60 protein-coding genes and 1 tRNA gene (1 of these 61 running past the window's edge) are annotated in these 57,671 nt (G+C 37.7%); 17 read left to right on the top strand and 44 right to left on the bottom strand.

Annotated elements, in window-relative coordinates; genetic code table 11:
* From GHT08_RS16295 to GHT08_RS16280, 4 genes are all read right to left on the bottom strand, one after another.
* Positions 1-312, bottom strand: the 5' portion of a protein-coding gene (locus GHT08_RS16295) for a histidine phosphatase family protein (RefSeq protein ID WP_163582533.1). 282 nt of this gene lie to the left of the window's left edge; only the first 312 of its 594 coding nucleotides appear in the window; it begins with the start codon at positions 310-312; its stop codon lies off the left edge, out of view.
* A 16-nt stretch (positions 313-328) separates the two neighbouring features.
* Complete coding sequence (locus GHT08_RS16290) at positions 329-985, bottom strand: HD domain-containing protein (RefSeq protein ID WP_163582532.1); 657 nt, start codon at positions 983-985, stop codon at positions 329-331.
* 221 nt (positions 986-1,206) lie between these two features.
* Positions 1,207-1,680 (bottom strand): tRNA (uridine(34)/cytosine(34)/5-carboxymethylaminomethyluridine(34)-2'-O)-methyltransferase TrmL, encoded by a 474-nt coding sequence (trmL, locus tag GHT08_RS16285; RefSeq protein WP_163582531.1) that lies wholly within the window; start codon positions 1,678-1,680, stop codon positions 1,207-1,209.
* Positions 1,681-1,730: 50 nt separating this feature from the next.
* Positions 1,731-2,582, bottom strand: a complete 852-nt coding sequence (locus GHT08_RS16280; protein ID WP_163582530.1) for an amidase domain-containing protein — start codon at positions 2,580-2,582, stop codon at positions 1,731-1,733.
* A gap of 112 nt (positions 2,583-2,694) precedes the next feature.
* Between GHT08_RS16280 and GHT08_RS16275 the strand changes: the two genes are divergently transcribed.
* The 4 genes from GHT08_RS16275 (at position 2,695) to GHT08_RS16260 (ending at position 4,184) form a co-directional block, all read left to right on the top strand.
* On the top strand, positions 2,695-2,895 hold the full coding sequence (locus tag GHT08_RS16275; protein ID WP_163582529.1) for a helix-turn-helix transcriptional regulator: 201 nt from the start codon (positions 2,695-2,697) through the stop codon (positions 2,893-2,895).
* Positions 2,892-3,350, top strand: a complete 459-nt coding sequence (locus tag GHT08_RS16270; RefSeq protein WP_163582528.1) for a hypothetical protein — start codon at positions 2,892-2,894, stop codon at positions 3,348-3,350. Before GHT08_RS16275 ends, GHT08_RS16270 begins: the two co-directional genes overlap by 4 nt.
* A 136-nt stretch (positions 3,351-3,486) precedes the next feature.
* Positions 3,487-3,753, top strand: a complete 267-nt coding sequence (locus GHT08_RS16265; protein WP_163582527.1) for a hypothetical protein — start codon at positions 3,487-3,489, stop codon at positions 3,751-3,753.
* Positions 3,754-4,037: 284 nt separating this feature from the next.
* A complete protein-coding gene (locus GHT08_RS16260) occupies positions 4,038-4,184 on the top strand; it encodes a hypothetical protein (protein ID WP_163582526.1) in 147 nt (48 codons plus the stop codon).
* A gap of 20 nt (positions 4,185-4,204) precedes the next feature.
* On the opposite strand, the gene GHT08_RS16255 is transcribed toward GHT08_RS16260, so the two are convergent.
* The 4 genes from GHT08_RS16255 to GHT08_RS16240 form a co-directional block, all read right to left on the bottom strand.
* Complete coding sequence (locus GHT08_RS16255; protein WP_272953908.1) at positions 4,205-4,717, bottom strand: methylated-DNA--[protein]-cysteine S-methyltransferase; 513 nt, start codon at positions 4,715-4,717, stop codon at positions 4,205-4,207.
* Positions 4,718-4,730: 13 nt separating this feature from the next.
* A complete protein-coding gene (gene queG, locus GHT08_RS16250) occupies positions 4,731-5,873 on the bottom strand; it encodes a tRNA epoxyqueuosine(34) reductase QueG (RefSeq protein WP_163582525.1) in 1,143 nt (380 codons plus the stop codon).
* 13 nt (positions 5,874-5,886) lie between these two features.
* Positions 5,887-7,587 (bottom strand): ABC-ATPase domain-containing protein, encoded by a 1,701-nt coding sequence (locus GHT08_RS16245; protein WP_163582524.1) that lies wholly within the window; start codon positions 7,585-7,587, stop codon positions 5,887-5,889.
* Between the two features lie 182 nt (positions 7,588-7,769).
* A tRNA-Gly gene (locus tag GHT08_RS16240) sits at positions 7,770-7,843 on the bottom strand.
* A 327-nt stretch (positions 7,844-8,170) separates the two neighbouring features.
* Here GHT08_RS16240 and GHT08_RS16235 point away from each other — a divergent pair.
* Positions 8,171-8,305 (top strand): lmo0937 family membrane protein, encoded by a 135-nt coding sequence (locus tag GHT08_RS16235; RefSeq protein WP_163582523.1) that lies wholly within the window; start codon positions 8,171-8,173, stop codon positions 8,303-8,305.
* A 39-nt stretch (positions 8,306-8,344) separates the two neighbouring features.
* On the opposite strand, the gene zupT is transcribed toward GHT08_RS16235, so the two are convergent.
* The 21 genes from zupT to GHT08_RS16130 form a co-directional block, all read right to left on the bottom strand.
* A complete protein-coding gene (gene zupT, locus GHT08_RS16230; protein ID WP_163582522.1) occupies positions 8,345-9,151 on the bottom strand; it encodes a zinc transporter ZupT in 807 nt (268 codons plus the stop codon).
* A 502-nt stretch (positions 9,152-9,653) separates the two neighbouring features.
* Positions 9,654-11,114, bottom strand: a complete 1,461-nt coding sequence (locus GHT08_RS16225; protein ID WP_238343599.1) for a PH domain-containing protein — start codon at positions 11,112-11,114, stop codon at positions 9,654-9,656.
* Complete coding sequence (locus GHT08_RS16220; protein ID WP_163582520.1) at positions 11,107-11,589, bottom strand: PH domain-containing protein; 483 nt, start codon at positions 11,587-11,589, stop codon at positions 11,107-11,109. The genes GHT08_RS16225 and GHT08_RS16220 overlap by 8 nt, the downstream gene beginning before the upstream one ends.
* Positions 11,586-12,227, bottom strand: a complete 642-nt coding sequence (locus tag GHT08_RS16215) for an ABC transporter ATP-binding protein (RefSeq protein ID WP_163582519.1) — start codon at positions 12,225-12,227, stop codon at positions 11,586-11,588. Before GHT08_RS16215 ends, GHT08_RS16220 begins: the two co-directional genes overlap by 4 nt.
* 92 nt (positions 12,228-12,319) lie before the next feature.
* Entirely contained in the window at positions 12,320-13,066 is a 747-nt protein-coding gene (locus GHT08_RS16210; protein ID WP_163582518.1) for an ATP-binding cassette domain-containing protein, read from the bottom strand.
* Positions 13,044-13,850, bottom strand: a complete 807-nt coding sequence (locus GHT08_RS16205) for an ABC transporter permease (RefSeq protein WP_163582517.1) — start codon at positions 13,848-13,850, stop codon at positions 13,044-13,046. Before GHT08_RS16205 ends, GHT08_RS16210 begins: the two co-directional genes overlap by 23 nt.
* Complete coding sequence (locus tag GHT08_RS16200) at positions 13,847-14,827, bottom strand: ABC transporter permease (RefSeq protein ID WP_163582516.1); 981 nt, start codon at positions 14,825-14,827, stop codon at positions 13,847-13,849. Before GHT08_RS16200 ends, GHT08_RS16205 begins: the two co-directional genes overlap by 4 nt.
* A 22-nt stretch (positions 14,828-14,849) precedes the next feature.
* Positions 14,850-16,439 carry an ABC transporter substrate-binding protein gene (locus tag GHT08_RS16195; protein ID WP_163582515.1) on the bottom strand — a complete coding sequence of 530 codons (1,590 nt, stop codon included), beginning with the start codon at positions 16,437-16,439 and terminating at the stop codon, positions 14,850-14,852.
* 60 nt (positions 16,440-16,499) lie between these two features.
* On the bottom strand, positions 16,500-17,243 hold the full coding sequence (gene larB, locus GHT08_RS16190) for a nickel pincer cofactor biosynthesis protein LarB (protein WP_163582514.1): 744 nt from the start codon (positions 17,241-17,243) through the stop codon (positions 16,500-16,502).
* 67 nt (positions 17,244-17,310) lie between these two features.
* The gene (locus tag GHT08_RS16185) at positions 17,311-18,774 is read right to left on the bottom strand and encodes a gluconokinase (RefSeq protein WP_163582513.1); all 1,464 of its coding nucleotides are present in this window, start codon (positions 18,772-18,774) and stop codon (positions 17,311-17,313) included.
* 61 nt (positions 18,775-18,835) lie between these two features.
* Positions 18,836-19,636 (bottom strand): ATP-dependent sacrificial sulfur transferase LarE, encoded by an 801-nt coding sequence (gene larE / locus GHT08_RS16180; protein WP_163582512.1) that lies wholly within the window; start codon positions 19,634-19,636, stop codon positions 18,836-18,838.
* 56 nt (positions 19,637-19,692) lie between these two features.
* Positions 19,693-20,463 carry an SDR family oxidoreductase gene (locus tag GHT08_RS16175; protein WP_163582511.1) on the bottom strand — a complete coding sequence of 257 codons (771 nt, stop codon included), beginning with the start codon at positions 20,461-20,463 and terminating at the stop codon, positions 19,693-19,695.
* A 23-nt stretch (positions 20,464-20,486) separates the two neighbouring features.
* Entirely contained in the window at positions 20,487-21,755 is a 1,269-nt protein-coding gene (locus GHT08_RS16170; RefSeq protein WP_163582510.1) for a nickel pincer cofactor-dependent isomerase, group 22, read from the bottom strand.
* Between the two features lie 127 nt (positions 21,756-21,882).
* Positions 21,883-22,806, bottom strand: coding sequence for an AEC family transporter (locus tag GHT08_RS16165; protein ID WP_163582509.1), 924 nt, complete (start codon positions 22,804-22,806; stop codon positions 21,883-21,885).
* Between the two features lie 280 nt (positions 22,807-23,086).
* A complete protein-coding gene (locus GHT08_RS16160) occupies positions 23,087-24,160 on the bottom strand; it encodes a Gfo/Idh/MocA family protein (RefSeq protein WP_163582508.1) in 1,074 nt (357 codons plus the stop codon).
* A gap of 125 nt (positions 24,161-24,285) precedes the next feature.
* Positions 24,286-25,305 (bottom strand): Gfo/Idh/MocA family protein, encoded by a 1,020-nt coding sequence (locus tag GHT08_RS16155; protein ID WP_163582507.1) that lies wholly within the window; start codon positions 25,303-25,305, stop codon positions 24,286-24,288.
* A 16-nt stretch (positions 25,306-25,321) separates the two neighbouring features.
* Positions 25,322-26,482 carry a Gfo/Idh/MocA family protein gene (locus GHT08_RS16150; protein WP_163582506.1) on the bottom strand — a complete coding sequence of 387 codons (1,161 nt, stop codon included), beginning with the start codon at positions 26,480-26,482 and terminating at the stop codon, positions 25,322-25,324.
* Between the two features lie 306 nt (positions 26,483-26,788).
* Positions 26,789-27,634, bottom strand: a complete 846-nt coding sequence (locus tag GHT08_RS16145; protein ID WP_202882533.1) for a carbohydrate ABC transporter permease — start codon at positions 27,632-27,634, stop codon at positions 26,789-26,791.
* A 2-nt stretch (positions 27,635-27,636) separates the two neighbouring features.
* On the bottom strand, positions 27,637-28,566 hold the full coding sequence (locus tag GHT08_RS16140; protein WP_163582505.1) for a carbohydrate ABC transporter permease: 930 nt from the start codon (positions 28,564-28,566) through the stop codon (positions 27,637-27,639).
* A gap of 85 nt (positions 28,567-28,651) precedes the next feature.
* A complete protein-coding gene (locus GHT08_RS16135; RefSeq protein WP_163582504.1) occupies positions 28,652-30,025 on the bottom strand; it encodes an ABC transporter substrate-binding protein in 1,374 nt (457 codons plus the stop codon).
* 59 nt (positions 30,026-30,084) lie between these two features.
* Positions 30,085-30,723 (bottom strand): YesL family protein, encoded by a 639-nt coding sequence (locus tag GHT08_RS16130; protein WP_163582503.1) that lies wholly within the window; start codon positions 30,721-30,723, stop codon positions 30,085-30,087.
* Positions 30,724-30,897: 174 nt separating this feature from the next.
* On the opposite strand from GHT08_RS16130, the gene GHT08_RS16125 reads away from it, so the two are divergent.
* From GHT08_RS16125 to GHT08_RS16110, 4 genes are all read left to right on the top strand, one after another.
* A complete protein-coding gene (locus GHT08_RS16125) occupies positions 30,898-31,635 on the top strand; it encodes a response regulator transcription factor (RefSeq protein WP_163582502.1) in 738 nt (245 codons plus the stop codon).
* A complete protein-coding gene (locus tag GHT08_RS16120) occupies positions 31,632-33,383 on the top strand; it encodes a cache domain-containing sensor histidine kinase (RefSeq protein WP_163582501.1) in 1,752 nt (583 codons plus the stop codon). Before GHT08_RS16125 ends, GHT08_RS16120 begins: the two co-directional genes overlap by 4 nt.
* 356 nt (positions 33,384-33,739) lie before the next feature.
* A complete protein-coding gene (locus tag GHT08_RS16115) occupies positions 33,740-34,387 on the top strand; it encodes a TetR/AcrR family transcriptional regulator (RefSeq protein WP_163582500.1) in 648 nt (215 codons plus the stop codon).
* 217 nt (positions 34,388-34,604) lie between these two features.
* Positions 34,605-34,892, top strand: a complete 288-nt coding sequence (locus tag GHT08_RS16110) for a DUF3817 domain-containing protein (RefSeq protein WP_238343598.1) — start codon at positions 34,605-34,607, stop codon at positions 34,890-34,892.
* Between the two features lie 21 nt (positions 34,893-34,913).
* Here GHT08_RS16110 and GHT08_RS16105 read toward each other — a convergent pair whose 3' ends face one another.
* On the bottom strand, positions 34,914-35,486 hold the full coding sequence (locus GHT08_RS16105) for a TetR/AcrR family transcriptional regulator (protein WP_163582569.1): 573 nt from the start codon (positions 35,484-35,486) through the stop codon (positions 34,914-34,916).
* A 194-nt stretch (positions 35,487-35,680) separates the two neighbouring features.
* Here GHT08_RS16105 and GHT08_RS16100 point away from each other — a divergent pair, with 194 nt between their 5' ends.
* Together GHT08_RS16100 and GHT08_RS16095 are read left to right on the top strand one after the other, a co-directional pair.
* Positions 35,681-36,442, top strand: a complete 762-nt coding sequence (locus tag GHT08_RS16100) for a glucose 1-dehydrogenase (RefSeq protein ID WP_163582498.1) — start codon at positions 35,681-35,683, stop codon at positions 36,440-36,442.
* Between the two features lie 138 nt (positions 36,443-36,580).
* Positions 36,581-37,771, top strand: a complete 1,191-nt coding sequence (locus GHT08_RS16095) for a M14 family metallopeptidase (RefSeq protein ID WP_163582497.1) — start codon at positions 36,581-36,583, stop codon at positions 37,769-37,771.
* A 36-nt stretch (positions 37,772-37,807) separates the two neighbouring features.
* Here GHT08_RS16095 and GHT08_RS16090 read toward each other — a convergent pair whose 3' ends face one another.
* From GHT08_RS16090 to GHT08_RS16045, 10 genes are all read right to left on the bottom strand, one after another.
* Positions 37,808-38,479, bottom strand: coding sequence for an NAD(P)H-dependent oxidoreductase (locus GHT08_RS16090; protein WP_163582496.1), 672 nt, complete (start codon positions 38,477-38,479; stop codon positions 37,808-37,810).
* Between the two features lie 111 nt (positions 38,480-38,590).
* Positions 38,591-39,067, bottom strand: a complete 477-nt coding sequence (locus GHT08_RS16085) for a DUF2975 domain-containing protein (protein WP_163582495.1) — start codon at positions 39,065-39,067, stop codon at positions 38,591-38,593.
* Positions 39,068-39,276: 209 nt separating this feature from the next.
* Positions 39,277-40,194, bottom strand: coding sequence for an aldo/keto reductase (locus GHT08_RS16080; RefSeq protein WP_163582568.1), 918 nt, complete (start codon positions 40,192-40,194; stop codon positions 39,277-39,279).
* A gap of 60 nt (positions 40,195-40,254) precedes the next feature.
* Positions 40,255-41,340 (bottom strand): ABC transporter ATP-binding protein, encoded by a 1,086-nt coding sequence (locus GHT08_RS16075; RefSeq protein ID WP_163582494.1) that lies wholly within the window; start codon positions 41,338-41,340, stop codon positions 40,255-40,257.
* Positions 41,337-43,061: an ABC transporter permease gene (locus tag GHT08_RS16070; RefSeq protein ID WP_163582493.1), complete on the bottom strand. Its 1,725-nt coding sequence runs from the start codon at positions 43,059-43,061 to the stop codon at positions 41,337-41,339. Before GHT08_RS16070 ends, GHT08_RS16075 begins: the two co-directional genes overlap by 4 nt.
* Before the next feature lie 12 nt (positions 43,062-43,073).
* Positions 43,074-44,081 carry an ABC transporter substrate-binding protein gene (locus GHT08_RS16065; protein WP_163582492.1) on the bottom strand — a complete coding sequence of 336 codons (1,008 nt, stop codon included), beginning with the start codon at positions 44,079-44,081 and terminating at the stop codon, positions 43,074-43,076.
* Between the two features lie 342 nt (positions 44,082-44,423).
* Positions 44,424-45,293, bottom strand: a complete 870-nt coding sequence (locus tag GHT08_RS16060) for an ROK family protein (protein WP_163582491.1) — start codon at positions 45,291-45,293, stop codon at positions 44,424-44,426.
* Between the two features lie 13 nt (positions 45,294-45,306).
* A complete protein-coding gene (locus GHT08_RS16055; RefSeq protein WP_163582490.1) occupies positions 45,307-46,689 on the bottom strand; it encodes a glycoside hydrolase family 32 protein in 1,383 nt (460 codons plus the stop codon).
* 224 nt (positions 46,690-46,913) lie between these two features.
* Positions 46,914-48,299 carry a sucrose-specific PTS transporter subunit IIBC gene (locus GHT08_RS16050; RefSeq protein WP_163582489.1) on the bottom strand — a complete coding sequence of 462 codons (1,386 nt, stop codon included), beginning with the start codon at positions 48,297-48,299 and terminating at the stop codon, positions 46,914-46,916.
* 104 nt (positions 48,300-48,403) lie between these two features.
* Positions 48,404-49,387: a LacI family DNA-binding transcriptional regulator gene (locus GHT08_RS16045; protein ID WP_163582488.1), complete on the bottom strand. Its 984-nt coding sequence runs from the start codon at positions 49,385-49,387 to the stop codon at positions 48,404-48,406.
* A gap of 190 nt (positions 49,388-49,577) precedes the next feature.
* Here GHT08_RS16045 and GHT08_RS16040 point away from each other — a divergent pair, with 190 nt between their 5' ends.
* Genes GHT08_RS16040 through GHT08_RS16025 form a run of 4 tightly spaced genes read left to right on the top strand, consistent with a single transcriptional unit; the run spans position 49,578 to position 53,003 of the window.
* Complete coding sequence (locus tag GHT08_RS16040; protein WP_163582487.1) at positions 49,578-50,498, top strand: metal ABC transporter solute-binding protein, Zn/Mn family; 921 nt, start codon at positions 49,578-49,580, stop codon at positions 50,496-50,498.
* Positions 50,499-50,509: 11 nt separating this feature from the next.
* Complete coding sequence (locus tag GHT08_RS16035; protein WP_163582486.1) at positions 50,510-51,253, top strand: metal ABC transporter ATP-binding protein; 744 nt, start codon at positions 50,510-50,512, stop codon at positions 51,251-51,253.
* Positions 51,250-52,119 (top strand): metal ABC transporter permease, encoded by an 870-nt coding sequence (locus GHT08_RS16030; RefSeq protein ID WP_163582485.1) that lies wholly within the window; start codon positions 51,250-51,252, stop codon positions 52,117-52,119. The genes GHT08_RS16035 and GHT08_RS16030 overlap by 4 nt, the downstream gene beginning before the upstream one ends.
* Positions 52,116-53,003 carry a metal ABC transporter permease gene (locus GHT08_RS16025; RefSeq protein ID WP_163582484.1) on the top strand — a complete coding sequence of 296 codons (888 nt, stop codon included), beginning with the start codon at positions 52,116-52,118 and terminating at the stop codon, positions 53,001-53,003. The genes GHT08_RS16030 and GHT08_RS16025 overlap by 4 nt, the downstream gene beginning before the upstream one ends.
* A gap of 22 nt (positions 53,004-53,025) precedes the next feature.
* Here GHT08_RS16025 and GHT08_RS16020 read toward each other — a convergent pair whose 3' ends face one another.
* Complete coding sequence (locus tag GHT08_RS16020) at positions 53,026-53,955, bottom strand: prenyltransferase (protein ID WP_163582483.1); 930 nt, start codon at positions 53,953-53,955, stop codon at positions 53,026-53,028.
* 14 nt (positions 53,956-53,969) lie between these two features.
* Complete coding sequence (locus GHT08_RS16015; RefSeq protein ID WP_163582482.1) at positions 53,970-54,452, bottom strand: hypothetical protein; 483 nt, start codon at positions 54,450-54,452, stop codon at positions 53,970-53,972.
* An 86-nt stretch (positions 54,453-54,538) separates the two neighbouring features.
* On the opposite strand from GHT08_RS16015, the gene GHT08_RS16010 reads away from it, so the two are divergent.
* Together GHT08_RS16010 and GHT08_RS16005 are read left to right on the top strand one after the other, a co-directional pair.
* On the top strand, positions 54,539-54,829 hold the full coding sequence (locus GHT08_RS16010) for a hypothetical protein (RefSeq protein WP_018931278.1): 291 nt from the start codon (positions 54,539-54,541) through the stop codon (positions 54,827-54,829).
* Positions 54,830-54,894: 65 nt separating this feature from the next.
* On the top strand, positions 54,895-56,619 hold the full coding sequence (locus tag GHT08_RS16005; protein WP_163582481.1) for an ABC transporter ATP-binding protein: 1,725 nt from the start codon (positions 54,895-54,897) through the stop codon (positions 56,617-56,619).
* 13 nt (positions 56,620-56,632) lie between these two features.
* On the opposite strand, the gene GHT08_RS16000 is transcribed toward GHT08_RS16005, so the two are convergent.
* Together GHT08_RS16000 and GHT08_RS15995 are read right to left on the bottom strand one after the other, a co-directional pair.
* On the bottom strand, positions 56,633-56,833 hold the full coding sequence (locus GHT08_RS16000) for a helix-turn-helix transcriptional regulator (RefSeq protein ID WP_018931280.1): 201 nt from the start codon (positions 56,831-56,833) through the stop codon (positions 56,633-56,635).
* On the bottom strand, positions 56,830-57,342 hold the full coding sequence (locus GHT08_RS15995) for a DUF6773 family protein (protein ID WP_163582480.1): 513 nt from the start codon (positions 57,340-57,342) through the stop codon (positions 56,830-56,832). The genes GHT08_RS16000 and GHT08_RS15995 overlap by 4 nt, the downstream gene beginning before the upstream one ends.
* Positions 57,343-57,671: the final 329 nt, after the last annotated feature.

The raw sequence follows: 57,671 nt of genomic DNA, 5'->3' as shown, positions 1-57,671 counted from the left end.
GTTGCCATTCGGGGATATCTCTGCACGTTTCTGAAATGTCATTCCTTCTACATCGCCAAATCCTCTTTCACGAAAGTCATTCATTTCTATTAAAGGTAAGTGCAAATACTTATTGATGATAGTTGCTGTTTCTTTCGCTCGTTGTAAGGGACTTGTTATGATTACATCCCATTCAAAATCTTGTAAGTAACGACCACACTCATTGGCTTGCGAACGGCCACTGTTGTTCAACGGAATATCTGTCTGTCCTTGAATTTTTCCTAAAGCGTTCCATTCTGTTTCCCCATGCCTTACAAAACAAATCGACGTCAAATTAACCTCTCCTTTATTATTCAGGTCTTTTAACTTCACCAACTTCTAGATAAAAAGCATTTAAAAATTGTTCCATCACAAGATGTCTTTCCTGTGCTAAACGATATCCTGCTTTTGTATTCATCAAATCTTTTAATTTCAACAATTTTTCATAAAAATGATGAATCGCGCTTGTTTTACCTTGACGGTACTCTTCTGTTGTCATTTGTTCTCGTACTTCTATTTCTGGATCATAGATTGGTTGCCCCTTTCTCCCAGCATAAACAAAGCAACGGGCAATCCCAACTGCTCCAATTGCATCTAACCTGTCTGCATCTTGAACAACTTGTCCTTCAATTGAATCGAGCTGTTTACTGTTACCGCCTTTAAATGACATATCCTTTATGATCGTTAGAATATGTTCGATAACATCTTGATCTACCTGATGTTGAACAAGCCAATCCTGAATTGCTGCTAACCCCTTCTCTTCACTTTCTACTACTTTATCATCTGCTAAATCGTGTAATAATGCTGCTAGTGTCACAACAAAAAGATCAGCATTTTCTTCAGTAGCAAGTTTTTTTGCTGTAGTCGTCACTCGTTCAATATGATACCAATCATGACCAGATCCTTCACCTAATAACTGCTTACGTACCATCTCTTCTGTCTTTTGGATTACTGTTCCCTGTTCCATTTTATCACCTCCATGAAGTTTATCGGGAAAACTGCTGAATGAAATTGTAGGATTTCCCCGTAAAGATGATTTAACCGGGAAAAGTGTCTATGAAATAGGTGAGTTTTCCCGGTAATAAGGAAATTACGGGGAAATCTATCAAATAAAATCAGAGGTTTTCCCGATAAGATATTGTAGCTGTTTTTCCGATATTCAAAAAACCACAACAATTTATGCTGTGGTTAATCTAAGCCAGGAAAGCCTTGTTGTTTCAAAACATCATAGACGATAATTGCTGCCGTATTAGATAAATTCAACGAACGAACCTTGTCTGTCATATGGATGCGAAGACAACGGTCTTCTTTTCCTTCTAACAGTTCCTTCGGAATGCCGTTAGTTTCACGGCCAAAAACGAAAAACAAATCTTTTTCACTGTCACTAAAATCAAAGTCCGAATAATATTTTGTTCCAAAGTTTTCGATATAATAAAATTCAGCATTCGGAAATGTTTCATATAATTCATCCAATGAATCATAATAATTAATCGAAACATCATGCCAGTAATCCAAACCGGCACGTCGTAACATCTTATCATCGGTAGAAAAACCGAGTGGTCGAATTAAGTGTAAATCAACATTTGTTGCCAAACAAGTTCTTGCTATATTTCCCGTATTTGCAGGGATCTCTGGTTGATATAAAACGACATGGACTGCCAATGTATTTCACCTCATATATTGCTTATTAACTTAGTCATTATACCATAATCTTAATCATTTGCACGATCTTCCTCTCCTATTCGAAAAAAACGATATTGGCAATTTGGTGTCCATGCTGCTGAATCTTCATAAGTCCAGTACCGATGACGACTGTTATTGGTGTGAGCATTCACTAACGGCATATTTTGACTATCTTTAGCAACCACAATCGTATTATGATCCCATCTGCCATCTCCTTGAAAGTCATAACAAATCACATCTCCGAGCAAAAGATCTTCTGGATTATCAAGTTCTTTTCCCTTTAACCCTGTTGTCGATCCACTTAAATACCATCTTAAAGCGTTTGCTACCGACCAACTAAAACTCCAATTATCTTGTTGGTACCACCAGCCTTTTGAACGATTGGGCGCACCATGCATTGGAGCTCCACCAGCTCTTAGACATTGCGAGATATAGTTCGTACAGTCATTATCTTCAAAAAAGCGATAGGCAGGATTAGCGTCGTTCCACCACCGTTCTGCATATTGAACTGCCGCTCTTCGGTCATATGCAAATCGAACAGAGTGTTGACCTGCTTCAATCTTCTCTGGTTTTAGAGCTGGTAGAAATGAAATCTCCTTATCTTTTACGATTTCATCATTCTCTATCGTAGCAACCCGGTGCTCTACCACTTCCTCATGGTAAAAATTATCTTGATCCTCAATAAACAATTTGATATACAAGTGATACGTTATTTCAAAGCTATCACCATGTGAAATTATATCTCGCTTTTTACCTACGATATCTATATGATTAATCCTTTTGCCATATTTCCTGTGCAACTGTTGTTTTTTGTGAAGAGAATGCTCGCTACGATTCCAGTTTTCTTTCCAATGCTTTTTAATTAACTCCCATTCTGACAAAACAATCCCCTCCCTGATTCTATGTATATTCACAAGAGTTGCAATTAGTCTAAATATAATGTAATATATACATTACATAAGTAACATATATATTACATAAAAGGAGTGACCTATGAAAAATCGAGTTAAGATTACACGGGTTATGATAAATATGACTCAAGGAGAACTAGCTAAACAGGTTGGAGTAACGCGTCAAACGATCGGCTTAATTGAAAAAGGTGAGTATAATCCGACACTTCAGTTATGTGTCGCCATTGCAAAAACATTAAACAAAACACTAGATGATTTGTTTTGGGAGGTAAATAAAGAATGAAAACATGGATATCTTTTCTATTACCAGATGACGAGTACAAAGAAAGAAAGCTTCTCTATTTTTATACAGAAGGAGCCATACTACTAGTTATTTTTCTTCTGTTAACCATTATATTCTCTAATGTAATAGCGTTTGACCACCAATTAACTATCATGATTGCTTTAGGAATATACGGAGTATATGTGATGCTTCGATATTCTCTATCTGGTATCGAATATACAGAAGTTGATAATGAAAGAGCATACAAAAAGGAATTAAAAGTTCTTACCATCAAAACAACAAGCTTTGTGATAATATTTCTGTTACTTTATATCCTTATTGTTGACTTTCCTAATAAGATGTCGGCATTTTACAATTTGATCGGGCTATTATTCTTCATCGCCATGTTGTGGTTTGTGATGGGGTTTATCTCTTTAAAATCTTCCTATCAAAAGAATAGAAAATTATCAGATTAAGAGTTTACAGTAAAGTTTCAAATCTATGACTATAATTTCATCTTATTAACATTATATTAAATGTGTTTTTTTTATGATTAATTCGTTTCCTCCTTGGGAATACGATTTGTGAATATACAAGAAGGAGGAATTAAACATGAAGAAGAAAATATTATCATTGATAGGCATTTCAGTACTGACAGTCGGTGGTTTAGCAGCTTGTGGTGAGGATGAAAGCCCTGACCCTGCAGAAGATACGCCAACGGAAGATCAAGCACCAGCGGACGAGGAGGCGCCAGCGCCAGAAGATGATCCTGCTGCTGAAGAGGAAGCACCAGCCGATGAAGAGGCACCAATGGAAGAAGATAGTGGAGACGATACCGGAGCAGAAGGTGAAATGAACGGAGACGTTGAGTTAGAATAATACTAAATAAGTAAACACATAAACGCTTGGATTTTTTAATCCAAGCGTTTATATTTTCATATTGTCTCGTTAATCATTCTAATTTAGTTCAAAATATTCCTCGAAAATGGCTGTAAACAATGTGGATTAGCTTTCTTCTATCCTATTAATTTACTCAGAATATCTTACTAACTTTTTTAATGTTAACTCTATGTAAATAATATAAATTTTAGTTAATATATGGCATTTTCAGTTGTAATTTACCATATGGATTTTTAGAATGGAATTTGAAGGAGGGATTACGGATGAAGAAAAAATGGCTATCTCTTTTAGCTGTTGCTTTCTTAGCATTTGGCGGGCTTACTGCTTGTGCTGGAGACGAAGAAAGTGACACGGAGGAAGATCAAACAGAAGAAACAACTGAGACATCTGAAGACGAAGCAGCAGAATAAAATGATATAAGGGCGGAAGATCAAACTTCCGCCCTCTCTAATTCTAGTAAATATTCTTTTTTGTCCAAGCCACCACCGTAACCGATTAACTTACCGTTTTTTCCAATCACACGATGGCAAGGAATAATGATGGAAATCGGATTTTTGTTATTCGCACCTCCAACAGCTCGTACTGCTTTCGGTGAATCAACACTTTTAGCGATATCCAGGTAAGAACATGTTTTTCCATACTCTACTTTGGCCAATGCTTGCCATACCTTTTGTTGAAAAGGCGTACCATAAAATTTATACGGTATTGAAAAGGTTTTTCGCTCCCCGTTAAAATATTGGGTCAATTGGCTAATTGTCTCTTGCAATACTTCCTTTGATTCTACTAATTTAGTAGGTAAAGCATGTTTTTCAGCCCAAGCAATAATTTCCTGTTCATTCTCCTTCATCGTCCCAAATTTAATGAAAATAAGATGCTGATCATAACTTACGAGTAAAAGAGTGCCAAGCGGTGAATCATACGGATAATAGTTCAACTCATTCATACAGAACCTCCTATTAATTGGTTGATATGGATTCAAATTGTAAACCTTTTTCCATCTCTTCTATTACTTCTGGTTCTTTTTCTCGCTGCATTGCTTGTTCGATGGCACGGAATCCTCTTTCTTCTCCAATTTTACCGATTGCCCATGCTGCTGTTCCACGGATGACGGGACGTGGGTCATCATTCATTAACTTGATTAACATATCGATAGCTGATGACTCCTTATAATGGGCCAAGGCAAGAATGGCATTACGTTGCAGTGGTTTCTTTCCACGCCACGAACCGGCCATTTTCCCGAATTTCTCTTTGAATTCACGGTTAGAAACAGCCAGCAAATCAACAAGTCTTGGTTTTACCAGATCTGGATCAGGCTCAAACTCTTCATGATGGTGAAAATCTACTCCTTTATTATACGGGCAGACCACCTGGCAAGTTTCATAACCGTAGATGTAGCTTCCCAGCTTTTCTCGATGTTCATCTGGCATAAAACCTTTCGTTTGGGTAAGAAATGCGAGACATTGCTGCGCATTTAATCTTCCCGGCTCGACGAGTGCACCTGTTGGACAAGCATCAATACATTTCGTACAAGTCCCACACCCCTCATCAAGTGGTTGATCCGCTGGAAAAGGTATATTGGTAATCATTTCACCTAAATAAATATAAGATCCATACTCCGGTGAAATGATTAACGTATTACTGCCACTAAACCCAATACCAGCCCGTTCTGCCACCGCTCGATCAGACAATTCTCCTGTATCTACCATTGAACTAAATTGGAAGCCTGGCACTTTTTCCTGTAAAAAAGAAGCTAGCTTATCTAATTTTTCTTTTAAAACGATATGATAATCTGTTCCCCACGATGCACGAGCGAATAAACCACGGCGGTCTCCTTTGACACTCTTCGGATCGTTTTTAATTCTTGTCGGATAGGCAAGTGCAATGGCAATAATCGACTCTGCACCTGGCATTAATCGTTCCGGTTCTGTTCTTTCTTCATTCGTTCCTTTTTCAAAACCTGAAGCATAGCCTAGTGCTTGCTGTTCTTCTAGCCTTGATTTAAATTCAGCGAAAGGTTCCGTACTAGCAAAGCCTATTTTATCAATACCAATTTCTTTACTATAAGTAATTAACTCTTCTTTTAGCTGTTGATATGCCATTACACTCACCTCCTTATTGAACTTTTGCTGTTCTCATGCGGTTTAAACATGCCGCAATTTCAAATCGTCTTGGTCTAGCAAGGTCACCAGGGTGTTGATTCGGGAAAGGTGCGAAAGCTTGTAGTCCTTCTTGATCCATTACATGCTCGATATCGTTAAGCAATGCAGTTAAAGATTTACCTTGCTCTAACACCCCTTTTGCTTCCATATAACGTAACAGTTCTGCGATTGCTCGAGTTTGGGAAGCATCAACTAACTGCTCCACATCTTCAAGCTGGATTGTTGACGCGCCCATCATAACTGTATATAAACCTTTTGCTTGGACTTTTTTCTTTTTCCCTTTTTGTAAGTTTAAACTTGGTGGTAAAAAGATGCGTTGATTCATATCTCTTACCAGCTTTTCCGTAACCGGCTGACGGGATACCGGCTGATTTTCCACAATTTCTCGAGCTTTTTCTGTTACATTAAATGGTTTATATTGATCCATCATGATTACTTGATCTGCCACATCAAAGTAATCACCAGAACCGCCCATTACTAAAATCGTGGATACATCCAAATCATCTCGTAATTGTTTAATTTTATCGATAAATGGTGTAATCGGTTCTTTATCTTGGTGAACAAGTGCTTGCATACGTGCATCACGTATCATAAAATTTGTCGCACTTGTATCTTCATCAATTAACAGGGTTGTCGCCCCGGCTTCAATTGCTTCCACTACATTTGTAGCTTGTGAGGTACTGCCACTGGCATTCTCTGTCGTGAATTTTGTTGTCGTTTGTCCATGAGGCAGATCATTAATAAAAGCAGAAATATTAACCGATGTTACCTGTCTGCCATCCTCCGCTCTTATTTTCACAGCGTCAGGATCAGTTAGCACGTACTCACGTCCATCACCTCGAATATGATGATAAACGCCACGTTCCAACGCTTGCAATAATGTACTTTTACCATGATAGCCGCCACCAACAATCAGACTTATACCTTTCCTGATTGCCATACCTGTTAAAGCTTCCTCACGATGTGGTAGCTTAATTTCCACTCGATTTTCTTGAGGACTTTCAAAAGGTACTGCTTTTCTTAGTGGCCGGTTGCTTACACCACTTTCCCGAGGAAGTATTGCACCATCTGCAACAAAAGCAATCCAATTATTTTCCTTCATTTTCTCTCTAATAGCAATATGTTGATCTGCTAATTGAACACTTTTTGCTAATTCATCATCTTTAATAGAGAAAATCGAGTTTTTTAAAATCGAAGGTAATATTGAAAAAAATAGTTTTTCAGCTTCTTTACCATTTATACGGCGACCGTTTGCTGGCAAACCAACTGATAAACAAATAATTGTTTTATCTTTTTTTATTTGAACTGCTGTCCGTTCGAGAATTTCCTGACCGGGCTGATCAATATGGATTAATCCGCTTTTGCCAGATCCTTTTGGTTGGTTGGATTCTTTCTTAATCGCCTTCGCTACCGATCGGGCAATATGGTCAGCTACATATATGTTTCTTTGTTTGTATTGTTTCCATTCATCTTTTATTGGACGATAAACATCTGGTATTACAATACGAATTTTCGAAGGTGAAGCAAAGGGATCACCCTGTACATAGTCCACACATACTTCATAACGGTGGAAGGAATAACTTCCTTGAATTGATTTATAAGCTTTATAACCTTTTCCATCTATATTTTGTAAGAGTTGTTGTAACTTCTTCATACTATTTACCCCTCTTATATATTGTTATTCATTCTCTACAATACAAGTTGTAAACAGTAATGCGCAAGTGTTTTAATCAGACTCTAACTTAATTTGTCGTAATTCATTTGGATAGATCATTTGATAAAATAAAAAACGTAATGCTTCATTTAAAAACGAAACACTACGTTCAACCCTATGTATGGAGCGGGTGAAGGGAATCGAACCCTCGACATCAGCTTGGAAGGCTGAGGTTTTACCACTAAACTACACCCGCATTTAATCATAAACATCATATCTATATCTTGTCTTTGCCCAATCATGTTCCTGCATCTACTAGTAAATTCATAGATGTAAATGCTTCGGAACAACTCGTAGCTTACTCGGTAGATGTATTGCTCGTGGCTGAGGTTTTACCACTAAACTACACCCGCATCTATGATTTATTAACAATTTATTAAAAACAGTTAACAATCTCTTAACGAAACCACGTTGATTATTATAACAAGCTACTTCTATGATTGCAACATTTTTTCGAAAAAAGTTTATTATTGTCGATTGTGGGTATTTTATACGTAACACATGATAAAAAGGAGTGGACTTCATGATTTGGACCATTATAGGAATTTTATTGTTAGCATGGATTATTGGATTTATATTTGAAGTTGCAGGTGGGCTAATACACATTCTACTAGTGATTGCACTTGTAGTCTTTATTGCTAAAATGATACGAAATTAGAAAAAACATTAAATTGAAAAACGGGGAAATCCCCGTTTTTCAAATGAACAATAATAAACTTAGTGCCATTATTGCCATCCCTGCAATAAGGCCGTAAATAGATGTGTGAGCTTCATCGTACTTCTTAGCTGCTGGCAGTAATTCATCTAAAGAGATAAATACCATAATTCCAGCAACGGCCGCAAATATCATACCAAACAACACATCTGATAGAAAAGGCATTAAAAATAAAAAGGCAGCTAATGCTCCAATTGGTTCAGCTAATCCTGACAAAAAGGACAATTTAAATGCTTTCTTCTTATCTCCTGTCGAAAAATAAATTGGCACCGAGACAGCAATCCCCTCTGGAATATTATGAATTGCTATGGCAATCGCAATGGCAACCCCTAAACCTGGATCTTGTAAGGCAGCTGTGAAGGTAGCAATCCCTTCAGGAAAGTTATGAATGGCAATAGCTAGTGCTGTGAATGTACCCATTTTTAATAAACTGCCATCACCATTTGGATTTTTGTTCATATCCTCTACTTTTTTCAATTCATGTGGATTGCCCTGTTTAGGAATAAATTTATCAATTAATGCTATTAAAATCATTCCTGCAAAAAATCCGATGACGGTCAGCCAGCTACCTGTTGTTTCCCCTAATTCGCCAACTAATGAGTCTTGTGCTTTCACAAAAATTTCTACCATTGAGACATAGATCATCACTCCAGCTGAAAACCCTAATGCCCAGGACAAAAATTTCGTATTTGTATTAGACGTGAAAAATGCTAATATACTTCCAACCCCAGTTGCCAAACCTGCTAGCAAGGTCAAACTAAACGCCAATGCTACCCCTTCTAATTCCATTAGCTGTACACCTCTCCTATGCAATCTATAATAGAGCAAGACTTCCATAGCGTCCGTTATCTCCCTTGTTACTTCTTTTTGAAACGGGAGCTTACGGGCGATTGTTCGTCATGGTCAAAGGACTCATTTATATATATGCCCAAATATTCAAAAAGTTTCTCATGGGAAAAATAATACTCCTAACGCAAAAATTCGTCAACTTTTTTATTTAAAATATAGTAAGCAAACACTTCGCCATTATGGAATTCAATTAACTGCTTGACCACCACTCCGGCTACCCCACTTCTCTTTTCGTGGGTTTTTGCTTGGAAAAGTTAGCTGCAGGTAAAACCTCACGGAAACGGAAGCGGGCAGCCGGAACGATGCTTTCCGTCTACATATCATTTCAAAGTGACCACCTATGATACAAAAACACTATCATGCCGCTTATTATATACTTTCCTATCTGATTAAAAAGGATAGTCAGTACGCTTTTCAGTACTAACTATCCTTCTTCACTTTATTATGATAACGGCTTTTTTCGATAAGAATACCAATCTGCTATCTGATCGACATCCTCCACTCTTAGTTCTTTTACAATAAAATGACGACCTACAAATTTATTTAAAATTGCGGTATCTAATGTGGCTAATCCTTGTTTTCGGTGTAAGATATGCTGTTTCTTTTGCAAGGACTGTAATCTCTTATGTGGAACTAAAGCGGTATCCTTACTAATGGTTCGAGATTGGACCAACAATTGCTGATCCTGAATAAGGTAACCAGATGTTTTGTATTGAAAATAACCATATATGCAGGAAAGTAACATTACTATTCCCGGTATCCAGGTGAATTCAGTAAATTGTACAGCAACGACAATCGTTGCGATCAACGGAATGATAACTGATCGAATAATATAGTAAGGTATTGCTTTCGTAGGTAATTTCACCATTCCTTCGGGTTGATATCGATATTCAGGTAATAAATCCTTTAAGAAGCTAGCAATATGTTTTTTACGCATCAGAGGGAAAATTAATGTATGCATCTCTTGATTCTGGCCAATTTCTCCACTAGCAATCTCGACATAAACTGAAGCTAACCCTAATGGCTGTCGAATAATTGTTTCCTTAATACCAACCGCTTGTATCCTCTTTAATGGAATGGTTGATTGCTTCTTTTCTAATAACCCTCTCGTTATAAATAATTCTTTGTCATATCTGGTAATGGTGAAATTCCAATACTGGATGATAGATGTTAATATACCTAGTACCCACAATAAAATTAAAACGATGACTGCTAACCCAATCAATACTTGAACAGCTTGAGAAAACACCCATTCTGTTGCCTGATTATAGAATCGATCCGGGATAAACGTTTCTAATTCTGAAAAGGCTAAACCTGCTAAACCGAGGATAATACCAAAACTTCCTGATGTTGATCCAGCAACAAATAACGCTTTCGGTGTAATTTTTTTCTGTGGATAATCGAGTTCATGTACTTCCTCTTTTAGATTCTGTTCTTCTCCGTTATCGTCAGTCTCGGTTACTTGTTTTTTGTATTTCAGCTGATCATGAAGCATTTTTCCATCTGCCATCGTTACTGCAGATAAAGCAGCATCGATCCGATGATCACTACCGGCTGTTTCAATCTGTACTTTTGTTAATCCAAAAATACGATGAATAATATTTTGAGACAGATCAATTGACTGGATCCGATGTTTGGAAATCGTTCGCTTTTTCCTTATAAGAATACCTTGTTCTATCCGAATTTGATCTTCTTCTAATTGATAAGTGTAGCGAAGCCAAGAGAAAACACTAAATAAAATAATTAAACCGATGAGAATGGAGGCACCAAGAATGACATAAAACCATGCATCATTCCCCACAGCTATAATGACAAGTGGTAAAAAACCAAATACGGAATGTCGGATTGCCTGAATGATATTAAATATCATGCCTGCAGGATGTAATCGCTTTGGTTCAGACATCATCTTGCTCCACCCTCGCTAGTTCAGAAATTTGGTCACGCAAATCGGCAGCCTCATCCTCTAATAAGGCAGGTATTTCATGTGTTGTAGCAGCTGTGGAAATCTGTAGTGTCGATAATCCATACTTCTTTAAAATCGGCCCTTGCTGGGTATCGACATGCTGTACCCGTATCATTGGCACTACCGTTCTAGTCACAATTAAAATGCCATGCTGTATGTATATTTCCTGATCATAGATTTGGTAGCGCCATCTTCTCCATCTTAATTTTGGAATAATTAGTATGGAGATAGCCCATTCTAGAACAGTTAAGACTGCTAGTACAATTCCTATCCAATATGATAGAAAATCAAAAAAATAGGCTGCAACAAATGCTCCAATTGTAATTAATAACGGTATAATTGCAATAAGTTGGGCCGTTAATTTCCACGCTTTAATCGCATCTGTTGCGATTCTTTCATTAGGTTGTTCTCTCATGTTCTCACCCCTTCATGGTTATTACGATAGTTATCATCCAATGGTTTCACATATTGGGTAAAGTCTATTATTTTTTCACATAGATTATCTAACAATAGGTGATCATGACTAATAATCAGTAATCCGATCTTTTTCTCTTGGACATGGTTCGTTATCAGTTGCCATATTTCAGCTTGCGCAATCGGGTCTAACATCGTCGTCATTTCATCTGCAATAATATAGGAAGGATGCGTTAATAGACAACGCGCAATACATATTCTTTGTAGCTGGCCTCCTGAGAGTTGGTGAGGGTAACGTTGTAACCATTCAATGGGAATCTGTAATTCTTCTAGTAATTCCTGATCGATTGGACCAGCTTCTTCTAGCACTTTCCGAATTCGCCATTTAGGATTAACGGCTTGTTCGGGATGTTGCCATATTAACTGGATCGGATGTGGGGTATTTTTTAATCTTTTACAATTGATTTCTCCCGATTCAGCAGGTAGATAACCTGTCACCACCTTGGCAAATGTTGTCTTACCTAAGCCACTGGCACCACTTATTCCAACTATTTCTCCTTGATGAAGCGTCACCGATACATTTTGAAAGAACGTTTGTTGATTTGGTAATGTAAAAGATAGATTGGTAATCTCAAGCATTCACAAGCTCCTTATTACTTGATTTTTAGATAAAACGAAACTACGCAAAACTGTTTGTTCCCTTGTTAGATTTGGCATTTAAAAAAATTATTTCATTTAATAAATGAATTCTGTGGTAGGGACTGCCATAAAGCTTTAGTAAAAGGGTGTGCTAGTTTCTGTCCATCACCTGAGAAATGATTAGCATCCGTAACTTCAACGATGCTCCCTTGATATAAAACGGCTACACGATCTGCAAGCTGAAGGACTGCATCGAAATCATGTGTAATCAAAAGAATCGCTTTTCCTGCTTGCTGCACCTCTTTTAATAAAGCAATCATCTCATTTTTTGCCTCTTTGTCAAGACCAGGAGTTGGCTCGTCCGCAATCACAATGCTGGCAGAACTACCTAATGCAATTGCTGCTAACACTCTACGTGCTTGTCCTCCCGATAGTTGAAACGGATAACGGGCTGCAATTTCAGCTTTCAGTCCCAATCGCGCTAATAAGTCGAGCATTACCTGATGAGAGTCCTCGGTTTGAATCAAGCCTTCTATTTGTTTACCAACTTTCATCAGAGGATCCAGTGCTTCTACTGATTGCGGTATCAATACGATATTTTTGCCACGGTCATAATGATTAACCTGACGACCGCTATATAATACCTCTCCTTTGTAACATAGGTTTTCAGGTAGCAACTGCAAAATAGCTTGTGCTAATAAGCTTTTACCTGATCCACTGGATCCTACAAGCGCCAAGACTTGCCCTTTGGATAACGAAAAGTCGATATCTTCTAGCAAATAATGTTCTGATTGCTGATGAAAAACAGATAAGCCATTAACCGTTAAAATAGTGTTCATAGGAACGATCCCTTTCTAAATGGTGTTTGAATGCATTGGCAAAACGTTGAAATAGCAACATCATCAATAACAGTGTCACACCTGGAAAAAAGGCAAGCCACCACATACCTGAAGATAAATACTGCATCGATTCCGATAAAATAATACCAATCGCCGGTTGTTCTGCTGCTAAACCAAATCCTAAGAATGTGATCGATGCTTCATGCAGTATTGCATGTGGAAATATTAAGGTAAAGCCTACCATTAATTGCGGAAACAGGTGTGGAATAAAATGATGTCTTGCCCTCCACCAAAACCGTTTCCCCTGTTGTTTCGATATTTGGATATATGGCATGGTCTGTAACTGTAAAAGCTCCGCCCTGAGTACCCTCGTAATCGCCGGCCAGTGGGTCAGCATGAGACCAATTACTACTCCCTTAAATCCACCACCTAAAACAAATGAAATTAATATTAATGTAACTAGATGTGGTAAGCTCAAAAATAAATCGATCAACCAGGAGACCATCTTATCCAGATAGGGATGGACTATTGCCAAGAGACTCAGCAATAATCCTAAACTGGTCGAAAGCAATGCCGTCACCACACCAAGTGTAATACTAAGTTGAATCCCTTTCAACGTTCGGAGTAACATATCGCGTCCTAGCCAGTCCGTTCCGAACAAATGCGATAAACTCGGTGCTTGATTTTTATTCGTTAATTCCAAACTTATTGTATCTTTAATTAGAAATGATAGTACATAGCAAGTTAGAAATAGAAAAAGCGGGATCATCATGTTTTTATTCATGAACTTTTCCCCCCTTTTCGTAAACGTGGGTCTAAAACGAGATATAAGATATCTGCTATCCAATTTCCAACGAAAACAAACACGGCACTAATCAGAACAATTGCGAGAAAAAGTGGCATATCACCTTGCAGACCAGCATCCACCACCGCTTGTCCTAATCCAGGATAACTGAATACTTGCTCAGCGATTATTGCACCACCAAATAATTCACCAAAAGAGGCAAAGTGTACCGAAATAGCTGGTAACAACATATTACGTAAGCCATGTCTCCTAAATAAGCGGATACCTTGATAACCATTAGCTCTCGCCTGGTGAATATAAGGGGTGTTGAGTACATCTATCAATTTTTCTCGTGTATGTAAACAGACATTGGAAACACCAATAATACTAAGTGTTAAAGCTGGTAAAATAGCATGATAAAGGCGATCAAGTAAGGTGACGTCCCCTGTAGTCATGCCTATCGGGGCACTTAATCCTGTTGGAAAAATACCAAGCCAGACCGAAAACACCATTAAGAGTAATAGTCCTAGCCAAAACCCTGGTGTAGAAAGTAACAAATAACAATACCCTTTGATAACGTGGTCGAGCCATGATCCCTTTTTCATGGCAGCAACAGAGCCTAATACAATCCCTAAGATTCCTGACATAAGCCAAGCGAGAGTAATTAATAGAATCGAAGAGAAAAACCGATCAGCTATTACCTCTGTTACAGGCACTCGATGGATTAATGATGTACCAAAATCACCTGATAGAATACTAGAAATCCATTGTACATATTGAGTGAAAAGAGGTTGATCCAATCCCCAATATGCTTCGATCTGCTCCCGTTGTTCCGGACTTACCAGCAGCATATCTGTACCAATATATGCTCTTATCGGATCAACCGGAGACATGCTGACAAGTAAAAAAGTAAGGAGACTTACCGTAAACAGCAATATCACTAATCGTACCAATTTCTTTATAATCGCAATTGCCATTTACGTTCGTCTCCTTTCTTTTCTATTCCATCACTTGCCATTCTGTAATAAAATCAGTAATTGGCCAGCCATGACCATGAGGTTGTACTTTTTGTTCACCTATCTTAATATTTTCGCTAACATAATAGATATGATTAAGATTCACGAGCCAAACCCATGGAGCATCTCCTAATGTACTCATACCTGTATTCCCATCCCATTGGGCTAATTTCCAATATTCATTGGCCTCTTCTTCTGTACTTGCATGAATTGCCTGCTCTAAATATTGATCTACTTGCTCGTTTTGATAATAGTTAGCATTATAGTAATCTATCCCTTGCATCGAGGAATGATATAAAGAATATAATTCAAGAGGGTCGTGACTCCCCCACCCCATCATGACAGGATTAGCATGCATTTCTTGTTCAATTTCATTCCAGCTCGCACCTTCCGTAATGACTTCTATACCAAAATCATTGATCATGTCTGCGAACACAAGAGATAAAGTTTGTCTCATTTGATCACCTGACGGATAATACAACGTCATACTAGCTTTTTGTCCATCTTTTTCAAAAATATTATCTTCTCCACGTTTCCAGCCTGCGTCTGTTAAAATTTGTTCGGCACGCTTTTGATCAGCATCTTCCATTGCTGTTTCCGAGTTACCCCAAGGTAAGTCATCTGTACTGGAATAAGCTACTGTTCCCTCACCATTTAACACTCCATCCACAATGACTTCTCGGTCAATCGCGTAGTTGAGTGCCTTTCTGATAGCAGGATCTGACGTTACCGGATTACCGACTTCCTCATCATCTTCATTTGTTGTTGGCTCCGGATATGGTAACATCACACCTCTATTATCTACACTTTGTAAGGAGATTTGCTTCATACCAGCAATTTCTTGATTGGCCATTGTAATCGGGACCGATAATACATCGACCTCCCCTGCTTTTGCTGCTGCTAGTGCTTGATCCTCTCCAGAAAATAAAAAGGTAAGCTTTTCAAATACAGGCTGATTTCCATAGTAGTGTGGATTTTTTTCAACGATTAATTGCTCTCCTTTGCGCCATTCCACTAATTGATAAGGTCCTGAACCAACTGGGTTTTCTGGATAATCCTCATCATAAGCATGTTCTGGAACAATCCCTAATCGTTGCAGCGTATATAAAAATGTTGATTGAGGCTGTGATAGGTGAAATGTAACTTGATAATCACCTTCTTTATCGATGTTTTCAAGGTCTGCTAAGTCGACAACCGATTGCGATTTTTTTGCTGTTTCATATGTAAAGATCACATCATCAGCTGTTACGGATTCACCATTAGAAAATGTTGCATCATCCCGAAGTGTCACTTCCCATGTTAATCCATCTTCTGATACCTGATAATCTGTTGCTAGATCATAGGTAACTTCCATTTCGCTATCTTGTTTTAATAATGTACTTTGAAAAAGCGGTGAGCCATATCTCCCCCAACCTGTTGTCGGGTCAAAACCACCCTCTGGTTCGCCACCAATTGCTAATGTTAATTCGTTTGCTTGATCTGCTTTTGCGTTTGTTTCAGGTGTTGGTTTATCGTTACATCCTACTAAAGCAAGAACAACGATTACTAACACAATGAAAACCAATTTCTTCATATAGATTGCCCCTTTTCTGAAAAGAAATAATGCTTTCGCTCCATTTTAGTAGAAACGAGTTCATGATTGATTGGCAATTCGGTGGATCATCACTGCATTATAGGCCCCGCCAAAGCCATTATCAATATTGACCACGCTAATTCCCGATGCACAAGAATTGAGCATCGTTAATAATGCCGATAGTCCCTGAAAATTAGCACCGTAACCAATACTTGTCGGTACTGCAATGATCGGGTGAGAAACTAGTCCTCCAACGACACTCGGTAATGCGCCTTCCATTCCTGCTACCACGACAGAAACCGTTGCTTCTCTTATTTCCTCAATATGTGCCATTAACCGATGAATCCCCGCAACACCAACATCATAAAAACGTCTAACTTCCACACCATAGGCTTCGGCTGTTTTTGCTGCTTCTTCTGCAACAGGCAAATCCGAAGTACCTGCACAAACGATGGCGATATAGCCATTATAATGATGAGATTCTAGACTAGTTTGCATAAATAGAGTTCTGCTTGTATGATCATATTGAAAATCAGGCAATCGCTCCATAATTACTTGTGCTTTTTCATATGTAACTCTTGTTATTAAAATATTCTCTTTTTTCGCCATCATTGCCCGGGAAATATCGATAATATGTGACGGTTCTTTTCCCTCGCCAAAAATCACTTCCGGGAAGCCTTGACGTTTTTTTCGATGGTGATCGACTTTGGCAAATCCGAGATTTTCAAATGTAGCAAGCTTTTCCTTCGCCTTATCAGGTGATAGCTCGCCATTAGCTACTTTTTGTAATATCTCTTCTAGCATTTCATCACATCCATAAACTGATACAAACATTTTTTATGGCCACTTTCGATGAATTTATGGCCACTTTTTAAAAATACTTCTCTATATCCTTAGCAATTTGCTGATATTTCTTAAATACCTCTTTATATCTTTCATGGTTTTCCATATTTGGTTTGACAACCTGATCAATTGGTATATTCTCTTTAATTTGTTCGAATGATTCTACTTTACCAATTGCTACGAGTGCTGTCCAGCTTGCTCCCCATGCCGCTCCATGGTGAGTGTCAGCTAATTGAATTTCCTTGCCAAATACATCTGCTAAAATTTGCACCCATAGAGGAGATTTCGATAATCCTCCATTCACGGAGATTGTCGTTGGAGCTCCGGCAATTTCCTCTAATGATTGACCGATTTGATACAAATTAAAAACGATTCCTTCTAGTACAGCTCGAACTAATTGCGGACGGCGATGGGTGATACTTAAACCATAAAAATTACCTCTCGCATTTTGATTCCAAACAGGTGCTCGTTCACCGTTCACATATGGAACAAAAAATAATCCATCTGCGCCAACTTCTACATTTTCTGCACCTGCTAAAAATTGTTCATGACTACCATCAAATTCCATCATATCCTTCAACCATTGTAAGGCAATCCCACCATTGTTTGTTGGACCACCGATGATCGAAGTGTCAGAAGTAAAGGCATAACTAAATGTTTCACCATTGTCATTTACATGTTGACCGGAAATCAATTGCCGGATTGCACCACTTGTCCCAACAGTTACCGCAACTTCTCCAGGCTTAATGGCTCCATTCCCAAGATTAGCTAGCTGTCCATCTGCGGCACCTATTACTAATGGTGTGCCTTTAGGCCAACCTAACTCGGCTTCGATATCCTCGTTTAAGCCTTCAACTACTTCAGTCGGTCCAACAATCGTTGATAATTGCGAACGTTTCACTCCGGCAAGCTCTAATGCTTCCTCTTCCCAATCTAATGATTTAACATTCATTAAACCGGTTGCAGATGCCATTGAATAATCTATCACACGTTTACCAAACCAATTAAATAGTAGATATTCTTTCAACGACATAAAATAGGCAGCCTGTTGATAAGGTTGATAATCATTTTCTTTCATCCACATTAATTTTAATAATGGTGACATCGGATGAATGGGTGTCCCCGTTTTACTATAGACACTCTTTTTAACAGCAGGATCTAGATTCGCAACTAATTCACTACTTCTACCATCAGACCAGATCGACATATCTGATAGTGGCCTGCCATCCTTATCTACACATATTAATGAGTGCATGGCACAGGAGATACCTACTGCTAATACATGTAGCTGTTTCGTTTTCGTAAAAACATCCTTTAATACTTCTCTTGTACTAGCTTCAATCTCTTCTGGCCTCTGTTCGACAAAAGATGGTCCTGGATAATACGTTTCAATTAATTGTTCTGCTTCTACTTTTACCTTGCCTTGTAAATCGAATGCTACTGCTTTTACACTTGTAGTCCCGAAATCAAGACCGATTACTACTTCCTCCATAATATCCCCCTTCACCCAGCTAGTAAAAGCTTTGGAAAAATCCAAAGCTTTTACCCCTTTACTATGATAGAGCGCGGTTCATACTACCGCTTTTATAACCTACTAAATCCATTGTAACAAATTTATAGCCATAGCTCTGTAATTTTTCCGTTACTCTTTGGTGATTTGCTAATAATTTCTGCATATCTTGTGGTTCTACTTCAATTCGTGCAATTTCTTCATGGGTACGAACTCTAACCTGGCGAATACCAATTGTTTTCAAGAAGGCTTCAGATTTCTCCACTTTCGTCAACTTCGCCTTTGTAATGGTTTCGCCATAAGCAATTCTTGAAGATAAACATGCAAAAGATGGTTTATCCCATGTTGGTAAGCTCATTTGTTTAGACAATTCACGAATTTCTTCTTTATATAAATCGGCTTCTTGTAATGGTCCACGTACACCTTGTTCCTTTGCAGCTCTCATCCCCGGACGATACTCGCTCATATCATCGGCAATGACACCATAGACAATGTTTTGAAATCCTTTCTCCTTCATAATAGGTACGAGATGCTCGAATAAACTGTTTTTACAGAAATAGCAACGGTTTTTATCATTTTCTGTATAACCAGGAATCGCTAGCTCACTCGTTTCAATCACCTGATGTCTAGCACCAATATGCTCAGCTAGTCGTTTCGCTTCTTCTAATTCACTAGTTGGGTATGTTTCAGAATCAGCCGTAACTGCCAGAACGTTATCGACACCTAAAGTATCCACCGCTACTTTCAACAAAAAGGTACTGTCTACACCACCTGAAAAAGCCACCACTACTTGCTTCATTTCCTGGAGAATAGATACTAACTTTTGATGCTTTTGCTCATGCATGTTCTATCTCCCTCCCTTACGCGGTTTGTTAACACCTTGCTCACCATCTCTTTATATTATATCGTCATGCTGCCAAATCCACCATCAACGCGGAGTAATTCACCAGTAACAAAACCACTTGCTTTATCAGACGCAAGATAGACTGTTGCACCTTGTAATTCTTCTGGATCGCCAAAACGTTTAATCGGTGTATGATCCATAATAGATTGAACACGATCTTCACTTAGAATTTTACGATTTTGTTCGGCAGGGAAGAACCCTGGAATAATCGCATTTACTCGAATATTATGCGGAGCAAATTCACGTGCTAAGTATTGTGTTACACTATTGATTGCTGCTTTTGATGCAGAATACGTAAACACTTTAGATAATGGTGTGGTAGATGATACAGAAGAAATATTAATAATACTTCCACCCCGCTGCTGTTCTACCATTTTCTTCGCAAAAATTTGCGTAGCAAAGACAATACCTTTTAAATTCACATCCATAATTTTATCCCATTCTTCTGTTGTTAGTTCTAGATAGGGTGTAGTACTATTCATACCTGGCGCATTAAGGAGAATATCCCATCCTCCTGACCACTCTTCGATTTCTGTTGCTACGTTTTCTACTGTAGAAAGATCGCTTACATCAGCTTTAAAAGCTTTTGCTTCGCCGCCAGCATGTTCTATTTCTTTCACAACTTCCTCTGCCGTATCAAGGTTACGACCAACAATAGCTACTTTCGCTCCATGTTCTGCTAACCCTTTTGCCATGGAACCACCTAACGTACTATTACCTCCAAGTGCAACTGCTACTTTCCCCGTCAAATCAAATAATTTACTCATTAATATTCTTTCCCCTCTCTCGCTTATTTTAGATTTCCTTCCTCATTAAATGACAAGTCGTATAAGACTGATAATTTCTCGATACTCTCATGCTTTTCCACATCTTCCAACATATTTTCAGATACTTCGATCACCCCAATTTCTAGTGTGTTTTTAATACGAACTACTCTAGCTTTGGTAAAATCTAATATATTACATGTTTTGATTGCTGCTTGAATCGCTGTTTTGTCATTAGGCATTGCTGTCGAAATATGTGTCGGGCCAACAACGGTAGAAGTTAGTCCATTGGCATAAGTTGCCTCACGATTCATTTTGTCTACTAATTTTTGTGTCGTAAAATCAGCAGTACCGACACCATTGGCATTCCCTTCTGTTTCTGGCGTTAGATCGAGAACGACCATTTTCGTTACATCAGGACCACCATACGCATACGGTGTTGGATAGCGTCCAGTAATATTCGGATCCATTCCATCACCACTGATGTTTTTACCGATTTCATCGATAATCAATACGTCAATCTGGTCAAAGAAAAGCTTTGGTAGGGACTCTTTAGCAAGCTTTTGTAGTTCTGGTTCCCGTTCTTCAATTTCTTCTGGTAATAGAACTTCTAATTCAGCAACTTTATCAAATGCATTTTCCACTGTCGCAACACTAAACATAATTGGCATTTGATCGATAATGATTTTTGCCATAGCTGGTACGTGCTCTGCCATATGTTTAAAACCTAATTGATGGCAGGCTTCTGCACCTTTTTGCTTCCCTAATCCAATACTAATCATTTTCATAATGCCACTTTCGACTGGACCACGGAAGGCAGTATGTGGTTTTACTCGATTAATGACAACAATGCCATCTGCCTCAGAAGCTATCTTATCAATGTAAATAGGTAATCCATTTTCTAACTCATCAATTTTTATGACTTCCATCGATGAACGAATTTCTGCGCCAACTACCTCTTCTTTAACACCGAGATGCTCTAGTACGGCCTTTTGCCCTGGACCTGTTGCACCACCATGACTACCCATACAAGGCACTATAAAAGGTTTGGCACCATGTTCTTTTAGAAAATCTATCGTCACTTTTGTCGTCTCCACCAGACGATCAAGTCCTCGGCTACCTACTGCAACTGCCACTTCCATTCCAGGTTTAATTTGATTCGCAATATCTTTTTGTTTTAATTGCTTATTCAATTCTGCACCTAAGTCATCTATTTGTTGATCATCAAAATATTGCTTCACTTTCATCATTTTAGGAATCGGAATATCTTCCACTAATTCATGTAAAATCCCCATCTGATTCACTCCTTTTTTTGATTAATATGATACCGCTTAACTATTTTGTTTGGCGCACCATTAATTATTTTCCTTTAGCAATCGTGTGACATCATAAATCGTCGAAGTAACTTTTGTACGCCTGTACTTAAAACAGTAACTGCGCAACATAGACGGTTGCTGTGACAGTGAGCATGCTTGCGATAGTGGAGAATAATACAGTTTGTGCAGCTAAGTCCGGATGACTTTTGTATTCTTCTGCGATAACGGCACTGTTAACGGAAGTAGGCATTGCTGAAGCAATCAATAAGGCTTGTGCCATCATGCCATCCAATTGAAACAAACTAATAATGATAAATGCCACAACCGGACCACCAATCAAACGTAATGTAATACTTGCATAAACCGTATATAACCCCTTTTTAAACTTCATTCTAGCTACTTGTGCACCAAGTGTTATTAATGCAAGTGCTATCATCGCATCAGCTATGTAATTGGCTGATACCGCAATTGGCTCAGGAATTGGAACATCCCATGCATTCAACAAAACCCCTGAAAGCATCGCATATAACACAGGCATTTTAAAATAACCCATTGCTGCCTTCCATTTTCCATCCTTTGTTGCTCGCAAGGAGAAAATCCCATAGGAAAAAAGAAAAATATTTTGCAAGGTTAACACAATAACTTGAATCGACATGGCATAAGGATCAGCGCGAAAAACTAAATCATTTACTGGTACACCATAATTGCCTGAATTAAAAAACATCACGCTATTAGCAAATGTTGTCCTTTTTCCACCATTTATCTTCATTAACTTGGCAATGGTTATCGCTGCTAAATAGAGCAAAAAAACAAGTAATAAGAAGAATGCTAATACATGTGCGAAAAGCTGGAGGCTAAAAGTCGCCTCATATAATCTCACAAAAATAAAACCTGGTACAACAAAATAAATATTTAATTTTGCTAAGGTTGCTAAATCCAATGTAAATTTAAGATGTAAATAAAACCCAATCGCTAATAAAATAAAAATAGGGAGAATTACATCTTTAAAGATGACTAGAAACTCTGTCAAATGCTCACTCCCTTTTTATAACAACGTTGTTATTTTGATTTTATCACATAATTTTGGAAAAAGGAATATGATTTTTTGATAACGGTCAGTAGTTTTTTTTCGAGAAAAAAGCAAGGTGAAAATGCGATTAGGTTTGATCCATTCGCTGGGAGAACGATTTTTTTCACGCTCTCGCTTCCTTTAGATAGGTTCGATTCATCATTTTTTCTATGTAAGAAACGAAAAGGACTGCCCAAAAGTTATGTACGATAACTTTTGGAACAGCCTCTTCAAGTTTTCTTTATGTTACGTTTATCGCTTGTTCTTGAGCTTTCAGGCATAATTCAGCTGCTTTGAATGCGTGTTTTTGTGTCATCGCATTCTCAGTACGATGCATACAATCTTTAATCAATTCACCAAAGAATGGGAAACCTACTTTTCCATTCAGGTCAAAGTGTTTTTCCCCTTCTTGATTCACAAGATAAAGCTGATTTCCACCTCTATCAGTCGCTAAATCAACATACTTGCGAATTTCAATCGTTCCATCTGTACCAACGATAAACATTCTTCCATCTCCCCAAGTACTTAAGCCGTCAGGGGTAAACCAATCGACACGGAAAAATTGTGTTGCTCCATTATCTCCCCGTAATGTGGCATCACCGTAATCTTCCAACTCAGGATAATCAGGATTATCATAATTGCCAACTTTACTGTGTAATACTTCTGCATCTTCACAGCCTGTATAAAATAAAAATTGCTCAATTTGGTGGCTGCCTATGTCGCATAAGATGCCGCCGTACTTCTCTTTTTGGAAAAACCAATCTGGTCTACTCGGTGCATTTAAGCGGTGTGGACCAAAACCGGTAACTTGAATCACTTTACCGATCGCACCTTGTTCAATTAGTTGCCCGGCAAAAACCGCACTCTCCACGTGCAACCTTTCACTAAAATAAACCATATATTTTTGTCCTGTTTCTTCTACTACCTTTTTGGTTTCTTCTAATTGTTCGAGGGTTGTGAATGGTGTTTTGTCTGTGAAGTAATCTTTCCCCGCTCTCATAACACGATTGCCTAAGGTACTTCTCTCCGATGGAATGGCTGCTGCTGCAACAAGCTTCACTTCTTGATCGTCTAACACTTGTTCTAAAGACTCTGCTTGTTGGGCTTGTGGAAATTTTTTTAGAAAATTATCTACCTTTTCTTGATCTGGATCATAAACCCACTTTAAAGTAGCGCCAGCTTCCAATAGTCCATTACATTGTCCGAAAATATGTCCATGGTCTAATCCTGCTGCTGCAAAGACAAATTCTCCTTCTTTGACAACTGGATTCGGCTTTCCTTTTGGTGCATAATTCATACCATCTGCTTTACTCATTCCACTAACACTCCTTACATCTATTAATCTACTATCTATTGTAAGTGTTTTCAGATAATTTTCCTAATAAAAACATTTATCATGGTGCTAAACGTCTGTAAATCCGCACTGATCATAGTTTCACATTACGTTTGATCATGAAAAAGGTTCATCTTCATTGTTTGTTTCGCATCTGAGGATTCCCGAATTAAATGAATCATTTCCATCGAAGTTTGTGCGTCTCTGGCATGAATGTAATCATTACTATCATGGAAAATTGCTTGGTAAAATTGATCGATCAATTTTGCATGACTTGCTCCATAATAAAATTTTGTGCCTGGTAATTTTCGGTCTTCCACCAATTTCACTGCCTTACCATTATCATTCATTATCGTTAAAATACTGTCTTTTATCGTCAATTTTGTGTTCTCTAAGATAACTTGCAACTCAACAGATGAGTTCTCGGCATGAGAATTAGTCGCAAAAAAGAGACCTGTGGCACCATTTTGAAATTTTATATGAGCTGTTGCAGTATCCTCCACCTCATACCCATAATCTAGTAAACAATCGATCGAGCCTCGAATACTATCTATTTTACCACCCAACCATTGTAAAAGGTCTAGTGTATGAATGGCTTGATTGATCATGACACCGCCCCCGGCCAATTCCATCGAACCACGCCACAGCTTTACGTCATAGTAGGATTTAGGACGATGCCATGTGACAATTCCCTTTAACCCTTTTACCTCCCCGTATTTACCACTAGCCATAATTGATGCTAGTTCTTCCACGGTTTCATTCAGCCGATTTTGAAGACTGACACATATTTTCACATCAGGGTGTTTCTCTTCCAACTCTACGATGGCACGGCTGTCTTTTACATGATGTGCAAGAGGCTTCTCTAACATTACATGCACGCCGTTTTCTACAACTGCTTTTGTTGCTGGATAATGTAAATAGTGTGGCAAACAAATATGGACACAATCAAGGACTATTTCGTCTAACATTGCGTGATAATCTGTAAAAAAAGGAACTCCTTTCACACTATGTTCTAATGATCGGTCTATATCACAAACTGCTGCTAATTCAGCATGTGCATTTTCGTTAATCGCCTCTATATGAATCTTTGAAATATCACCAAGGCCAATAATTCCCACTCGCAGCACAATATCACACCCTTTGTCATGAATGAATGTTTGATCTGATTTCTTGCTCTCTTAATTTGTTTAATTCTTCTAGATATTGATTTTCATCGATTGGCAAGGTTACTTCTTTATTCAACCAGCTGGATAGGTGCATGGCATTTGCTAGTTCCACTCCATGAATACCATCACTTCCTGGTGCAATCAATGGGGTTCCATCTAAAATATTGGCAGCGAAATTTTTTAGAACAGCAATGTGTTGCCCGCCCCACACACTATCAAAATTTAACACTTCCTCTTGATAGATTGCTCCCGGTCCTTCTCCTTGGAATAATTTCGACACTTCTTGCATCGACATGGTGTCGCTCATTTCTTTTTCTGGTTTATTCAATCGTTTAATCGTTACTTTTTTACTGTCATCTACAACAATTTTTCCTTGATCGCCATGAATTTCTAAACGATCTGTCCCCATTACATCATGGGTACAAGTAATAAATACACCTGTTGCACCGTTACCGTAATCTAATATCGTTGTTACATCATCTTCTACAGGAATGTTTCGTTGGTAGCCGTATTGTGCCTTCGTGTAGACTTTTTCTGGCATACCACAAATCCATTGCAATAAATCAATTTGGTGTGGTGCCTGGTTCACTAATACACCGCCACCTTCACCATCCCATGTCGCTCGCCATGAACCCGCATCATAATAACCTTGTGGACGCCACCAGGTCGTAATAATCCAGTTTGTCCTTCTAATATTTCCTATTTCTCGATTATCAATGATTTCTTTTACTTTTTGATAAAGAGGATTGGTTCGCTGATTAAACATAATTGCGTAAGTTACATCTGGTTTAGTTTTGGCGAATTCATTGATTTCCTTGACTTGTTTAGTATATACACCTGCTGGCTTCTCCAAGAGTGCGTGAATATCACGTTCAAGGGCTTCGATTCCCATTTCTGGATGTAAGTAATGTGGGACACAGGTTACAATCGCGTCAACATTTCCGCTATTTAACATTTCGATATAATCTTGATAAAAAGGCACTCCGGGAAATTCCTGATCTGCGCGTTTTTTCTTTTCAGGATCGTTATCACAGATTGCGCCAATCTCGATATTGCTAATACGACCTTCTCTGATCATATTTCCATAAGCTCCACCTTGCTGACCTAAACCAATAATTCCTAATCTCACTTTTGTCATTTGTTTGTCACTCCTTCTATATAGTGCTAGAAAAATAATAAAACGCTTTCAACTTTAACTTTACACTGTTGTAATGTGATGATGCAATTTTCCTACTTCATCTCGCTAAGTGGTAAACAGCTCATCGTCTTACTTTATTGTATGGTAAGCGGCAGGTTAATAAAATAGCTCATATTGTTTTATTTTAGAATGATTTTGACTGAGAGTGTACTTGGTTAGACAACTAGAAAATTGGTTTCGCAATAAAGATGCTTCATTTCGCATTAAACAGACGGGATTTCGCAATAAAGAAAAGTAGTAACAACTTCATCCCTTCACACTCCCTGCTGTAATCCCCTCCACTAAGTACTTTTGAAAAAACAAAAACACTAATAATTGCGGTACAATCGATGCGACAGACATGGCAAACATTGGACCCCATGCAGATAATGAAGATGGATCTGAAAACATTTGTAAGCCAAGCGCAACCGTATATAATTCTGTATCATTTAAATAGACTAACGGTGTCATAAAGTCATCCCACGTCCAATAGAAAGAAAAGATTGCCACTGTAGCTAGTGCCGGTGTTGTCAGCGGTAGAATAATCCGCCAAAAAATTTGAAAAGTGCCGGCTCCGTCCATATAGGCAGCTTCATCCAACTCACGTGGAATACCACGAATAAATTGAATCATCAGGAAAATAAAGAACGGTATTCCACCAATAAATGATGGAACAATCAACGGCAGATAAGTGTTTACCCAGCCTAAATTGTGAAACAAAATATATTGCGGAATCAACGTGACCTGTTGCGGTAACATCAAGGTCACAATCATACAAACAAATAAAATAGTACGAAAGCGAAACTGGATCCGAGCGAAACCAAAGGCTACTAAAGTGGAGGAAAATAATGTTCCGATCACTACCATCGTCGTCACAAAGGTAGAGTTAATAAAGAATGTTGAAAAGGATAGATTACCAAACCCTTCCCAGCCTTTTGTAAAGTTTCCCCACATCCATTCGGAAGGAATCAAAGAAGCAGCATTTCTAAAAATCTCTGATTCTGGTTTTAAGGAACTTGCTATTGTCCATAGAATCGGATAAATCATGATAAAACCTAGCAACCAGATAAAGCCGTGATAGACAATGGTTTTTCGCATTCTTCTTTTCTGCACGGTTAGTTACCTCCTTCCGACTCGTAATAAACCCAGCTCTTCGCTGTTTTAAAAATAAATGCTGTAAATACGGCACATATAATTAATAAAACCCAAGCTAATGCGGAAGCATAGCCCATATCAAAATGAGCAAATGCTTTTTCATATAAATATACCGCGTAAAATAACGTTCGATCCATTGGACCACCATTCGTAATCAGAAAACTTTGGGTAAAAGCCATAAACCCTTGAATCGTCTGCATCACTAAATTGAAGAAAATAACAGGTGACAACATCGGTAACGTAATCTTGATAAACTGAAGAAACGGACTGGCGCCATCAACTGCAGCTGCTTCGTATAGTTCATACGGAATTGCCTTAAGTCCTGCTAGAAAGATCAACATCGGTGATCCAAACTGCCAAACTACTAATATAATCAAAGTCGATAACGCGTAGTATGGATGCGTTACCCAACTAGTACCTTCGAATCCAAAAAAAGCTAAAATATCATTTATTGCACCGTCTCTGCCAAATAACTGTCTCCACACTACAGCAATCGCTACACTCCCACCGAGTATGGAAGGAACATAATACATCGTACGATAAAGGCCAATGCCTTTTCTTTTCGTATTAAATAACATCGCCACAAATAACGCAAAGGCTAACTTCAATGGTACCGAACCAAACACAAAGATAAAGGTAACTTTTAATGCTTGGATGAAGCGTTCATCATTGGTAAACATATTCGTATAATTATCTAACCCGATCCATGTCGGAGTAGATAATAAGTCATAGTCGGTAAATGAGAAATATAATGATGCGAGCATCGGTCCGACAATAAAACCGAGAAAACCGATTAACCAAGGCGATATAAATGAAAAGCCAATTATATCTATCGAAGTTTGAGACCTTAATTTCCTCAGTTTCTTACCATTTGTACTATTTTCCCTCATCTGTCACACCTCCTGAGTCAGTAGGCAAGCCAGCTTAGGATGGCTTGCCGCAGAACTTTTTATCACAGTGCTAATAAGTCTATCTTTATTCGTTTTTCGCTAGAATTTCACTGGCTTTTTCCCTGAAATTGGCTGCTGCTTCTTCTGGTGTCGTTTGATCGTAATAAATCGCATGCTCTACTTCATTTTCGTATAACGTTAAAATCTCTGTAGCCCCTTCTGGCTCAGGTGGATCGATTGGCTTTGAATAATCTTGTGCCAATTCTACGAAATCAAACATTTTTACCCCAACTGAATCTTGTAAATCACGCAGGTGATCACGTACAGCAGTTGCGATCGGTACCCCGCGTTCAGCATTTAAGACTTCATTCACTTCTAAATTATTCGTAATATAGCTAATAAACTTCGCTGCTTCTTCTTGTTCTTTTGAATGCGTTGTTACCGAGAAAAATTGACTTGGTTTTAAGAAATGTCCATGTTCTCCACCCTCTAAAACAGGACTGAGACTTAATTCTAAAGAACGACCAGCTGCAGATTCTAATGCAACGATTTGATTACTGTAGATATCAAGGAACATTGCTGTTTCACCATTTACTATCGGCTGTTGTTCTATATTAGATCCTGCATCCATAAACACATCTGCTGGTGCCGCCGCTCCTGATTCCAGCATATCAACCGTCAATTGCAAATAATCGATGAGTAATTGATCATCTTCATAACCTAGCGCCGTCCCTTCTTCATTAAATAAGGACACACCATTTTGTCGTAAATAGTGTCTAAGGTTATTGACTCCTGCAAATGGCTGTATTCCATAGGCACCATCGAGATTTTCCGATAATTCAACCGCAAAACTTTTTAAATCTTCATAAGTGTAACCTGGCTCTGGTTCTGGTACTCCTGCTTCCTCGAACATTTCCTTATCATAGGCAGCACCGTGAACATTTGCTCCTAAATTAACAGCATATAATCCACCCTCTACCTTTCCACCGTCTAGATAGATATCATCGACATCACTTAAATCTAATGTGCCATCTTCAACAAAAGGATTTAAATCCACTAATAAATCTCTGCCAACATATTCTGTCAAATAGGCATAATCCATTTGCACAATATCAGGCATATTCCCTCCGGCTGCTTGTGTCGCCATCTTCTCCCAATAACCATCCCAGCCGGTAAATTCCGGTGAAATCTTGACGTGAGGATTTTCTTCTACATACATATCAATCGCTTCCAGTGTACGATTGTGTCTGTCTTGTGAACCCCACCATAAAATCCGTAGCTCAACTTCTGCATCTTCATCCCCCACCGCTTCTTCTGATCCAGTCTGTTCTGTCGCATCATCCACTTGATCTGCATTGTCATCACCATCATCTGATCCACCGGAACTGCAGGCTGTTACAAAACTACACAATAAGAACAACAAGATAAACAAAAATAAAAAAATCCATTTCTTTTGCATAATATTTCTCCCCTTTTTCATTTTTATAGAAAACAATCACCTGTAGTGTCATTGTTTTATCACACCGTTTTAGCAAGCTTTTGTTGATAAGTCTTTACTCGATCTATTGCTTGTAAGGAAATAATCATGATCATATAAAAGCTGAGACTGATCCCAATTGAAAACAAAACTTGCGGAAAATAAAGGGAAATATACACCATCCCCCAGGTTGAAAAAGCCATCCCGATTGTTTTCAACGGGTTTAACATCGCAATAATAAAGGCGTATTTGATATAACCAAACAATTTTAATCGGTAAGATACATAAATCGGAACAATATATAAAACAGTAATCATAAACCAAACAGATAAAATAAAAATAAAAACACTGATAATCTGAAATAATACGCCACCTTGCTCAATAAAGAACTTCAAATCAAAATAGATAAGACTTCCTATTAACGTCAATACAATTGCTAATAGATTTGACTGAATAAAATGCTGTTTAAAGCTGCGCCAGTATTGATAAAAAACAGATGAGATGTGAACCTCCTCCAGCCAGCATTTTTGAATTTTACATAAAGCAACAGTCGCTGGTACAACTCCAAATATTCCTAATCCAACAAGTGAAAACAATAACCATAACAAGTTGAGGTAAACAAGTTTTATCAGTCCCTCACAGAATTTACGCACTACTTCCGTTAGCGCTACTGCATTCATTACTTCACCTCGTTTCTTCAGTAAACACCTTGTGTTAGGACTATTATAGTAAGCGTTTTCAAGATTAGGAAGTAGCTTGAACAATGAAATTAGGCATTCTATTTATCTACCCTGTCAAAAAGGTATCCTTTTTTACGATCGATAAACATAAGATACTTTTAGGGGGGAATAGTGATGTATAAAATGATCATTGTCGATGATGAAGCCGAAATACGAATTGGATTAGCGAATTATTTCCCTTGGAATCAACTTGGGTTTGAGGTTGTATATCAATGTGTGAATGGCAAGCAAGCATTGGAGTATATTGAGCAAAACGAAATCGACCTGATCTTAACAGATATTCGTATGCCGCTAATGGATGGAATTGAATTGGCTAAGGAACTCCATAAACAAAAATCTATGGTTTACATCATTTTTTTAAGTGCGTATCGGGATTTCCAATATGCGAAAGAAGCTTTGAAATATGGAGTTAAAGACTATATTGTAAAACCTGGAAAATTTGAAGAGATACAGGAAGTATTTACTGCTGTAAAAATTCAAATGGACAAAGAGTGGATTCACCATCACAAAAAAGAAAATTACATCGGCAATATTATTCAGACGATCGAGGAATATATTAAAAAAAATTATGCAGATATTTGTTTAGACGACATTGCTCATGTATTAAAAATGTCTCCTAATTATATCAGTAGGCTATATAAAGAAAAAACAGGCGATAACATTTCCCACTTTATTACGAAAACACGAATGGAAAAAGCAGCTGAGTTGTTAAGGGATTATCATTATAAAACTTATGAAATTAGTGAAGCAGTCGGTTATCATAACCCGAAGAATTTCACCAGAACTTTCAAGAAATATTATGGTGTCACCCCAAGGGATTTTAGAAACGCGAATATGGAGAGCACAAAATGAACAACAAAATTTTAATTAAAAACATTTTATTGTTTGTTTTTCCTCTTTTGATTCCTGTTTTTATCCTTGGCTCGTTTGCAATATTCATTACCGACAAATATATGCGGGAATCGATTCAGAGTAATCATACCAATGTCTTACAGCAAATTGAACAACAAACAAATACGATACTTAATGAAATGTACTTGTTAAACCTCGATTATAATTGGAATCCGGAAATCATTTTATCCTTACAAAATATATTTGATGCTGATTCTTTTGCTTACGACCAAGTAAAGAATGCAAACTATCAGGAAGGGACTATTAGAAGAAAAGAAATCGCTACACCATATATTCAATCGATTTATATATACTACCAAAACCAACATAATCGTGTCTTAACATCGAGATACGGCATAACCGAAGTGGAAGAAATGCCTGATGCTTCCTGGTTGCAAGAGTTTGATGAAACTTCTACTACGGAAGATATTTGGATAAAAAACCGGCAAATTCCAGACTATTCATTCACCAAACAAGAACCAGTAATCAGTGTATTTCGAAATGTGTTCAAATCCAATTCACAAACTTCGGAAGGGCTGATTGTCTTAAATATTTATCAGCGGTACTTTTCCAATTTAATCAAAGAGTTAAACAACTATCACCACCAAAGTATCTTTGTCTTGGATGAAAACAATCATAAATTGTTTGGTAACAGTATGAGTAATTCAATCGATCCGGAACATTTTTTACTTCCGAGTAACCGTTCCACCTATGAGGTCACTATAGATAAAACAGCATATATTGTGAATCAACTTGCCTCCGACAACTATGGTTTGCGCTATTTTTCACTCGTCGAAAAGGCCGAAATTTACAGGATACCCAATCAATTACGATTATTGACATTGATTTTTGTCCTTTTATCTTTAATGCTCGGAACGACAACGATCTATTATTTAACTCGTAAAAATGCGCGTCATGTCAGTGATATTATTTCGATGTTACATACATCCAATCAGGATGAAGAAGCATTAATCAAAAATATATCGTTCAAAGATAACGAATACCAACTAATTGTTCGTAAACTTTTGAAGAATTTTATAGCTAAAAAGAATTTAGAAATGGAATTACACGAAAAGAAATACCAGTTTCAAGAAGCCGAATTATCGGCATTACAAAATCAGATTAATCCTCACTTTCTTTCGAACACCTTAGCAATCATTTATTGGAGAGCAATGGCATTGACAGGCAAACCGAACAAGGTAACACAAATGCTGGAAACATTAACAGATATATTAGATTTCTCTTTACGGATTAAACACCATACCGTGACGCTTGCAGAAGAAATTCATCATACCAAAAACTACTTAGATATTATTCATATTCGTTCTGATCATGGTTTTACAATCGATTGGGATTACGATGAGCGTATCCTTCATGAACAAGTACTGAAATTTATTTTGCAACCAATTGTTGAAAATAGTATCACACATGGTTGTGACGGTGACAAAAATATTCGGATTAAAATCAAAATTAGAAAAAGAGCAGATAAAATCCGATTTACGATTATTGACAATGGAATAGGTATGTCGAAAGAAAGAATGAAAGAGTTATTGGAAGAACATGATAAAAATGAATATATCACCAACCACATTGGCTTAGCTAATATTAAAAAGCGGATTTCATTACTTTTTAATAACCAATATCAATTTATCATCCGCAGTAAGAAAGGTTGGGGGACAGTTGTCGTGATAGAGCATCCGATTCCATAACTGCAAAATATCAATTGAATGATCATCATCCGCTTTCGCTATTACCGATTTGAACTGAACCTGTTTATAAATTGTACGAGGGTTTACATGTGATATTTTTTATTTTCTTCTTATAATTTTCAAACTGTATCCGATATAATAAATACCGTTTCTCTTATTCATTCAATCAGATACTCTTACACATGGCATATGATTAGCCATACCGACTCCTTTGTGACATGTTCCGTGTTTTCCACAAGGAGTTTTCTATTAATAAAGCATAAAACTATTTATTTAGATAAATAATAATGAAAGATATTTCCATCTACTTCCTGTTTCACAGATTGTCTAAAAAATCATAAAAAGGAGTAACAAAAGTGCCGAACGAGACTTTTTTTAACTTGCCTAAGGAAAAGAAACAAAAATTACTAGACGCGCTTCATCGAGAATTTACGAAAGCTCCATTAGCTTCAGCGTCGATTGCTAAGATTATTGCTTATGCAGAAATTCCCCGAGGCAGCTTTTATCAATATTTTACTGATAAAGAGGATGCTTATTTTTATATTTTTAATCAACAAACAAGTTTAGCTATGGAAAAATTTTTATGTATTCTTCAAAGTAATAATGGGAATCTATTTGATACTTGCATCGAATTTTACCGATTGATCGTGGAAGAACAATTTACTTTTTTTCGAAATGCACTTTTAAACATGAATTCTAAGATTGAAGAGGCATTATCAGGTATCTTTGCTAGTAAGGAAAAGCTTGATCATTTTCATCAAGTGCAAAATCAATTAGATTTAGCTTCTTTAAAAATTGAAAATGAAGAAGAATTATTTCAATTAATGAAAATGATTTCAGCTATTACATTTCATAATATTATTGAAAAGTTCTCGAAAGACCTTCCATTAGACGAATCGATTCATAATTACCAAGCACAATTACAATTCATCAAACATGGTGTATTACAGCAAGATGTTTGCTATAATAATAAGAAAAGCGAAAAGCTCCCGATTAAAACGTAGCGACTTCAAAATCAACTAAGATAAAGGAATCACAGTGTGTTTACGAACCGATGATGACTTAGCGTATGGTGATTCGTGAAGTCGCCTAGTTTCTGGCTGCTCGGAGCTAGTGATCTTCGTTTATAGCTTGCATACTCTATTAAATTAAGTGAGATTTTCCTCACTGGGAATTTATTTAACACCGTGATAAATGGCTAAGGGAGGGTCTAGAAGAACATTGAAGGATATTAAACGTTTCCGAATACTTGGTATTATAGAAGGAACATCACTAGTAATCTTACTCTTTCTTGCAATGCCATTAAAGTATTGGGCTGGTTTACCAGAAATCGTTACTGTTGTCGGAAGTATTCATGGAGCTTTGTTTATTGCATACATACTCTTTACATTGTACACCACATACAAAGTACGTTGGTCATTTATCTGGTTATTTAGTGCCATTGCAGTCGCCTTTATTCCATTTGGAAATTTTGTATTAGACTGGCGTATCCAAGCAAAGTATAGTTAGAGCGAGGGAATTGCTCTCGCTTTAACTGTATCTTGTGAACTGCAAAATCGTTAACAGTTGATTGGACATATAGCAAGCACTATATTTAAAATCTTGGTTAATCCATTCCATAATTAAACCCCATATCGCATATGCCTGATAGCTCGCTAATAAATTGTGTTCAATTCCCTTTATATCCTGCGTCTGTTCTACTACCTCTCTCATTAAATCTGTTAATTGCATGCAAATCCGGCTCTGTAATCCAACAAGTGCATTGGATTTTGCTATAATCGTATAGAAAACCGCGTGATTTTCTACATGATCAAATATTTTTATAGCAGACACATTTAAATTATTGATCGAAATCTTCTCCCCTTCTTTTAATGGTTCGCGATAAGAATCAATTAAATCAACAATAATATCATCTACCATTTCTTCTAATAACTCTTCTTTATATTGAAAATGTTTATAAAAAGTTCCACGGTTAACGTCGGCAGCTTGGACAATTTCTGTCACTGTAATTTGTTGAAGATTCTTCTGTTGTAACAGCGATATTAATGCATTCTTCAAGGCAATTTTCGACTTTCGCACTCTTCTGTCATGGTAATTATCCATCAACAATTCCTCTCCTTTTGTTTAATATTTCGCAAAATATATACATATTGTTCAAAAATGTACACTAACGAACAATGGCTGCATTGATTGATGATTGTTTCTATCATCCTTTTTAGATTATACTGTAAACAAATGTTGATTAACAAACATTTGTTTATTTATAGTTAAACGTTGACATAATGGGAGGAATGAAGATGATATTAAAAGATAAAGTTGCTGTTGTGACCGGTGCTGCATCTGGGATGGGAAAAGCTATCGCAGAACGATTTTCAAGTGAAGGGGCAGCGGTTGTACTAGCAGATTTAAATGCTGATGGTGTGAATAATCTTGCCGCAGAACTCGAAAAAAATGGTGGAAAAGCTAAGGCAATTGAAGTAAATATTACAAATGCAAACGATATTGACCTGATGATAGAAACGGCTGTTAATGAATTCGGCACGTTAGATATTCTAGTGAATAACGCTGGTATCATGGACGGGTTCGAACCGGTTAATGAAATTGACGATGATCGTTGGGATTTAATTTTTGATGTGAATACAAAGGCTGTAATGCGTGCAATGCGTAAAGCTGTTCCTGTTTTCTTGGAAAAGGGACAAGGAATCATCATTAATACCGCATCTTCCGGAGGGTTAAACGGGGCACATGCTGGTGCAACATATACAGCTTCCAAGCATGCTGTCATTGGTTTAACAAAAAATACAGCGCATATGTATGCCCAAAAAGGAATTCGCTGTAACGCGATAGCACCGGGTGCGGTTCAAACAAATATTCAAGGATCTATGAAAAATATCAGTGAATACGGTTCTGAACGAACAAAATTAGCGCAAAGTCTGATTCCAAACGTCGGAACTCCTGAAGATATCGCAAATGTTGCGTTATTCTTAGCTTCTGAGGAATCTAAATTTGTAAATGGAACGACGATTACCGCTGATGGTGGCTGGACTTCTGCTTTCTAGATAAAATGAGATTATGTCCGTTTAGGACCAAGATATAATATAAATCGTCATTTCATATAGTGATGGAATGGCGATTTGTCATGATTCAAGGCTTTCGATCATAGGATGAAATAGCAGCTAAGAACGGAGGTCATGTTGATGAAAATTCAAGTTATACAAGGGGATTCATTCTGGTACTACAGTCAATTATTCGGAATCCCTCTTCCTTTAATTATTGCTTCTAACCAGCACCTCAACCCTAATCAACTTATGATAGGGCAAGAGGTAAGCATTCCAGGCTACCAAGCTGTAACCTATACGATACAAACGAACGATACGTTATGGTCGATCGCTCAAAGCAATCAAATTTCGGTTGATCTTTTAATACGAATAAATCCAAGCGTCCAGCCAACACAACTTCAAATTGGGCAAACAATTACTCTTCCTCAACGAATTACAACTCCGGTTATTACCGATGTAAATGACTACACATATGAAAAAATGGTTACAGATCTCCAACGACTTATTGAACTTTACCCTTTTATTCAACAACAATCGATTGGAAATTCAGTATTAGATAAAGAGATAATTGAATTACAAATAGGTAGTGGATCAAGACAAAAACATATTAATGGATCTTTTCACGCACAAGAATGGATCACTACCCCTGTTATTATGCTCTTCCTGAATGATTATGCATTAGCATTGACCAATAATTCACCAATACGTGGGTTAGATATGTTAACCTACTTTGAATCGAATACGCTCTCTCTTGTTCCGATGGTAAATCCAGATGGCGTTAACCTTGTCATCAACGGCGCAGAGGCTGCAGGGTCACAACAAGATTTTGTACTGTCACTCAATAATGGGAATACGGATTTCTCGGGATGGAAGGCTAATATTAATGGGGTGGATCTGAACAATCAATATCCAGCATTATGGGAAACAGAAGCAGCCAGAAAACCGGATTCACCAGCGCCACGAGATTTCCCAGGTTACGAACCATTATCAGAACCTGAAGCAATTACCATGGCTGATTTGGCGAGAGCGCGACCATTTGAAATAATGAACGCTTTTCATACACAAGGCGAAGTGATTTTTTGGGGATATCAAGGAATGGAGCCATCAGCCTCTGAAACGATTGTTCAAGAATATAGTCGTGTTAGCGGATATGAGGCCGTTCAATATGTTGATAGCTTTGCGGGATACAAGGATTGGTTTATACAGGAGTTTCGCAGGCCTGGTTACACTGTCGAGTTAGGTTCAGGTATGAACCCACTTCCAATTAGTCAATTTGATGAGATTTACCAAGAAACATTAGGGATTATGTTAGCCACCCTTTATATGTGAAGAAAGCCGTGGTATCTTTAACCACGGCTTTACATATTATACAAATTTCACGATATCATCAAACGGACGTCTGCTTTTCTCTGGAGCATCCTGCAAGCGATAGCCGAACGCTGCCATTACAGAAATCGAAAAGCTGTCTTCTTCTAAAAGTCCCTCTTCATGTAGTAATTCGTTCATTTCTTTCATTGGGAAACCTTCAATTGGACAAGAGTCAACACCTATTTGGGCAGCAGCTGTCATCATATTAGCCAGTGCTATATATGTTTGCTTAGATGACCAGTCTAGCATACGACGATCATCGACCAATAAATCAAAATCTTCTTTCTGGAAGTTTTCAATCATCGGTAATAATCCTTGTAATGCTTCATCAGGGTATTGATGTACGTTTTTGTAATGGTCAAGCAGATATTCAGCATCATACTTCGTATCCTTTGCTGTTCGAGCTAAGAATATAACGAAATGACTAGCATCCATTACTTTCCCTCTTGCTCCCCATGACGTATTTTTAATTTTTTCGCGCAATTCCGGACTTTGAATAATTAAAAATCTCCACGGCTCAATACCAAATGAACTTGGAGATAAGTACCCTGTTTCAAGTATGAACCGGAAATCCGCTTCCTCTATTTTTTTATTCGGATCGAATTTTTTCGTTGCATGTCGATAATGCATCGCATCGATGATATCCTTTTTAATTTGATTTTTATCCATATTTTGTCACCTCCAAATTACTTCCCCTTTATTATACGAACTCTAGGAAAAAACACATAATATTCTGCTTTATAATGCTTGAGCTTCTTCGTATTTATATATTCTATCTTCTCAGACTGTTAAATCATTTTCCGATTTTATATCTATTGCTTCTTGTAAAAGTCGATGTAAAACTGCAGCAAAAACAGCAATTACCATTGAAGCAAAGATAGGGACCATTCCGAATATGATAAGACCTGGAGCATCATCTTTCTCTGCCACAAGGTAAACGAACGGAATGATAACGACATACAAGCTGCTGATTGTGATAGCACAATTTTTTATATTCTTTAAAGCTTTAACAGATATTTGCGAGAAAGCTTTATTTTTATCAATATGGTTTAAAAGTCTAAAAGCCCAATACAATGCCATGTAAAATGGAATCGCTGATAGATACATCCCTATTACAATGGGATACAGTAAATGAGCATAGTCGGGGCTTACTGGATTATTAGCTAACTTAACTAATCCAAATAGACACAAAGCTAGAACTGGAATTCCAATAAAAAGAACAGCTATCTTTAAAAAGAGCGTTGAACCTTTTTTCAAAAAAGCACCTCATTTCATTATTCTTCATTTGAATTATAGCACATTTTTATCGTTTAACAATAAATAATTACTGTTTTTTGTTATTTTTTTATTGTGATAAATTTAAATTGCATATTTTAAAGACATAAAAAAAGAGCATTCCTACTTGTAAAGAAATGCTCTAAAAACTAAAGTAGCTGTTTATCTATAAGATAAACAGCTACTAATTCTTACGGCAACTTATTCCCCGCAATCCGATACAAGTCATACCATTCTTCTCTTGTCAGATTTACTTCTGATGCTTTCGCAACATTTTGCAGTCGTTCAGGATTCATAGTACCTACAATAGGCTGCATTCTGGCTGGATGACGTAAAATCCATGCAATTGCAATCGCTGATTTCGTGACACCCTTTTTCTCTGCATACTCTTGTAATTTTTCATTTAATATCGGGAATTGATCATTATCAACAAATACACCTTCAAAGAAACCGTGCTGGAATGGGGACCATGGCTGGATCGTCATATTATGAAGACGACTGTAATCCAACACTCCTCCATCTCGAACAATCGCTGGATCATGCTCCATATTTACATTTAGACCAGCATCGATCATTGGTGTAAACATCAAGCTTAATTGCAGCTGGTTAGCTACTAAGTCTTGCTCGACATATTTTTTTAGTAATTCGATTTGGGTCGGATTTTGGTTACTTACCCCGAAGTGGCGAACCTTTCCACTTTGCTTTAACTCATTAAATGCTTCTGCCACTTCTTCTGGTTCAACTAGTGTGTCTGGCCTATGTAATAAAAGCACATCTAAATAATCTGTTTTTAATCTTTTTAAACTGCCTTCCACTGAGGCAAGAATATGTTCTTTGGAAAAATCAAAAAAGCCGTCGCGAATCCCACATTTCGATTGAATCACCATTTTTTCTCTAATAGATGGGTTCATATTAATCGCATCAGCGAAAATTTCTTCTGATTTACCGCCACCATAAATATCAGCATGATCAAAAAAGTCTATCCCTAGTTCAAGCGCATTTTCAATTACACGATTTGCATCTTGCTTGGACAATTGGTCCATTCGCATACAGCCTAACGAAATTTCACTAACTTGCAAACCACTGTTACCTAATTCAAGTTTCTTCATCACTCTCACCTCTCCTATTAAATCTAGTCTCATTCTAGCATAGAGATATAATGTAAGCGATTATATTGCTTGGTGTTGATGGTTCTTGGTTGCTGTATTACGTGGCACTGATAGTTGAATATATACCGCTTCGCCTAAAGAGAATTGTTCTGATACATCAGTATGAACAGCCCATGTTTGATCTGCTACTTCTACCGTATAGTGAATTTCTTTCCCTTGAAACTGTACACTAGTAATCTGGCCAGGTAAGCCACTGCCAGTTTCATTTTCTTTAGTTAGTCTAAATTGTTCCGGCCGTACTGGATAAATGTTTTGTTCTTTCATAGCCGAAACGACACCTGTATCTGGCCAGCGGATATCGGAAGCTAACGAAGGGACAAAATGCTTCTCGTTCCAGACACCTTCTACTAAATTAGCTTTTCCTACAAAGCGTGCAACGAATGGGGAAACTGGTTTCGTATAGATGTCACTAGGTGTACCGATTTGTTCTATTTCCCCTTGGTTCATTACAACAATGCGGTCTGCCATTGCCAAAGCTTCACCCTGATCGTGTGTTACATAGACAATCGTTGCCTTTGTCAACTGATGTAAGGCTTGGATTTCACTGCGCATTTCCATTCTCAGTTCGGCATCTAGATTACTTAGTGGTTCATCCATCAATAATAATTCAGGTTGAGGTGCAATTGCCCGAGCTAATGCCACACGTTGTTTCTGTCCACCAGATAATTCGTTAGGCATCCGCTCAGCAAACGCCTCTAAATCCACCATTTTCAACACTTCGTTTATCCGTTCATGTTGGTTCTTTTTTATTTCTTTTCTAACAAATCGATGATGCATTAATGGAAAACGAATATGTTCTTGCACGTTTAAGTGCGGCCATAATGCGAAAGATTGAAAGACCATCCCGATATTTCGATGTTCAGGTGGTAATGTTTGCTGCGGATTACCAACTGCATTATTACCGATTACGATCTCTCCTTCACTCGGTGATAGAAAGCCTGCTAATAACCGAAGTAATGTTGTTTTGCCACAACCAGAAGGACCTAAGATCGCAATAAGTTCCCCTTCTCGTACTTGCAAATTTATTTTTTTAAGTGCTTGAAATCCGTCAAATTCTTTACTTAGTTGATTAATTGCTATTGTCATTTGACGTTTGCCACCTTTCTGTTCCAAAAGTATTGAAGCACATATAATGTGATAAAACCAAATAAAATGAAGGCGATGATCAAACTGGAAAAAGCTGTTGAATAAGTGGTGTAACCAGATTGTTCAAAACTGAAAATAACCACTCCGATTGTTTCACTATTACTTGACCACAATAAGGAAGATACTGTTAATTCGGTTAATGCTGTGAGGAAAACCAAGAATGCCCCACTTAGCACACTCGGTAATAACAGCGGAATTAGTATTTTTCGCCATTTCGACCAGCCATTCGAGCCACTCACCATTGCCGCTTCTTCCATAGACACATCTACTTGCATAATAGCCGTAATACTTCCTCTTACTTGCAAAATTAAGAATCTAGTAATATAAGCGATAAAAAGAATCATTACTGATCCATATATTCCTGGATTCCAGCCAGGTACAGGCTCCATCCAAGCAAAAATCATCGCTAACGCCATTACGGTACCTGGTAGTGCGTATGGTAAACTAATCGACATTTCTGAGAATTGACTCCAGCGATTTGGTTTCCGCACACGATAATAAGCAAAAGCCGTACCAATGACCACGCCAATAATAGTGGTTACTAGCGCTAATTGCAGACTGTTTCCGATTGCTCGTTTTGCCTTTGGACTATTTTCCAAGAAAAATTGATAGTTTTTCAGACTGATATTTTCCCAGGTGAAGTCCAATCCATACGCTGATAATAAAGAAGTCATTAACATTGAAATAAAAGGTACTAAGCTCGTTAACAAGAAAAAGCTCCATAATAGGAATTCTATCAAGTTTTTGGATTTTCCAAGGTGCACGCGAGGCTTTTTGTCTTCTACAGTTGTTTCCAAGCGTTTAGACTTTTTTAATAACAGCCATTGCACCAATGTACCACATAAAGCAATAATCCCAAGCAAAACAGAAAGTGTCGCCGCCCGTTGAAATGCTGACGGTCCAAAACCAACTACTTGCTGATAAATATAGGTACTTAATACATCAATTTGTGCAGGTATCCCCAAAAAAGCTGGAATACCAAAATTGTCAAGGTTAGCAAGAAAAGCTAGGAAACCACCACTCGCTATTCCTGGGAGAGCCAATGGTACCGTTACTTTCAAAAAGGTTCTCCACCCACTTGCACCAGATACACGTGCCGCTTGTTCTACTTCACGCGGCACCTTACGAAATACACTTACAGAAAGCAAGTACACTAATGGATAATGAGAAAATCCCAATACAAAAATGATCCCACCCATACTGTATAAATTAATAGGCTCCAGTGAAAAAGGTAGAAACGTTACTAATTTTCCATAAAGACCATTTGCACCTAAAAATTGTGTCCATGCTAATGTCGATATATAAGACGGGATCACAAAAGGTAAAATAATAAACACCTGCATCCATTTCTTTGCACGTATATCTGTATAGGCAACGAGCCATGCCAGTAACACGCCTAATGTTACCGAAATGGTTGTGGAACCTACGACGATCAGAATAGTATCCGTTAATACAGACCAAGTCTTGCTATCTTGTAATATATCGGTATAGTTTTGCAATGATAGCTGACTGTCTACTTGAAAACTTAGCAAAACCAATCGTAAAACTGGTACTAAAAAGAAAATAATAATCGTCAGTAAGGCAATAATTTTAATAAATTTCATTTTAAACAGAGAAGATAATGCACGATTCGGCATTATCTCCTTGGACATATTTTTCATTCTTGACTCATCCTATTCTCCAAACAATTCAGTAAAACGTTCTTTATCTTCTTCTCTTGCTTGATACAATTCATTAATATCTGCATCTAATACATTCATCTCATCAATAGTCTTCAATCCTTCTGGTGCCTCGACACCTTCACGGATTGGTGTATAGCCAATGTCCTTTGCTAATTCTTGCCCTTCTTCAGAAAGGACAAAATCAACAAACGCTTGGGCTGCTTCTTGATTTTGCGCCTCTTTCATAATACCAATTGGCTCTGTAATAACTGGAACCCCTTCATCAGGATAAACTAATGTAACCGGAGAACCTTCTGCTTCTGCACGCGCGACAATAAAGTCTACAACCATTCCATAATCAACTTCGCCATCTGCTACTGCTTGCAGAACTCCTCCATTTCCTTGCGTAACGGTCGGATTATTTGCTTGCAGATTTTCATAAAATTCCCAACCAAATTGATCATTTCGGGTAAACACACCTAAATTATATGCTGCTGCTCCAGAATATAACGGACTAGGCATTGCTAAATTATCTGTTGCCTCTGTTAAAGCATTCCATGAAGTTGGAAGTTCTGAAACATTATTGGTGTTGACAACCATTGCCGTTGACATCACTTTTGTCCCTGCATACATATGATCTGGGTCAACAAAATTATCTGGTATCGTTTCTAATTCAGGTGATTCATAAGCTTGCAGCATTTCTTGTTCCTTTAAACTTTCAAATGTTACCGCATCTGCAACAAGCAAAACATCTGCTTGTACATCACCAGCTTGCGCCTCTGCTTGTACTTTACTGATTACCTCTTCCGTCCCAGAACGATATGTAGAAACAGTTACATCTGGATATTGTTGATTAAAAGCTTCCACTAATTGCTCGGCATCAACATCAGGTTGGGATGTATAGAACGATAATTCACCTGATACTCCATCTTCTTCTCCCGATGTGCTATCAGAACAAGCAGTAAGTAATAATAGAGTCATAAATAAAATAATAGAAGATTTAGATTTAAATTTAAACATTGTATGATTTCTCTCCTTTACATTTTGTCTGTTAATTAGTCTGTATTGATTATTGTACAGGCTGACTATTAATAACAATTAAACGGAATGTATGGAATTTGTTAAGTACGTGTAAAGGAAGAATAAGGTAACCGTGTGGTTGGAGGGGTTTTTGAAGAGAGAATGTAAATTTGTTTACATTTCTTTAAAACAATGGAGCTAATTATTTCATAGATAAAAAAGCTGACTGAAAGTAAAATCAGTCAGCTAAAACTAATCAATAGCTGTTTCCATAATAAAGGGGCTGTACCCTTTATTATGGTTTCGATTATGGTCTAAACAATGACCTATATAGTAATAAGGTTATTCCTGCATCGCCAAATACAAAGCACCTTTCACTCCTGCTTCATCAGTCAATCCAGGTGATACGATATAACGATCGATTTCTTTTTCCGTTAAATATGGCGAACTGACATAGCCATTAAGCATTTCAAGTACATTTCTTCGTATCAAAGGAAAGAGCTGTTGTTGTTTCATGACGCCACCACCCATAATAATCCGCTCTGGTGATAAAATGTAAATATAGCTAGTCAATGCTTGTGCTAAATAAAAGGCTTCCATTTCCCAGACTTTTTGATCATCTGCAAGTTCATGACCTTTCTTTCCCCATCTCTTTTCTAAGGAAGGGCCAGCAGCAACACCTTCGAGACAGTCACCATGATAAGGACAAGTACCTTCATAGCTATCTTCCGGATGACGACGGACTTTAATATGTCCCATTTCCGGATGGGATAATCCTTTTAATGTTTGTCCATGGAAATACGCTCCCGCACCGATACCAGTACCGACTGTAATATATAAGCAAGTATCTACATCTATCGCATTTCCCCATTTCGCTTCTGACATTGCTGCTACGTTTACGTCGGTATCAATAATGATTGGGACACCTAAACCTTCCTTTAATTTAGCTCCTAATGGATAATCCACCCAGTCTGTTTTCGGTGTTTTTTGTAATTGACCATATGCAGGACTTGTTTCATTAATATCAATCGGACCAAAGCCTCCAAGTCCAAGGCGCTTGATACCTTTTCCTTCGAAGAAAGCCAACACTTTTGGCACGGTAGTATCAGGATGTTCTGTTGGAATAACTTCTTTTTCAAGAATATCACCTTGATCATTACCTACGGCTAAAACAAATTTGGTTCCTCCAGCTTCAATTGCACCTAACTTCAACAAGGTTACCTCCCTAAAACTTCTGCCTTAACGACCATAATGACAACTGACCTTGTGCTTGTACCTCTAATGTTGAATGATAAAAACTAGCAAACATACGTGAGGTAAAGACGAGTTCCCCGCCATTAATAAATATTTCAAATGAAGAGTGATCTAGAAAAATACGAATGTCGTTTAAGTCTTTTTCGACAATCCCTACTCGTTCTTCTTTTTCACCATTATCGAATGCCGGTCGCGTTAATTTGATAGTTCGATTTTTTTTATCAAAATCTATTGTAGCATAATCGAATATCGTAATATATCCTTTTTCACTTGTAATTTCATCTAGTAGTATTTCGCTCGCTCTCGGAATTGTTTTGGTTATAGGTCCAAGTTCATGAACGATCAATTCATCCCGTAATTCGACGAGCTCTTCTACAGGCTTTTGATAGATTTTCCCATCCTTTAATTCTAGTTCCCGAGGTAATGTTAATTGATGGATCCAGTGATGCTTTTTAGTTGGATGATATTCTTCTTTCTGATCTGGTACACCCATCCATCCAAATAACAAGCGTCGTCCTTTTTCATCTAGGGTGGTTTGTGGTGCATAAAATTCGAAACCGCGATCTAATTCTGAGAACTCTCCAAACGTAAAATGATCATTCCATTTCCCGATCACATAGCCGCTTTGATAGACATTCCGGTTATTGATACCCTCTGCTCTTAATCCTTGGGGGGAAAAAAGTAGTACATATTGCCCATCTAGTAAGAAAAAGTCTGGGCACTCCCACATATATCCAAATCCATCTGCCAAGATACCTTTGTACTCCCAGTCTTGAAGATCTTCTGACTCATACCAAACAACAGAGCCTGTGTTATCTTCTTTTTGAGCTCCAATCACCATATAAAATTTACTGTCGTCATTCCATACCTTTGGGTCACGGAAATGAGCAGTGAAACCATTTGGAAGTTCAATTAGTACTCCTTTTTTATCAAAATGAATCCCATCTTTGGATGTCGCTAAACATTGGTATGTTTCCCGAACACCATTAGTTTTGACATTACCAGTGTAAAAAAGATGGAGTTGATCATCATGTGAAATGGCACTTCCCGAGTAACAACCATCTTTATCAAACCATTCACTTGGTGTTAAAGCGATCGGTTCTTGCTTCCAATCCACTAAGTTTGTGGATGAGAGATGTCCCCAGAACTTTGCCCCATGCTCGGTTCCAAACGGCATCCATTGGTAAAAAAGATGATAGATGCCATTCCATTGAATCCAACCGTTGGGATCATTGATAAGACCTACAGGCGGTGCTATGTGATAGGTCGGTCGGTAAGGATCAGAAGTGACGATCACCTGATATTTTTCTACTTCCTGTTGTGCTTTCTGTCGCAATTCTTGATCTCTATCCATTCGATTATCCCCTTGTAAAATTATTGTGGACATTTTTTCATAATTTGACTATTTTTTGTCCAAAAGATTCAGTCTTACGGACACTTTTTCTTGGAACAACTAATTTCTGTCTATACGATCCATTCTTATGGAATTAAACTAGATTTGGCTATCTTTTGTCCGTAAGACCAGCATTTATAGACAAAAGGCCGGAGCAATCCGGCCTTTTCTTATCACGGTTACTTTTATTTATCTTCCTTATACCCAAAGAAGTAGGTTAAACCGAATGCGATACCAATTGCCACAAGGTTTACTAAAATATATAAGAATAATTGTTCATTCAAATAAAGTAATATACCAGGAATTACGGTGATGGCCATTCCGGTTGCCTGTAAATTAAATAATGTTGCGATAAAACCAGCGATACTTCCACCGATTAATCCCATTATAAATGGCTTACCATGACGTAGGTTAATACCAAAGATCGCTGGTTCGGTAATTCCTAGAAATGCCGATAATGATGAAGGATACGCTAAAGCCTTCATTTTCTTTTGCTTTGATTTTACAGCAACAGCTAATGCTGCACCACCTTGGGCTGCAATCGATGCTGTAATAATAGGGTTGAAGGGGTTGTGATTTAGGTTTTCTAACAACTGGATTTCCAAGAAATTAAAGATGTGATGAACCCCCGTGATAACGATGAGCTGATGGAAAAATCCAATGATTAATCCACTTAATCCTAGGGGTAATTCTAGTAATGCCATTGTTCCGTCAAAAATCCAATTTTCTACTAAGTGTAGAACTGGACCTAATGCAAATAACGATAAAATGATCATAATTAGTAAGACTAAAAATGGTGTTACAATTAAGTCCAATGCTTCCGGAACACGCTTACGGAAAAACTTCTCAATCTTTGCTCCGATTAAACCGGCAAAAAATGCTGGTAAAACGGAACCCTGATAACCGATTACTGGAATAAAACCTAAAAAGTAAAGTGGTTCCGCTGCACCTTCTGCTACTGCCCATGCATTTGGCAATGATGGTGAAACAAGCATTAACCCTAGTACTAAACCGATTACAGGTGTGCCGCCAAATACTCTAAAAGTTGACCATGCTACAAGAGCCGGCAGAAAGACAAATGCTGTGTCTGTTAACACTTCAGTAAATAATAAAAAGTTGTCCGAAATACTATCGGGTGTTAAACCAAATAATGCTAATACTTGTTCTTGCGTAATCAGTCCGCGTAACCCCATAAATAAACCGGTTGCAACAAGGACAGGAATAATTGGTACAAAAACATCACCAAATGTGCGGATAGCCCGTTGAAAAGTAGTACCTTGCTTTTTGGTTTCTTCTTTCATTTCTGTTTTGGATGAACCAGAAACACCTTGATTGGTCACTGCCTCGTAAATCCGGTTTACTGTTCCTGTTCCAAAAATAATTTGGTATTGTCCTGAATTAAAGAAAGCTCCTTTTACTTTATCAATCTCTTCTACTTCTTCTACATTCACTTTCTCACGATCATGTACCATAATACGCAGTCTCGTTGCACAGTGAGCAATCGATTGAATATTCTCTTCTCCACCTATGGCATTGATGACTTGTTTTGCTATCTCTTCATTACTTGCCATCTAAGATTACCTCCTCTATTTTATTAAAAGTGGGATCGATTCCATATCAACCAAAAATGATAACGAATGATATGGGATCGTTCTCACACATTCGTTAAAACAGATTATAAACTATTTCCTGACAATCGTCTATAGGTATGGGTTAATTTTTTTGTTTTTTTGTAACCGTTTAATTGTCTCATAAGCAAACTAGTAATAGCGGTACCAGCTTCTTCGTTCTGAAAATCAATCGTTGTTAGGACAGGCTCAATATATTTGGATAAACGCGACACTCCCGTTGTTGCCATACCGATATCCGCTGGAATATTATAATGATTTTCTTTTAAATATTGCATCGCACCGACTGCCATATTGTCCGTTACAACAAAGACAGCATCTGGTTTCATCGTTTGATTCATAATCGTTTCCATCGCATGATAGCCAGAATCAATACTAAAATCACCATAAGTTATCCGTTCAGTTAAAACCGGTAGATTATGCTCCTTTAATGTATCAATATATGCTTTTTTCCTTACTATTCCTACTGCAGGATCATCCTCCGGTACCCCAATAAAACTAATATCTCGGTAGCCTTTCTCAATCATGTAGCTAATCATTTCCGCTGTTGCCTTATAATCAGGATAATGTATCGATGTAGTCCCCGGCATGTCTTGGCCAAGTACAACGACTGGAACATCTGATTGTTTGATCTCCTCCACTAGAGCTTCGTCTGTATTGGTTCCTAATAAAATAATTCCATCCACATTTCGGGATTGTAATAGTCTGATAAAGACAATTTCTTTTTCCTTTTCCAATAAGGTTTGCGTCAACAGCATTTGATAATCATTTTCCTGCAACACTTGATTAATACCATCCACAACACGACTGGCTGTTTCGGTGCTTATTTTCGGTAAAATCACTCCAACTACACCCGTTTTTTTCGTTCGTAACGATTTGGCTGATTGACTCGGGAAATAACCGGTCTCTTCGATAACTTTATCTATTCGTTCCTGAGCTTCCTGGCTTACATAGCCATTTTTATTCAAATGGCGTGAAACCGTTGAACGCGATACATTAGCTAGTCTTGCAATATCATTGATTGTTGTCATAACACTCTCCTTCACACTAATTCATGCTTACTATTTCCCTTAGTATACCAAAGAGCCAAAAAACAAAAAAGAAATAGTTGACATTTTTTCATCAACGCATATAATTTAGATATAGGAAACTTTTGTGTGTACGTCTATTTTTTTATCGTAAAAGTTTCCCTTATAAAACTTTTTTAGGGGTGGAGAATTTATGGCGAAAAAATGGTTATTAGGGATTGTTTTATGTTTAGGACTACTTAGTGCTTGTGCAACAAATGATGCAAGCAATGACTCCGCAGAAATACAAGTCGTCACAACAATTGCGCAAATTGCAGACGTTGTAGAAAACGTTGGCGGAAACCTAGTAGAAGTGCAAAGTTTAATGGGTCCTGGAGTAGACCCACATTTGTACAATGCAGTACAAGGTGACATTGAAACATTAGAAAGTGCAGAGATCATCTTTTATAACGGTTTACATCTTGAAGGTCAGATGGATGAAATATTTGAACAAATGCAAAACCAAAAACCAACGATTGCAGTTGCTGAACAAATCGATTCAGCTAAACTATTGGCAGATCCTGAAAATGAGCAAGTCTACGATCCACATGTTTGGTTTGACATCTCGATTTGGAAGGATGTAGTGCAAGTAGTAGCTGACGAATTGAGCAGCTTAGACCCTGATCATGAGACACATTTCCAAGACAATGCTCAAACATACCTCGAAGAATTAACGGAGACAGAAAGATATGTTGAAGAACAAATTAATGAAATACCAGAACGAAGCAGAGTTCTCGTCACCGCTCATGACGCTTTTCATTATTTTGGCAAGCGTTACGGATTTGATGTTGTTGGCTTGCAAGGACTCAGTACAGAATCAGATTACAGTGTCCATGATGTGAATCACATAGTTGATATATTGATTGATCGCGATGTTAAAGGTGTATTTGTTGAGAGTAGTGTCTCTGAACGTTCGATCGAAGCTGTAGTAGAAGGGGCAAAAGAAAAAGGACATTCTGTAGAAATTGGTGGGGAACTTTTCTCTGATGCAATGGGGGAAGAAGGAACGGAGGAAGGCACCTATATCGGAATGGTTAAACACAACATTGACACGATTGTAGATGCACTAAAATAGGAGGGGTACTCATGTTAGCACTATCTGTTCACAACTTATCTGTGCAATATCAACAACAAAAAGTGCTGGAAAACGTTCACTTACAGGTACCTAAGGGTTCGATTACTGGAATTATCGGGCCAAACGGTGCTGGCAAGTCCACGCTAATGAAAGCAATACTAGGATTAGTTCCGATCACCGAGGGAAAAGTTAATGTTTTGGAACAACCTTTTACGCAACAGAAAGATCTGATCGGCTATGTTCCACAACGTAGTGAAGTCGATTGGGATTTCCCCATCAATGCTTTAGACGTTGTTTTAATGGGGCGTTACAAACATTTCAAACGATTTAGACCGATTTCCAAGCAAGAAAAAGATTTAGCAATGACATTTTTAAAAGAAATTGGAATGGAAACATACGCAAACAGACAAATCAGCCAGTTATCTGGAGGACAACAGCAGCGGGTTTTCTTAGCTAGAGCACTTGCACAAAACACACCAATCTATTTTATGGATGAACCTTTTGCAGGTGTTGACGCGGCAACAGAAAAAATGATGATTCAACTGATGAAACAATGGAAAAATGATGGAAAAACGGTCATCATCGTACATCACGATCTACAAACCGTCCAGGAATATTTTGATCACGTTCTATTATTAAATAAAAAGACAATCGGTTGTGGTAAAACAAGTGATGTCTTTCAGCCGCAAAATATTGAACGAACATATGGAGGCAGCTTAACTTTTCCACCTTCTATTGCGGGGAATTCGCTATGATAACGGAATGGATGACATTATTAGAAAGCCCGAACTTTCGCTGGGTCATGATCGGTAGCTTATTATTAGGGTTTTCTAGTGGAGTAATTGGCTGTTTTGTCTATTTACGCAAGCAAAGTTTAATTAGTGACGGGATGGCACACGCAACATTACCAGGAGTGGCATTCATGTATATTTTGTTTCAAAACAAATCCCTACCAGTATTGTTAATAGGTGCCACCGTTACAAGTCTTTTAGCAACTTCTTTTATTCAAATGATTATCAAACAAACGAAATTGAAAACAGATGCGGCAATCGGAGTGATTCTATCCGTTTTCTTCGGGTTTGGGATTTTATTATTATCCTACATCCAGCAAAATATGTCCGGAAACCAAGCAGGAATTGATTCATTTATTTTCGGGCAGGCAGCATCCATTGTAAAAAACGATGTCTATACTATTGGGGTAGTTTCCCTATTTGTTTTGCTGCTTACTGTGATCTTTTTTCGTGAATTTCATTATACAACATTTGATTTTACCTTTTCTAAAGGAATTGGAATCCCAGTAAAATGGATCAATGGTTTACTTTTCTCATTGTTAGTAGCTGTCATTGTCATCGGGATTCAAATGGTAGGTGTCGTATTAATCGTTGCATTATTAATTACCCCTGCCCTTGCTGCAAGATACTGGACAGACAGTCTTGGCAAAATGACAATCATTAGTGGGACATTCGGGGCAATATCGGGATTGATTGGTACGATATCGAGCAGTGTTATCCAAGATTTGCCGACTGGACCAATGATCGTTTTAACGGCTTCTGTTCTATTCTTTATATCATTATTATTTGGCTTTACAAAAGGACTGGTCGTTAGGAGGTTGGTAAGATGACAACCTATACGATGTGGATTATTATTACCGGATGTCTTGTAGGTTTCACTTGTGGCATAAGTGGTTCGATTCTTGTGTTGCGAAAAATGGCTATGATAGCAGATGCGATCAGCCACACCGTCTTATTAGGGATTGTGCTCGCTTTTTTCGTTACCCAATCTATATCTGGTTTCCCTATGTTAATCGGGGCATTGGTAATCGGGTTATTTACGGCTATCTTTATTGAGATGCTACATCGAACAGGAATTCCATCTGATGCTGCTATTGGTGTTGTATTTACCTCGCTTTTTGCACTTGGTGTTGTACTGATTTCATTTATCGGAAACCAAGTTCATTTAGATGTTAAGCATGCATTGATGGGAGAAATTACGTTTGTCCCTTGGAATCAATTAACGTTTGCTGGGGTAAACTATGGACCTGTTGCCGTTTGGATGCTTAGCATTGTTTGCATACTTAATATCGTGATGATCATAATTTTCTATCGTCCGATCAAAATCTCTACATTTGATCCGGCTTATGCAAAGTTAATTGGTATTCCAGTTGGTTTTATTCATTACTTGTTAATGTCGATGGTTTCGCTATCTACCGTCGCTTCCTTTGACAGTGTTGGCGCGATATTAGTTGTAGCCATGTTAATTGTTCCCGGAGCAACCGCTTATCTTTTAAGCGAGCGATTTTTACTAGTCATTGTTCTGAGCGGACTTATTGGCATTTTGTCTGCTATTAGTGGTTATATGGTTGCAAGCTTCTGGAATGTATCGATTGCAGGTGCGATGGCCACTATGACTGGTGTCTTCTTTCTTTTGGCATATTTATTTAGTCCAAAACAAGGAGTACTGGTCAAAAAAATACAACATAAGAAATCAAAGGTCCGTGTTTCCTAGAAAGAGCTTAGCGAAACTGGTATTAACTTGATATAAGTGTTCCAATGATTAATAATAAACTAAAGATAAAATGATGAAGGGCTGCTTGTCGCATCCCTTTTTTTATGCTATTAGACGTCGGCTTGATGTAAGTCATTAACCGGTAACTAACTGGAAATGCTAATAAGACAACAGATGCTGTAAAAGGTAATAAGTCTGTCATGATCAATATAAACACAGATAAATAAGCTGCGATAACGATTAGTATTAATAACCAATAGGCCTTCACGTGGCCGATTCGAATCGCAATTGTTTTTCTCGTGGACTGATCTTTGTTAATGTCACGGATATTATTAGTCAAAATCATCGATGCTATCAGAAAACAAAAAGGAAGTGCCAGTACCAGTGTCTCTGTTGTCACGAATCCTATTTGAATATAGCTGGCAATCATAATCGGAAACCAGCCTAACGAAAAAATTGACGTGACTTCTCCAAGTCCTAACGTAGATAAAGAAGAACGACCTGCCGAATAAAAATAACCGAGCACTAAACCAGTAATCCCAATTGCGATAATTACCAAACTTGTCCGAATCGCTAACCATAACGTTAAACTGGAACACACGATTACTAGCCCAATAAACACCAAAGGAATCTGTTGTAAATACGGTGTCACCCCTATTTTTCCTTGAGCTACCTCAAACCATTTTCCTTCCTCTTGGCCTTTTAAAAAATCAAAATAATCATTAAGCATATTGACTGCCATCTGAACCATAACCCCGATAACAAGAAACAATAAGAAATGCTGATAATTAATTGCTTCCCAGTCCCCACCGGAAGCAATCAGCGTACCATAAATCATTGGCATGATCGATCCTGTTAAAGTTGGTGGACGAATAACCTTCCACCAGCTACCTTGATATTTATAGGTATGATTCAATTGACGATACCCAAATAAACCGATGTGCTTATCCATTCAATCTCTCCTCTCTAAATGATGACCATCAGCCAAATCAGCATAAAAAAGCCTAAACCTTCTATTGAAGAGATAAAAGCTACTTGTAATAAGCTAAAGTATAATAAACGCGGATAACCTTTAGCAGCCATCTTCCAAATGATATCCCGTGATAACACTTTTATAAAAGCACGATAGCCGATAAACGTTCCCCATATTAATGTACATAACCCAATAAAGAGTGAAGTAATCCACCATTTTCCGTAATAAGTAGTAAAAAGCATCGTCAAACTGTTAACCGGCCCGCTAATTCCCATTAAAAAGCCTGTTATCAGTACTGTTATACCTGCTAAAGCAAATCCTTTATGACTCCATTTCATTACTTGTAGAAGAAATTGCTTTTGCTGAAAAATTGGCAAGATCCTTGTCACAGGGTAAACACCCCAGACCAGAAAAAATAATCCACCAATCCATAGAATACCTGCCACCATATGAATCCATAATAATAGTGAGTTCATGATCGCCCGCCACCTTCTTAATTACTATTGTAGCGGACCGATTGCGTCTAAGAATTGATCTATATCACAATAATGGAGGTATATTAATGGAATGGTTTCTTATTCTCGCGATTTTGACAGGTAGTTTGATTGTTTTGCTGATGCATTGGGGGTTATTTTTACTGCAAGTGGTATTCGCTGTAGTGGTTACAAGCTTTCTTCCGACAGACTGGATCTGGGGAGCTTTGATCATACAAGTGATATTTGGGTTATGGATAGTACGTCAAACGTTTCAAGCCGCATGGTATCAGTACCAACTAGAACTGGAAAAAACACAACGCATTCCCCAGCATTATACCGAAGGCGGCAGATCAGGTATTAAGAAAAACTTTTTATAATAAGCTTATTTGGTAAAATTCTGCTATAATATGTTAGTCAATAATCAAAAAGGAGTATTACTAACATGTTAAAGCAGTTTTTTTCTTATTATAAACCGCATAAACGACTGTTTATCATTGATTTTTCCAGTGCTGTCATTGTCGCGATCTTAGAACTCGCCTTTCCTATTGCCGTACAGTGGTTAATTGATGAATTATTACCTGAACGTGATTGGGATCTAATTGTGACAGTCAGTATCTTGTTATTTGCAGTCTATCTGCTCAGTACCTTCTTACAATATGTTGTTAGTTACTTAGGACACAAATTGGGAATTAATATTGAAACAGATATGCGTGAGCAATTATTTACACATGTACAACGCCAGTCATTTCGTTTCTTTGATAATACGAAAACTGGTCACATTATGAGCCGAATCACGAATGATTTATTTGATATTGGTGAATTGGCACACCATGGTCCGGAAGACTTTTTTATTGCGATTATGACTTTTACCGGAGCATTTTGGATTATGTTCACCATTAACCCAACACTTGCTTTAATTGCTTTAGTGATGGTGCCGTTGTTAGTTGCTTTAGTAACATATTGTAACATCGCCATGAACAAAGCATGGCACCAAATGTATCATAATATTGCTGGTGTAAATGCCCGTGTCGAAGATGCTGTATCTGGTGTAAGAGTCGTTCAATCTTTTACAAATGAAGATTTTGAATTAAAACGATTCAACCATGATAACGGCTTATTCCGCAAAGCAAAAATTAAAGCATATAAAGTGATGGCAGGAACACATTCCAGTATTTATATGATGACTCGTTTTCTTACGTTAATTGTCCTTATTGTCGGTGCATGGTTAAGCTTTAATGGCAATTTAACCTACGGAGAATTAGTCAGTTTTGTTCTTTATACCAATGTTTTAATTAAACCGGTGGATAAGATAAGTGCATTGTTAGAATTATACCCGAAAGGAATGGCTGGATTCCGACGTTTCCAAGAAATTCTGGCAAAAGAACCAGAAATTAAGGATGATCCTAATGCCGTTACTGTCGATAAACTAACTGGTGATATCAAATTTAAGCAAGTCGATTTTTCCTATGATAGTCACCAACAAGTATTAGAAGATATTAATTTACAAATCCATCCTGGAGAAACGGTCGCATTTGTCGGCCCTTCTGGTGCAGGGAAAACTACGATTTGCTCATTGATACCAAGGTTTTATGACATAGATGACGGATCGATTACGATAGATGGAATCGATATCCGTAAAATGACGAAAAAATCATTGCGCTCACAAATCGGTATTGTACAGCAAGATGTCTTCCTTTTCACCGGAACTGTGAGGGAAAATATCGCCTACGGTAATCAAGAGGCAACGGATGAAGAGATTATCGATGCTGCCAAAAAAGCACATCTGGATCAGGTGATAGCTGAATTACCAAATGGATATGACACCCAAATTGGCGAGCGGGGCTTAAAACTTTCTGGCGGTCAAAAACAACGATTAGCGATTGCCCGTACGTTCTTGAAAAATCCACCTATTTTAATATTGGATGAGGCAACATCTGCATTAGATACGGAAACAGAACGAATGATTCAGCAATCACTTGACCAGCTTGCCGAAAACCGTACGACATTAGTGATTGCCCACCGATTAGCAACCATTAAAGATGCTGATCGAGTTGTAGTTGTAACGAATGAAGGTATTGTCGAAGAAGGAAGCTACCAGGAACTTTTAACCAAAGATGGAGTTTTTGCACGATTGCATAAGATTCAATATAAAAAAAATCAAGACTAAGTGTATGAAGCACTTAGTCTTCTTCTTGCCAAAATAAATCGTCTAATGTTTTATTTAATGTTTTACATATCGATAAACACAGCTGCAGACTTGGATTATATTTCCCCTGTTCAATCAAACCTATCGTTTGCCTCGTAACACCAACTTTTTCAGCTAGTTCGGCTTGAGACAAATCGTGCTCCACCCTTGCTACTTTCAGCTTCAAGTTTTTCATGATTCGTCATCCTCTAGCTGTTTGTCTATCACTTTATCACTGCGATGTTTGGCAGTGGTATAACTTATGACCAATACTAGAACTAGAATCGGAATATAAAACATCATGGACGCTCCAAACGTTAGAAAGAAATAATAGACCCTTTCTAGTGGAGTTTCTGCATAGTTGACAGCACTATTGATTCCGAAGAACAGCCCTAATGCTATTCCAGTCGCAACACCTATAACAATCGTTTTCGTCTGATAGCTCCACTTACTTTTACTATCATGCATTTCCACTTCTGCAGAAAACAACCCTTTTTGTGATGCTCGAACACTATAATAAATACCTGCTGCGAGAAAAATAACCATTTCGGTTGCCACATGCTCCATCTCAAAGCCGTAAATAAAAAATTTATATATCACCGATACGAAGCAAATAGCAAAAATCAAAAGATAAATTTCCCGATATATCTTATTTTGTTCATGAACAACTCGCTCATCTTGGATTTTGTTTTTCAATAAGTTCATCACTGTACCTCCTGTTATATTATATTTTTATTATACATGATATTTTACTTTATGCAATATATATTTTACATAAAGTTAATTATATAGTTCTTCCCCTCGAGAGATGTTCTCATGGACATTTTTTCCGATTTTAGCTTTCTTTTGTCCTCGAGAGCGGTTCTCGTGGATACTTTTTTCGATTTTGGCTTTCTTTTGTCCTCGAGAGCGGTTCTCGTGGATACTTTTTTCGATTTTGGCTTTCTTTTGTCCTCGAGAGCGGTTCTCGAAGAACTCGTTATCTACATCCCAAAAATTCACAAATTCCTGGTGTATGAAATAATATATTCAAA

The sequence above is a fragment of the Gracilibacillus saliphilus genome, from assembly GCF_010994085.1.
Classification (GTDB): Bacteria; Bacillota; Bacilli; order Bacillales; family Amphibacillaceae; genus Gracilibacillus; species Gracilibacillus lacisalsi.
The sequence above is the reverse complement of the archived record's forward strand: the minus strand, read 5'-3'. Positions and strand labels throughout refer to the sequence as shown.

Excerpts from the sequence above, each read along its gene's own strand:
- GHT08_RS16195 (WP_163582515.1), bottom strand. The coding sequence starts at position 16,439 with ATGAAGAAATTGGTTTTCATTGTGTTAGTAATCGTTGTTCTTGCTTTA.
- GHT08_RS16215 (WP_163582519.1), bottom strand. The coding sequence starts at position 12,227 with ATGCTTGAGATTACCAATCTATCTTTTACATTACCAAATCAACAAACG.
- GHT08_RS16225 (WP_238343599.1), bottom strand. The coding sequence starts at position 11,114 with ATGTCTGAACCAAAGCGATTACATCCTGCAGGCATGATATTTAATATC.
- GHT08_RS16025 (WP_163582484.1), top strand. The coding sequence starts at position 52,116 with ATGACAACCTATACGATGTGGATTATTATTACCGGATGTCTTGTAGGT.
- GHT08_RS16090 (WP_163582496.1), bottom strand. The coding sequence starts at position 38,479 with ATGGATAAAAATCAAATTAAAAAGGATATCATCGATGCGATGCATTAT.
- GHT08_RS16170 (WP_163582510.1), bottom strand. The coding sequence starts at position 21,755 with ATGGGGATTTTACATGAATTAGTGGAAGATATTCCGATTCCTAAAATG.
- GHT08_RS16270 (WP_163582528.1), top strand. The coding sequence starts at position 2,892 with ATGAAAACATGGATATCTTTTCTATTACCAGATGACGAGTACAAAGAA.
- GHT08_RS16020 (WP_163582483.1), bottom strand. The coding sequence starts at position 53,955 with ATGGATAAGCACATCGGTTTATTTGGGTATCGTCAATTGAATCATACC.
- GHT08_RS16105 (WP_163582569.1), bottom strand. The coding sequence starts at position 35,486 with ATGGATAATTACCATGACAGAAGAGTGCGAAAGTCGAAAATTGCCTTG.
- GHT08_RS16100 (WP_163582498.1), top strand. The coding sequence starts at position 35,681 with ATGATATTAAAAGATAAAGTTGCTGTTGTGACCGGTGCTGCATCTGGG.
- GHT08_RS16200 (WP_163582516.1), bottom strand. The coding sequence starts at position 14,827 with ATGGCAATTGCGATTATAAAGAAATTGGTACGATTAGTGATATTGCTG.
- GHT08_RS16040 (WP_163582487.1), top strand. The coding sequence starts at position 49,578 with ATGGCGAAAAAATGGTTATTAGGGATTGTTTTATGTTTAGGACTACTT.
- GHT08_RS16065 (WP_163582492.1), bottom strand. The coding sequence starts at position 44,081 with ATGTTTAAATTTAAATCTAAATCTTCTATTATTTTATTTATGACTCTA.
- GHT08_RS15995 (WP_163582480.1), bottom strand. The coding sequence starts at position 57,342 with ATGAACTTATTGAAAAACAAAATCCAAGATGAGCGAGTTGTTCATGAA.
- GHT08_RS16050 (WP_163582489.1), bottom strand. The coding sequence starts at position 48,299 with ATGGCAAGTAATGAAGAGATAGCAAAACAAGTCATCAATGCCATAGGT.
- GHT08_RS16055 (WP_163582490.1), bottom strand. The coding sequence starts at position 46,689 with ATGGATAGAGATCAAGAATTGCGACAGAAAGCACAACAGGAAGTAGAA.
- GHT08_RS16245 (WP_163582524.1), bottom strand. The coding sequence starts at position 7,587 with ATGAAGAAGTTACAACAACTCTTACAAAATATAGATGGAAAAGGTTAT.
- GHT08_RS16210 (WP_163582518.1), bottom strand. The coding sequence starts at position 13,066 with ATGAACACTATTTTAACGGTTAATGGCTTATCTGTTTTTCATCAGCAA.
- GHT08_RS16010 (WP_018931278.1), top strand. The coding sequence starts at position 54,539 with ATGGAATGGTTTCTTATTCTCGCGATTTTGACAGGTAGTTTGATTGTT.
- GHT08_RS16045 (WP_163582488.1), bottom strand. The coding sequence starts at position 49,387 with ATGACAACAATCAATGATATTGCAAGACTAGCTAATGTATCGCGTTCA.
- GHT08_RS16080 (WP_163582568.1), bottom strand. The coding sequence starts at position 40,194 with ATGAAGAAACTTGAATTAGGTAACAGTGGTTTGCAAGTTAGTGAAATT.
- GHT08_RS16205 (WP_163582517.1), bottom strand. The coding sequence starts at position 13,850 with ATGAATAAAAACATGATGATCCCGCTTTTTCTATTTCTAACTTGCTAT.
- GHT08_RS16235 (WP_163582523.1), top strand. The coding sequence starts at position 8,171 with ATGATTTGGACCATTATAGGAATTTTATTGTTAGCATGGATTATTGGA.
- GHT08_RS16015 (WP_163582482.1), bottom strand. The coding sequence starts at position 54,452 with ATGAACTCACTATTATTATGGATTCATATGGTGGCAGGTATTCTATGG.
- GHT08_RS16275 (WP_163582529.1), top strand. The coding sequence starts at position 2,695 with ATGAAAAATCGAGTTAAGATTACACGGGTTATGATAAATATGACTCAA.
- GHT08_RS16000 (WP_018931280.1), bottom strand. The coding sequence starts at position 56,833 with ATGAAAAACTTGAAGCTGAAAGTAGCAAGGGTGGAGCACGATTTGTCT.
- GHT08_RS16220 (WP_163582520.1), bottom strand. The coding sequence starts at position 11,589 with ATGAGAGAACAACCTAATGAAAGAATCGCAACAGATGCGATTAAAGCG.
- GHT08_RS16160 (WP_163582508.1), bottom strand. The coding sequence starts at position 24,160 with ATGAGTAAAGCAGATGGTATGAATTATGCACCAAAAGGAAAGCCGAAT.
- GHT08_RS16075 (WP_163582494.1), bottom strand. The coding sequence starts at position 41,340 with ATGACAATAGCAATTAATCAACTAAGTAAAGAATTTGACGGATTTCAA.
- queG (WP_163582525.1), bottom strand. The coding sequence starts at position 5,873 with ATGGCATATCAACAGCTAAAAGAAGAGTTAATTACTTATAGTAAAGAA.
- GHT08_RS16290 (WP_163582532.1), bottom strand. The coding sequence starts at position 985 with ATGGAACAGGGAACAGTAATCCAAAAGACAGAAGAGATGGTACGTAAG.
- GHT08_RS16265 (WP_163582527.1), top strand. The coding sequence starts at position 3,487 with ATGAAGAAGAAAATATTATCATTGATAGGCATTTCAGTACTGACAGTC.
- GHT08_RS16130 (WP_163582503.1), bottom strand. The coding sequence starts at position 30,723 with ATGAATGCAGTAGCGCTAACGGAAGTAGTGCGTAAATTCTGTGAGGGA.
- GHT08_RS16175 (WP_163582511.1), bottom strand. The coding sequence starts at position 20,463 with ATGAGTAAATTATTTGATTTGACGGGGAAAGTAGCAGTTGCACTTGGA.
- GHT08_RS16125 (WP_163582502.1), top strand. The coding sequence starts at position 30,898 with ATGTATAAAATGATCATTGTCGATGATGAAGCCGAAATACGAATTGGA.
- GHT08_RS16070 (WP_163582493.1), bottom strand. The coding sequence starts at position 43,061 with ATGAAAAATATGTCCAAGGAGATAATGCCGAATCGTGCATTATCTTCT.
- GHT08_RS16035 (WP_163582486.1), top strand. The coding sequence starts at position 50,510 with ATGTTAGCACTATCTGTTCACAACTTATCTGTGCAATATCAACAACAA.
- GHT08_RS16005 (WP_163582481.1), top strand. The coding sequence starts at position 54,895 with ATGTTAAAGCAGTTTTTTTCTTATTATAAACCGCATAAACGACTGTTT.
- GHT08_RS16150 (WP_163582506.1), bottom strand. The coding sequence starts at position 26,482 with ATGACAAAAGTGAGATTAGGAATTATTGGTTTAGGTCAGCAAGGTGGA.
- GHT08_RS16260 (WP_163582526.1), top strand. The coding sequence starts at position 4,038 with ATGAAGAAAAAATGGCTATCTCTTTTAGCTGTTGCTTTCTTAGCATTT.
- larB (WP_163582514.1), bottom strand. The coding sequence starts at position 17,243 with ATGCTAGAAGAGATATTACAAAAAGTAGCTAATGGCGAGCTATCACCT.
- GHT08_RS16135 (WP_163582504.1), bottom strand. The coding sequence starts at position 30,025 with ATGCAAAAGAAATGGATTTTTTTATTTTTGTTTATCTTGTTGTTCTTA.
- larE (WP_163582512.1), bottom strand. The coding sequence starts at position 19,636 with ATGCATGAGCAAAAGCATCAAAAGTTAGTATCTATTCTCCAGGAAATG.
- zupT (WP_163582522.1), bottom strand. The coding sequence starts at position 9,151 with ATGGAATTAGAAGGGGTAGCATTGGCGTTTAGTTTGACCTTGCTAGCA.
- GHT08_RS16255 (WP_272953908.1), bottom strand. The coding sequence starts at position 4,717 with ATGAATGAGTTGAACTATTATCCGTATGATTCACCGCTTGGCACTCTT.
- GHT08_RS16140 (WP_163582505.1), bottom strand. The coding sequence starts at position 28,566 with ATGAGGGAAAATAGTACAAATGGTAAGAAACTGAGGAAATTAAGGTCT.
- GHT08_RS16185 (WP_163582513.1), bottom strand. The coding sequence starts at position 18,774 with ATGGAGGAAGTAGTAATCGGTCTTGATTTCGGGACTACAAGTGTAAAA.
- GHT08_RS16120 (WP_163582501.1), top strand. The coding sequence starts at position 31,632 with ATGAACAACAAAATTTTAATTAAAAACATTTTATTGTTTGTTTTTCCT.
- GHT08_RS16095 (WP_163582497.1), top strand. The coding sequence starts at position 36,581 with ATGAAAATTCAAGTTATACAAGGGGATTCATTCTGGTACTACAGTCAA.
- GHT08_RS16030 (WP_163582485.1), top strand. The coding sequence starts at position 51,250 with ATGATAACGGAATGGATGACATTATTAGAAAGCCCGAACTTTCGCTGG.